The organism is Streptomyces changanensis (assembly GCF_024600715.1).
Taxonomy (GTDB): domain Bacteria; phylum Actinomycetota; class Actinomycetes; order Streptomycetales; family Streptomycetaceae; genus Streptomyces; species Streptomyces changanensis.
Genome location: NZ_CP102332.1, coordinates 5,138,955 through 5,196,625, shown reverse-complemented (window position 1 = coordinate 5,196,625; position 57,671 = coordinate 5,138,955). Strand labels below are relative to the sequence as shown.

The following is a 57,671-nucleotide window of genomic DNA, read 5'->3' as shown; positions in this document are numbered from 1 at the left end:
GGCCTGGTGCGCGGTCTGCCGGGTGACACCCATGCGCCGGGCCAGCTCGGACACCGTGGTGCCCTGGTCGTCCAGTACGGCGAAGAGCCAAGCCTGCGTCGGGGACACCGGCGTGGCTCCGGCTGCCTGCATGGCAGCCGACAGCCCTTCTTCGAACCAACGCCGGGCGTCACCGAGCAACTGGGGGAGGTTGCGGCGGGTGGACTGCATCTGTTCCTCACGACGGGGCCGGGCTCGCACCCGGCGCTTGCTTCCGACAGGCTCTCATGTCAGGCTGCCTGACGTTTCTGGCGAAGGTCGATCCACGGAGACACACATGACCATCGAGTACGCGACCCGCTACCGGCAGGCGTCGCGCATTCCCCCGGAGCCCGGCAAGCCGTACTTCATCGAGAAGGGCGAGGGCGACCGCGCCCATCTGTTCGGCGACCTGATCACCATCTACGCGGGCGGCGAGCAGACGGAGAACACCTTCAACTTCTTCACCGTCGAAGGCCCCAAAGGCGATCTCATCCCGGCCCATCTGCACACGGACACCCACGAGGTCTTCTACGTCACCCAGGGCGCCGTCCGACTGTTCGTCGAGGACACCGAAGGCGACCAGCAGGAGAAGCTGCTCACCCCGGGCGACTTCGGCTTCGTGCCCAAGAACTGCCGGCACGCCTACCGCATGGAGCGCCACCACAGTCAGGTCGTCGGCGTCGCCGCCGGCCCGGGAGGCACCTTCGAGCGGTTCTTCGAGACCTTCGGCGCGCCCGCCGAGCAACTCGGCCTGCCACACCGGCCCGTCGTCCCGGCCCCCCACAAGTTCGACGGCGTCCCGGAGCGGTACGACGTGCGTTTCCTGCCCGACCACCAGTGGCGGACCCGGTGACAACGACCGCGCCTCGCTGCCGAAACTGACCGCCGCACCCCACCCAGACGACGCCCCCCTGCCCTCCTGCCACCCGGCGCGCCGAGCGAACCCGCCGCACGCGAACTGCGCGGGACACCGACACCGAAGCCGAGAGCAGCCGTCCCCTGGAACCCGATCTCGGGGCGCCCGGGCCCCACAGACGGGGCCTCTCCTGCTGGTGCTGTCGGTGCACGGCGGCACCCGGCGACGAGGCAGAGGCGACGACATGGATGCGCACGGGCCACTGGCTCCTCCGGCCCTCGCACGCATCACGCGTGGTGCTCCCTGGGCGTGCCCGTATGGCCGGTTTCCGTAGGTGTTCTTGAACCGGTCCTCGTCACCCACGGATGATGTGCATGGTTCCTGGCGCCCCAGGTCATGCTGGCGCTGGTCGCCTGCCTGCTCGGTATCGTCACCGACTACGCCACCAGCACCGATGAGGCGCCATGGCTGCTGGAAGTCATCCGGCGGGGCTCCGTGCCGGCCATGGGCAGGTCCCGAGCCGCTGATCGCGGCAGGAGAGTGGACACGAGAAGGGCCCCCAGAGCACGAGTGACTCGTGCGGGTGGAGCAGCTCGCGCCGCCGCTGGGGAGCCACAGCGGGGCGCCCGTACCGGAGTCCTCACCCCCCCCGGATCCGAGGCTCCGATTCCTGACGCACGACAACGTGAGGGTGAGGGCCGGGCACCCGCGTGCCCGGCTCACACGCTCGGCCCTTCAGGCGGGCACCCGGGTCCTCGGACGTCGAACGGGCGTCACGACCCAGGCCCTGCCCGAACCGCTCGGCAGGCGTCCGGAGCTGGATGCGCCCGACGCCACGCCGACGCGCCCCGGCCCGCGCTTTCCGGCTGCCGGGGCCGGTCCCGGAGCGGGGCACCGTCCGGGCCTGAGGCGGGGACGGGGTCAGGGGCGGAGGGTGGTGAGGACGTGGGCGAGGCGGACTATGCCCTCGGTGAGGGTGGCCTCGTCGGCGCTCAGGCTGAGGCGGAAGCAGCGCGTCGCGTGGGGGGTGAGGCCGGGGGTCTCCAGCGGGTCCACGAAGAAATGGCGGCCCGGCACGACGAAGACACGGTGCTCCTTCAGTCTCGTGTAGAGGGCGACGTCGTCGAACCAGTCGTGGTCCACCCACAGCCAGCAGAACATGCCGCCCTCGCCGGAGTGGAGCCGCCAGTCCACGTCCGACGGCATCCGCTCCGCCAGGAGCTTCTCGGCGAACCGCCGCTTCTCCTGGTAGTGCGGGGTGATCGCCTCGCGGACCACGCCGTCGAGGCGGCCGTCGGCGAGGACGCGGGCGAGGGCCGCCTGGGCGAGCTTCGGGGCGTGCAGGACCGAGTTGGACATGAACGAGGCGAGCGGGGCGATGTGGCGGGGCGCTCCGACGGCGAAGCCGATCCGCTCGCCGGGCAGTCCGGCCTTGGACGCGGAGAAGCAGTGCACCACGTTGTCGTCGAGCACCGGCTCCCCGTGGGTCTCGCCGATGCGGGGGAACGGGGCGCCGTACGCCTGGTCGAGGAAGAGCGGCACGTCGCGTTCGGCGGCCAGGTCGGTGAGGGCGCGCAGCTCCACCGGGTCCAGTGCGCGGCCGGTGGGGTTGCCCGGGCTGGAGACGAGCATCATGCCGATGTCCGTCCGGCGGCTCAGCGCCTCCGTGTCGAGGGCGTACCGGAAGCGGTGGTCGCCCTCCCGCTCCACGCGGGGCGGCACGCCGGCGATGCCGCCCTCGTGGAGGCACAGCCCCTGGTAGCCGGTGTAGTCGGGGACCATGGGCAGCACGACCCGGCGGGTGCCCCCGGCGGACGGCCCGGCGAACAGCGCGGCGGCGGCAAAGCAGACCATCTGGCTACCCGGGCCGACCGCGATGTTCTCCGGGCCGAGGCGCCAGCCGTACGTCCGGTGGAAGTACGACGCGATGGCCTCGACCAGGACGTGGCTGCCCCGGCTGGGGCCGTAGCTGCCGCTCGTCCCGCCGAAGTCCTCCTCCAGCACCTCCGCGAGGGCGGTGCGCCACATGTCCCGCGCCTCGGGAACGAGGGCGGGGTTGCCCACGCTCAGATTGAGCCACTCCCCCGCCGACTCCCCGGCGGTGCACGCGGCGACGTCCTCCATGATGCTGCGCAGACCGGACAGCCCGGCCATCTTCGTGCCGATGGTGGACAACTGCATGATGTCTCCTCGTGCGGAGGGAGGGAGGGAGGGAGGGAATGGGTGGCGGGTGCGGGCGGGGTGGGGGTCAGCGGGTGAGGGCCGCCACGGCGTCGGCGTACTCGGTGACCTCCGACGCCTCGAACACCAGGTGCATCGGCACCTGGAGGCCGGTGCGCTCCTCCAGTTCCCGGACGGCGCGGACGGCGCGGAACGAGTCGCCGCCGAGGGCGAAGAAGTCGTCGTCGGGGCCGACCGCCCGGACGCCGAGGACCGCCGCCCAGACCTCCGCGACGACGGCCGCCAGGTCCGCTTGCCCGGCCGCGGCGCCCGTGCCGGGGGCGGCGGGCGCGGAGGCGGGAACGGCGGCCCCGGGGGCGGCGGTCACCGGGGCGGGTCCGGCCGCGGTGGGCAGGGCCTCGGCGGCGCTGGCGGTCAGTTCGGCGTGGTCGAGCTTGCCGTTCGGGGTCAGCGGGAACCGCTCCAGGGCGACCACGGCGGCCGGCACCATGTGCGCGGGGAGCCGGTCGGCGAGGGCGGTCCGTACGCGCTCCGCCCCGCGCCGCGTGTCACCGTCCGGCGCCGGCCCGTCCGGGGTGCCGTCCAGGACCAGGAAGCAGACCAGGCGCGTCTCGTGTCCCGTGCCGTCGGCGACCACGGCCGCCTGGCGAACCCCGGGCACGCCCAGCGCGGCGCCCTCGATCTCGCCCGGCTCGATGCGGAAGCCGCGGATCTTGACCTGCCGGTCGACCCGGCCCAGGTACTCCAGCCGCCCCGGCGCGACCTCCCGCACCAGGTCCCCGGAGCGGTACAGGGTGCCTGCGGACGCGTCGACCGGGTCCGGGACGAAGCGTTCGGCGGTGAGCTCGGGACGGTCGTGGTAGCCGAGGGACACGCCGACACCGCCGATGTACAGCTCGCCCGGCTCGCCCTGCGGCACGGGCCGGCCCCGCTCGTCGAGGATCCGCAGCGTCGTGTCCTCGATGGCCGAACCGATCAGGACGGTCTCCGGGTCCGGGTCGCGCGGGCACACCCAGGCGGTGCAGTACATGGTGCACTCGCTCGGCCCGTACAGGTTGCTGAGGGTGGCGCGGGAGCGGCTGTGGAACCGGCGTACGAGCTCCGGGCTCAGCGCCTCGCCGCCGGTGAGGACCTGCCGCAGCCCGTCGACGCGCTCGCCCGGGCCCAGCGCCAGCAGGAACAGCTCCAGCAGCGACACGACCCACCACACCGTCGTGACGCGCTGGTCGCGGATGAGCCGCGCCAGGTGCTCCGGGTCGCGGTGGCGGCCCGGAGCGGCGATCACGACGGCCGCGCCGTGCAGCAACGGCCAGTACACCTCCACCAGGAACATGTCGAAGGTGCAGGCCGTGTGGTGCAGCACCCGGTCGTCCGCGTCGATGGGGTGGCTGCCCTGGAGGGACCGCAGGCGGGCGGTCACCCCGCGGTGGCTGAGCAGGGAGCCCTTGGGGCGGCCCGTCGACCCGGAGGTGTAGATGACCACGGCGGGGCGGTCGGCGAGGGCGTCCGCGGGGGCGAACCCGTCCGGGTCGGGGGCCTCGGCGCACTCCTCGACGGTCAGGACGCGGGCGCCGAGCCCGTCGGGCAGCGCGGGGCGCAGCGCGTCGGATGTGAGGACGAGGCGGGGCGTGCTGTCCTCCAGCAGGAAGTGCACGCGATCGCGGGGGTTGGCCGTGTCGATGGCCACGTGGGCGCCGCCGGCGAGGACGACGGCCGCCACCGCGATCACGAAGTCGGCGGAGCGCTCCAGCAGGACCGCGACCCGGTCGCCGGGGCGGAGGCCGTGCTGCCGCAGGAGCGCCGCGGTGCGCACGGCGCGGTCCCTGACCTCTCCGGCGAGGACGACGTGCTCGCCGTCGACGATCGCGGGGAGGCCGGGGTGGGCGTCCCAGCGGGCGAGCAGGGCGGTGTCGAGGCGGTGGGCGGCGTCAGCGGGCGTTTCCATGGCGGGGGGGACCTTTCTGCGTCAGTTCTCGTCGGCCGCGGTGCGGGCGGTGCCGGAGGCGCCGTCGGCCGTGATGCGGGCGATGCCGGCCGCCAGTTCGCGCACCGTCGAGTAGTCGAAGAGCAGCTCGACGTCGAAGTCGGAGCCCAGCTCGGTCTGGAGGCGGCCTGCCAGGCGCATGGCGCGCAGCGAGTCGCCGCCCAGGTCGAAGAAGTCGTCGTCGGGCCCGACCTCCGGGAGGGCGAGGACCTCCCGGAACAGGCGGGCGACGAGCTCCTCCAAGCCGCCCGCGGCGGCCCCTTCGGCACCGGCGGCGGGGGCGGGCTGCTCGTCGGGGACGGTGAGCGCGAGGAGGTCCGTCTTGCCGGCCGGGGTCAGCGGCAGGTCGTCCAGCGTGACGAGTACCTCGGGGATCATGTACGAGGGAAGGCGGTGGCGGAGGCGTTCGCGGAGCCGGTCGGGGGTGGCCGGGGCGGTCCGGTCGGCCGGCACGGTCCACGCCACGAGCCGCTCGCCGCGCACGGCCACGGCGGCGGCGGCCACCTCGGGGGCCTCCAGGAGGACCTGCTCGATCTCGCCGGGTTCGATGCGGTAGCCGCGCAGCTTCAGCTGGCGGTCCATCCGGCCGAGCACCTCCACCCGGCCGTCGGGGAGGACGCGCGCGTGGTCGCCGGTGCGGAACATGCGGGTGCGGCCCCCGTCGTAGGGGTCGGGCACGAACCGCTCGGCGCTGAGCTCCGGCAGGTTCCAGTAGCCCTCGGCGACACCGTGGCCGCCGATGCACAGCTCGCCCACGCAGCCGAGCGGCACCAGCGCGCCGTGCGGGTCGAGGACGCGCAGGGTTGTGTGGGAGATCGGGCGGCCCACGGTGACGCGGGTGGTGCCGGCGTGGATCTCCTCGACGCTGGAGTACACGGTCGTCTCGGTCGGGCCGTACATGTTCCACACCGACCGGCCGCGCTTGGCCAGCGGTTCGGCGAGGTCCGGCGGGAACGCCTCGCCGCAGCTGTACAGGCGCAGCCCGTCGCCGCCCTGCCAGCCGGAGTCGAGGAGGGCCCGGTACCGGGACGGGGTGGCCTGGAGGGCCGTGATGCCGTGCCGGGCGGTGTACGCGTCGACTTCGCGGCCGCTCAGGCCGAGCGTGCCGCCGCCCACGTGGACGGTGGCGCCGGCGGCGAGCGGCACGAGCAGTTCGGCGAGGGACGTGTCGAAGGTGAGGGTGGTCAGGGCGAGGAACCGGTCGTCGGCGCTCAGGCCGGGGTGGCGCAGGGCGAGACTGTCGACCAGGTTGGCGAGCGCCCGGTGGCCGATGGCGACGCCCTTGGGGCGGCCGGTGGAGCCGGACGTGTAGATGAGGTAGGCGAGGCCGTCCGCGGTCGCGCCGGGGAGGGGCCCGGCCGGGGCGGCGGCGTGCTCGGGGCCGGCCGGGGCGGCCGGGGCGGTGGGCGGGAGCGGCTCGCGGGTGAGGTCGAGGACGGGGCCGTCCCAGCCGTCCGCGGGGAGGGCGGCCGGGGCGCCGGTGAGGAGCAGCGCCGGGGCGGCGTCCCGCAGGACGTACGCCGTGCGGTCGGCGGGGTGCGCCGGGTCCAGCGGTACGAACGCCGCGCCCGCGCGGGCCGTGGCGAGGAGGGCGGTGACCAGGTCGGCGCCGCGGCCCAGGCAGACGCCGACCCGGTCCCCGGTGCGGACGCCTTGCGCGGCCAGCCTGTGTGCCAGGGCGGTGGCCCGGTCGTCCAGTTCGCGGTAGGTGTACGCCGTGCCGTCCGCGACGACCGCCGGGTGGCCGGGGCGGGTGCGGACCGCCTCGGCGATCAGGTCGGGGAGGAGGGCGCGCGGCGGTGTCCGGTCCACGTCCGTGCCGTTCCACCGGTCCAGCAGCAGGGCGCGGGTGTCGTCGGGCACGGCGAGGACGTCCCGCAGGGGCGCGCCGGGGCGGTCGGCGAGGCGGGCCAGGACGGTGGTGACGTGCCGGACCAGCGCGTCCGCCTCGGCCGCGTCGAACGCGTCGGCGTCCACGACGAGCTGGACGCGCAGCTCGCCCGCGGCGCGGACGACGAGGGTGGCGCGGTAGTTGGTGCGGGTCTCGTAGTGGACGTCCGTGGTGCGCAGGGCGCCGCCCGCGAGGACGGCCTCGGAGGCGTCCGGGTAGTTCTCGAACACCACGACGGTGTCGAAGAGCTGCGCGCCCCGCTCGACGCCCGCCCATCGCTGCACGTCGGTCAGCGGGGTGTGCTGGTGCTCCAGGACGGGGTGGCGGGAGGCCGCGTACCCGGCGATCCACTCCCCGGCGGGCAGGTCGTGGTCGACGCGGGCCCGTACGGGAACGGTGTTGATGAACATGCCGATCATCGCCTCGGCGCGGGGCAGCGGCGGGCGGCCGGAGACGGTGACGCCGAAGACGACGTCGTCGCGTCCCGAGTAGCGGGCGACGGTGCCCGCCCAGGCGGCCTCGACCAGGCTGCCGAGGGTGGTGGAGCGGGCCGCCGCGAGGGCGCGCAGCCGGGCGGTGGCGTCGGCGGGCAGCGTGTCCCGTACGGTGCGGAACCGGCCCGACGGCTTGGCGCCGGGGCGGACGCCGGGCAGGGTGAACACGGCCGGTTCGTCGTAGCCGTCGAGGTACGCGGTCCAGAACGCGCGGTCGCGCTGCGGGTCCTGGCGGCGCAGCCAGGCGATGTGGTCGCGGAACGGGGGCGGCGGGGCGGTGCCGGCGCCGCCGGGGCGGGCCAGTTCGGCCGTGACGTCCGCCATGAGCAGAGCGGCCGACCAGCCGTCCAGGATCATGTGGTGGTACGTCCACACCATCAGGTGCTCGTCGGGGCTCAGCCGCAGGGCGAGCAGCCGCATCAGCGGCGGCCGGGTGAGGTCGAACGGCTCGGCGCGGCGGCGGGCGGTCTCCGCCGCCACCTCCTCGTCGCGGGCGGCGGCGTCCAAGCCGGTGAGGTCCCGCACGTCGACGCGGACCTGGGCGGCCGGGAGGACCACCTGGTGGGGGGCGCTGATGCGTTCGTGGACGAAGGCGGTGCGCAGCACGGGGTGGCGGGCGACGACGGCCTGCCAGGCGGCCGTCAGGGCGTCCACGTCGAGCGGGCCGGTGAGGCGGAACGTCGTCGTCTCGACGTAGAGGCCCTGCTCCGGAGAGGTGGTGGCGTGGTACAGCATCCCTTCCTGGACGGGGGAAAGGGGGTAGATGTCCTCGATGTCGTTCACTGGGTGTCCTCTCCGGACCGGAACAGGTGCATGACCTGGGCCAGGTCCGCGGTGCTGAGGTCCGCGTCGGGGAAGTGCCCCGGTGCGTCGGCGGACGGAGTGGCGCCGGGGGCGTGGCTCGGGGCGGGTGCGGCGGGTGTCGCGGATGCGTCTGGTGTGGCGGGTGGGGTGGCGGCGTTCGCCCCGGGGGCGGGGCCGGCCTCGGTCTCCGCCCGCGCCTCGGCGATCCTGCGGGCGAGGGCGCCGGGGGTGGGGTGGGCGAAGATGTCGCCGGGTGACACGGGCAGTCCGGCGCCGCGCATCTGGGCGGCGATCTGCACGATGACCAGCGAGTCGGCGCCCAGTTCGAACAGGTTGGCGTCGCTTGCCACGGCGGGCAGCCCGAGCATGGCGGCCCAGATGCGGGCGATGCGGGAGGGGACGTCCTGCGGCGCCTCGTCGTCCTGCCCCGCCCCGGTCCCGGTCCCGGCGTCCGCCGCCGAGGGTGCCCGCTCGGGGCGCGGCTCCACCCCGGCGCGGGGGGTGACCAGGACGTGGGCGAGGTGCGGGTTGGCGAGGACGCGTGCGAGGGCGCGCAGTCCCTCCGCCGTGGGGATGGCGTCGGTGTGCGGAGCGGGGTCCTGCGGGGCGGGGTCGTTCCGTACGGCCGTCCCGGCGGGCACCGGGCGCAGCACGAAGCCCTCCACGGTGACCACGGGGTCGCCCTCGCGGTCGGTCAGGGTGACGTCGGCGACGAGGGTGCCGTCCTCGGCGGCCGGGTCGCCGGAGCGCAGCGCCACCAGGGCGTGCCCCTCGGCGGGTATGTCCCGATACACCGTCAGCTTGCCGTAGGCGACGGGGAGGTGGCGCCCGGTGGCCTGGGCTACGGCGCCCGTGGCCGCGTCGAGCAGCGCCGGGTGCAGCGGGTGGGCCGCGGTGTCGGCGCGGTACTCCTCCGGGAGGCGCAGCGTCAGCAGCAGGTGCCGCTCGCCGTCCCGGCCGGGCCGGTCGGTGCGGGTGACGCAGGCCCAGCGGGGCCCCGTCTCGAGCAGTCCGCGCCCCGCGGCCTTCAGCGCTTCGTCGCCCTTTCCCCCGCGTCCGTCGGACGCGGTGCCGTCGGACACGGCGGCGGACGCGAGGGTGACGCGGGCGGGGCGGGGCCCGCCGTGGGGCCGGAGGCGGCCCTGTGCGTGGGGCCTGGCGGCGGCGGTCGAACGCACCTCCCAGTCGTGGCCGCCGTCCGCGTGGGGCCGCAGCCGTACGGCGACGACGGGGGCGTCCTCCTCCGGCATGCGGACGGGCGCGGTGAAGACGGCGTCCAGTTCGACGGCGCCCCCGGCCGCCCGGCGGGCGTCGCCGTCGCCGTCCGGGTGCGCGAGCGCGCGGTGGGCGGCCACGGCGAGGTCGAGCAGGGCGGTGCCGGGCAGCACCGGCTCACCGGCCATGCGGTGCTCGTGGGACAGCCACGACGTGTGCGGGCCGTCGCGGAGGATGAGTTCGGTCCAGCCGCCGGGCGTCGCGCGGCGGGCCGCGAACAGCGGGTGGTCCAGCGGCTGGTCGGCGTCCGTCGCGCGGGCCGGGGCGGTGGCGGCCACCGCCATGCCCGTCTCCGACCAGCGGTCCCAGCCGATGGACACGGCCGTGTCCGTCGTGTGGGCGAAGTTGTCGAGGAAGGCGTTGGCCGCCGCGTAGTCGGCCTGCCCGGCCGCACCGGCCACGGCGAGCACCGAGGAGCACAGCACCATGAGGGGCCGGTCCGCCTCGGTGAGCCGGTGCAGGAGCACGGTGCCGCGGACCTTCGGCTCCAGGACGCGGGCGATGTCGTCGGGCGCGCGCAGCGCCAGCACGCCGCCGCCGGGCAGCCCGGCGGCGTGGACGACGCCGGCGATCCGGCCGTACCGCTCCCGGACCTCCTCCAGCGCGGCCGTCAGGGCCCGCTCGTCGGACACGTCGCACTGGACGACGCACACCTCGGCGCCCTTCCCGGCGAGCCGGGCCAGGGCGTCCGCCAGTGCGGGCGGGCACTGCGGGGCCGGTTCGGCGCCCTCGGGCCGGATGACGTGCCGGGCCGGGCCGTCCGCCACGGGGCGGCGGGTGACCAGGACCAGGGTGCGGCCGGGTGCGGCGAGCCGCTCCGCGGCGGCGCCGCCGATGCCCCCCAGGCCGCCGGTGACCAGCCAGGTGCCGTCGGGCAGCGGGTCCGGATCCCGGCCCGGCGGGGTCAGTGCGGGCGTCGCCGGGACCGGTACGAGCCGGGAACGGCCCCGGACGGCGACGACCGGCTCCGCGGCGCCCGCCGCGTTCGCGCCGGGGGGTGTGCCGGTGGCGGCGTACGGGTCCGCGAGCGCGGCGAGTTCGGTGACGACCGCGCGGGCGGCGCGGGCGGGCCCGGAGCCCGTACGGGGGAAGCGCTCCAGGTCGAGGACGCGCACCGCGCAGTCCGGCAGCTCGTGGGGCAGCACGCGGGCCGGGCCGGTGGCGGCGGCGGCGTGCGGGGCGCCGGGGCGCCGCCCGGCCACGGCGAGGGCGTCCTCGGTGACCAGCAGCAGGCGCAGCGGCCGGTCGGGGAAGCGGTCGCCGAGGGCTCGGCAGAGCGCGGCCGGGACGGCGACGGCCCGCAGCGCGCACCGGGCGACGGTGTCGGCGGAGGCGTCGTCCAGGGCGGGGTCGTCGGCGGCCCAGCAGGACACGACGGCGTCCGGAGCCTCGCCGCGGGCGGCCAGTTCGGCGGCGAGCGCGGCGAACGCGCCGGGGTGGTCGGGGTCCAGCAGGTGGCCGTCCCGGTCGCCGTCGCCGTCCCGGTCGCCGCTGTCGGCCGCGAGGCCGTCCGGCAGGCCGGGGCCGCCGACGCGCACCCGGTGGACGCGCGCGCCCTGCCCGGCCAGGAGGTCCACGACCGCGTCGGAGAGGCCGCCCTCGTCGGCCAGGAGCAGGACGCTGCCCGGTGCGGCGGCAGCCGTCGCGGGCGGCAGGGAGGGCACCCAGTCGAGGACGCGCAGCCACCCGTCGAGCGGGGCGCCGTCACCGGCCGCGGCGCCGGCGTCCGCCGTGGCCGCGCCGCCGGAGGAACCGGCCGGGGGCGCGGCGGGAGAACCGGCCGGGGGCGCGGGAGTGGAGCCGGCGAGCGCCCCGGCGGGAGCGGCGGCAGCCGCCTGGGCGGCCGTTGCGGCGGGCCGGAACCAGTGGCTGGTCCGGGCGAACGGGTACGTCGGCAGCGCGACCTTGCGCCGCCCGGCCCGCTCCCCCAGCGCCGTCCAGTCGATGTCGGCGCCGCGCTCCCACAGCCGGGCCACCGCGGTGAGCCGCGCCGGGGGCTCGTCACCGCCGCGGGGCGCGCCGAGCACCGGCAGCGCGGTCCGGCCGGCGCCGAGCGTGCGGCGGGCGAACCCGGTGAGCGCCGTTCCCGGCCCGGCCTCCAGCAGGGTGACGCCGTCGGGCAGGGCGCGCAGCGCGTCGGCGAACCGGACGGGCTGCCGCAGCTGCCGCGCCCAGTACGCGGGCGACGCGGCCTCCTCGGCGGTGAGCGGCCGCCCGGTCAGGGAGGAGATCACCGGCACGGAGGGCGTGCGCGCCGGGGTGGCGGCGACGAGCGCGGCGAAGTCGTCGAGGAGCCCGTCCGCGTGACGGGTGTGGAAGGCGTGCCGCACGGCCAGCCGGCGGGCCGGTACGCCCCGGGCCTCCAGCAGTTCCGCGAGGCGGGCCACCGCGCCGGGCGGCCCGGCGGCGACGGTCCGGTCGGGCGCGTTGACGGCGGCGACCTCCGGCGCGCCGGGCGCGGCGCCGTCGCCGGGCCAGGGGCCGGAGTCCGCGACGAGGGCGCGCAGCTCCGCCTCCGGCAGTGGCACGGCGAGCATCGCGCCCTCCGGCATCCCGCCCATCAGCGCGCCACGCCGTACGACGAGGCGGGCGGCGTCCGGCAGGGTGAACACCCCGGCGGCGCAGGCGGCGGCCAGTTCGCCGACGCTGTGCCCGGCGACCGCGACGGGGCGGACGCCGAGCGCGGCCCACCACTCCGTCAGGGCGTACGCGACGGCGAACAGCGCGGGCTGGGCCACCTCCGTGCGGTCCAGGTCGTCCGGGTGGGCCGGGTCGAGGAGGAGGGCGCGCAAGGGCGCGTCGGTCCACGGGCGCAGGGCGTCGAGGCAGCGGTCGAGGGCGTCCCGGAAGGCGGGTTCGCGGGCGTACGGCTCGGCGGCCATGCCGGGCGTCCCGGCACCCTGGCCGGGGTAGAGGAACGCCGCCCCGGGAAAGACGCCCCCGGCGCGCACGGGCTCGGTGGACGCGCCGGACCGGGGCTCGGCGGCGCCGAGGGCGGCCGTGCGGCCGGGCGCGACGGTGACGGCGCGCCGCCACGGGTGCGGGTCGCGGCCCGTCTGGAGGGTGTGGGCCGCGTCGGCGAGCGCCGGGGCTCCGGGCGCGGTGAGCGCCTCCCCCAGCCGTCCGGCGAGGCGGTCCAGCGCCTCGGGGCCGCGGGCGGACAGCGGCAGCACCTGCCAGGCGTCGTCCGTCCCGGCGGCGGGGCGGCGGGCTGCGGGCGGCGGGTCCTGGAGGACCACGTGGGCGTTGGTGCCGCCGATACCGAAGGAGCTGACGCCCGCCGTGCGGGTGCCGTCGGCGCCGGGCCACGGCTCGGGCGCGGTGAGCACCCGGAAGCGCTCCGGGTCGAGGTCGGGCGAGGGGCGCGTGAAGTGCGCGGTGGGCAGCAGTGTGCGGTGCTGGAGGGCGAGGACCGTCTTGATGAAGCCGGCCATGCCCGCGCAGGTGTCGAGGTGCCCGACGTTGGACTTGACCGCGCCGAGGACCCGGCTCGCGTCCGGCGCCGCGGCGAACACCCGGTTCAGGGCGGTCAGTTCGATGCGGTCGCCGAGGGCGGTGCCGGTGCCGTGGGCCTCGACGCAGGAGACGTCCTCGGGGCCCACCCCCGCGACGGCCTGCGCGGCGCCGATGACCCGCACCTGCCCGTCCAGCCCGGGCGCGGTGAAGCCGACCTTCCGGTCGCCGTCGTTGTTGACGGCCGAACCGAGGAGCACGGCCCGTACCGTGTCGCCGTCCGCGACGGCGTCGGCGAGCCGCTTGAGGACGACGACGCCCACACCGCTGCCGAACACGGTGCCGGTGGCCGAGGCGTCGAACGGCCGGCAGTGGCCGTCCTCCGACAGGATGCCGCCCTCAGTGTGCAGATAGCCCAGGCCCTGCCCGACGCCCGCCGAGACGGCCCCGGCGAGGGCGACGTCGCATTCGCCGCTGAGCAGCGCCTCGCCCGCCAGGTGGACCGCCACCAGGGCGGACGAGCAGGCGGTCTGCACGCTCAGGCTGGGCCCGGTCAGGCCGAGCCGGTACGAGGTCTGCGTGGCCAGGTAGTCCTTGTCGCCCGCCGCCAGCCACTGCACGTCCGCGCGGTGGCCCAGCTCGGCGGCGTGCGGCAGCAGATGGTGGGTGAGGTACGAGTTGAACCCGGCCGACGCGTACACGCCCACGCCGCCCGCCGCGTCCCGCACGCGCTGGCCCGCGTCCTCCAGCGCCGCCACCGCGCACTGGAGGAACAGCCGCTGCTGGGGGTCCATGAGCGCGGCGTCGGCGGGGGTGATGCCGAAGTACTCGGCGTCGAACTCGTCGATGCCCTCCAGGACGCCCCCGGCGGGTACGAACCGGGGGTCGTCCAGCCGGTCGGTGGGCACGCCGAGGGCGGCCAGCTCGTCGCGGCCGCGGAACGTGACGGTGTCGCGGCCCGCGAGCAGGTTCTCCCAGAAGGCCCCGGCGTCGGGCGCGCCGGGGAACCGGCACGCGAGTCCGGTCACGGCGATCGCGTCCGGCAGGTCCGGTGGGCCGTCGAGGGCGCTTCCGGTGTCCTGACTGGTCATGAGGTCCTTCTCCTTAGGGCGGTACGAGACGCGAGCGCGGGGGGCGCGGCGCGGACGGGGCTCCGGGGGAGCCCCGTCCGCGCGGGCCACCTCAGTCGGCGGCCGGGCTGCCGGGGCCTTGGGCACGGCGGGCGGCGCGCCGCCGCTCGTGGTGCCGACGCCGTCCGGCGGGGGATTCGGCGCCCTCCTCGTCGGCCGGGGTGTCCGGCGCGGCGGGCGGGGCCGCGGCGGCGGCACCGGACCGGGCGGCGGGGGCCGGGGCGGCGGGGGCCGGGGCGGGCGCCGGGGACCGGTCGAGCAGTTCGGCCAGGAGCCGTACCGTCGGGCGGTCGAACATGTCGACGACCGACAGCTCCGTGCCGAACTCCTCGGTGATCCGGCGCTGGACGCGCACCAGGTGGATGGAGGTCGCGCCGGCGTCGAAGAAGTTCGTGTCGACGGCGATCTCCTGGCCGTCCAGCACCTCCCGCCACAGCGCGGAGATCCGTTCGACGGTGGATCCGGACAGCGGGCCCCGGCCGTCGGCCGCGACCGGCGGCGTCGGGGCGGCCGGAGTGGCGCCGCCCGCGACGGCGGGAGCGGCGGGGACGGCGGCGGCGACCGGCGTGGCCGGCGGTGCGGACGCGGTGCCCGCCACCGGCGGCGCGGCCGAGGACGCGGCAGACGGTTCCCGCGCCTCGCCCAGCCGGGCCAGCGCCCTGCGGTCGACCTTGCCGTTGGCCGACAGCGGCAGCGCGTCCACGGCCCGCACGTGCCGGGGCACCATGTACGCCGGGAGCCTGCGCGCGAGTTCGGCGCGGAGCTCCGCCGCCCACGCCTCCGGGTCGCCCAGGCCGGCGGCGGCCCCGTCGGGCGGGCCGCCCAGCAGCGTGTGCAGCACCGTCTGGTCGTCCTCCAGACGCAGGACGCGGTGCAGCGGCTCCGCGTACACGTCGCCGACCGGGCACAGCCCGATCCGGCAGTCGGCGGCGCGCTGTCGCAGCAGCTGCGCCATCGCGCCGGCCTCCAGCAGAGCGAAGGGGCGGGCGAGTTCGCCGTAGACGGGCGCCACGGCCGCGTTCCTGGCCACCAGGTACACGGCGAAGCGGGCCGCCCCGGCCAGCGGCCGGTTGAACTCCCCGAACAGCGCCGGGTCGAGGGCCCGTCCGGCGCCCTCCGGTCCGTCGAGCGCCACCAGGGCCGGGCCCGCCGGGTCCAGGTAGTACGTTCCGGCGCCGACGCCGTCGACACCGCCCGGTGCCACCGCGACGTACGTCTGCACCGGGTAGAGCCCGCCGGCCGAGCCGTACGCGTAGCGCGGCACGCCCTCGTCGTCCTGCCGGGCGAGCACGGTGAGCAGCGCGTACAGGCCGGAGGCCGGGACCGGCCCGCGGCCGAAGCGGGTCGCGGCGCCGCGCGCGGCGGACGCGGCCCGCAGTGCGCGGGTGTCGGCGGGCAGGGCGAACGGGACGATCTCGCGGCCCGCGAGGTCCCGGCGCCGCCCCGGCTGGCTCAGCCGGGTCTCCAGCCGGCGCACCCGCTCGGCGTCCAGCGCGGCACCGCCCGCGGCGGGCGCGGCGTCCGCCGCTCCCGCGTCCGCCTCCCCGGCGCGGACCTCCGCCGCCGGTGCGGCCTCGCGCACCACGTACGCGGCGAGCTGCGCCGACATGCCGGAGCCCTCGACGAGGGCGGCGGCCTCGCGGACGCCGTCCGTCCGGACGAGCGCGGCCTCGATCTCGCCCAGCTCGATCCGCATGCCCCGCACCTTGACCTGCGAGTCCTCCCGGCCGAGGAACTCCAGTTCACCGTCCGGGTGGAGGCGGGCCAGGTCGCCGGTGCGGTAGAGGCGCTCACCCGTCACCGGGTGCTCGGGGAAGGAGCGGGCGGTCAGCGCGGGCGCGTTGCGGTAGCCGGTGGCCAGGCCTACGCCGCCGATGAACAGGGCGCCCGGCACACCGGTGGGCCGCAGCCGGAACGCGTCGTCGAGGACGTACATCCGCTGGTTCCGCATGGGCCGCCCGTACGGGATGCTCGGCCGGTCCGGGTCGACGGTGCCGACCGGGTGGAGCACCGACCAGATCGACGCCTCGGTGGCGCCGCCCAGGCTGATCACCTCGGCCTTCGGGGCGACCCGCCGGATGTGGCCGGGCATGCCGACCGGGATCCAGTCGCCGCTCAGCATGACCAGGCGCAGGGACTCGACGTCCACCGCCGGGTTGCCGGAGGCGTGGACGAGCAGCATCTCCATGAGGGCCGGTACGGAGTTCCAGACGGTGACCGCGTGCTCGGCGACGAGCCGCGCCCAGCGGACCGGGTCGCGCTCCTCGCCGGGGCCGGGCAGCACGAGCGCCGCGCCGGCCGCGAGGGTGCCGAAGATGTCGTACACGGACAGGTCGAAGCCGAGCGACGACAGGCCGAACACGCGGTCCTCGGCGTGGACGCCGAACCGTTCGTTGATGTCGGTGACGGTGTTGAGGGCGCCCCGGTGGTCGGTCATCACGCCCTTCGGCTCGCCGGTGGAGCCGGAGGTGTAGATGACGTACGCCAGGTCGCCGGGGGCGGTCGCGGGCCGCGGGTCCCGGCCGGAGCCCAGGGCGGTGCCGCGGTCGACGGCGTCGCCGAACCGCAGGACCGTCACGCCGTCGGGCGCCGCGTCCCCGGCCGGGTGGCCGTCCGGGAGGGTGTCCGGGAGCAGCAGGGCGACGGCCCCGGCGTGGGCGAGGGAGCGGGCCACGCGGTCGGCGGGCAGCCCGCCGTCGAGCGGCAGGTAGGCACCGCCCGCGCGCAGGACGCCGATCGCGGAGGCGACCTGCTCCCAGCCCCGGTGGGCGAGGACGCCGACGAGGTCGCCGTCCCGCACCCCGGCGTCGCCCAGGGCGCGGGCGACGGCGAGGGAGGCCCGGTCCAGTTCGCCGTAGGTGACGGTGCCGGTGGTCGAGACGACGGCGGTGCGGTCCGGTTGGCGGGCGGCGCGCGCCAGGAACGGCTCGTGCAGCAGCCCGTCCGGCAGCGGCCCGTCGGTGGCGTTGAGCGCCGTGTACCGGGCGATCTGGCCGGCCGGGAGGAGCTCGCGGTGCGGGTCGTCCCAGGCGGCCGGTTCGTCGGCGAGCGCGGTGAGCAGCGCCGTGTACGCGCCGAACATGTCGTCCAGCGTGCCGGGCGCGAACAGCGCCTCCACGGCGTCCCAGGTGAGGCGGAGGCGGCCCTCGTGCTCGGCGATCTGGTGGTCGAGCCACACCTGCGGGGTCTGCGTGATGGTGTACGCGACCCGCGCGCCCGGCCCGGCGGCGAGTGCGCCGCCGCCGGTGTCGGCGCCGAGCTCGCTGGTGAAGACGACCGGCATGACGGCCTCGGCGACGCCCCGGCGGCGGGCCAGCTCGCCCGCCACCCACACACCGCTGACGAGCTGGTGGTCCAGGTCCTCCCAGAGGCGGTCCTGGATGCGGCGCGCCCGCGCCTCGAAAGCCCCGTCGGTGGCGCCGTCGACCTCCAGCATCGTCAGCGCGGTGAAGTCGCCGACGAGCGCGGGCAGGTCGGGGTGGTCGCCCACCCGGTTGAAGAGGGTGAGGTTCAGGGTGAAGCGGCCCGCGCCGGACCACGCGCCGAGGACGGTGGCGTACGCGGACAGGGCGAGCGCGGACGGGGTGATCCGCGCGGCGGCGGCCCGTTCCTTCAGCCGCGCCCACACGTCGGCCGGGAGGTATGCCTCACGGCGCCCGAACCGGGTCTCGGCCAGCTCGTCGGGGCGGCGCACCAGCGGCAGCGGCGGCGCGGGCGGCAGCGTGTCGAGCCGGTCCCGCCAGTAGGCGAGGTCGCGTTCCCGCCGCGGTCCTTCGCGGCGGGCCCGCTCGGCCAGGACGTAGTCGCGGAACGACAGCTCCAGCGGGCGCGGGTCGAGTTCGCCCCGGTACACGGCGAGGAGTTCGCGCAGCAGGATCTGGGTGCTGCCGCCGTCCGCGATGAGGGTGTCGATGCCGAAGTGGAGGCGGGCGCCGGTGCCGGTGGTGCGGCTGGCGCGCAGGTCGAACAGCGGCCACACCTCGGAGGGCAGCACCTGGTGGGACATGTCCCGGCGGACGGCCTCCAGCCGGCTCTCGCGCTCCGCCGCGGCGAGGCCGCGCAGGTCCTCGGCGGCGATGCGGTAGTCCGGCACGTCGGCGAGGACGCGCTGCTCGCCGTTCTCGTCGACGACGATGCGCAGGGCGTCGTGGCGTCGTACCAAGGCCTGCCAGGCGCGTTCGAGGCGGGCCAGGTCCACGTCGTCCACGTCGAGTTCGACGTAGAGGTGGCAGGACACGTCGCCGCCGACGGTGCCGCTGCGGCCGATCCAGTAGGCCCGCTGCACGTCGGTGAGCGGGAAGGGGTCGTGCCGGCGGGCCGGGTCGGGGCGGAGCGCGGCCGGGGCCGCCTCCTGCGCCGCGGCGTCCTGAGCGGTGCCGGTGAGGGCGTCCACGGCGGCGGCGAGGCCGGCGACGGTGGGCGCCTCGAACAGGGTGCGCAGCGGCAGCCGCACGCCGAGCGCGCGGCGGATCCCGGCGACGACCTGGGTGGCCAGCAGCGAGTGTCCGCCGAGCGCGAAGAAGTCGTCGTGGACGCCGACCCGTTCGGTGCGCAGGGCGTCGGCCCACACCCGGGCGACGGTCTCCTCGGTCGGGGTGCGGGGCGCGGTGAGCTCCCCGGCGCCGGTCCGCTCGGGCACCGGCGCGGGCAGCGCGCCCCGGTCCACCTTGCCGTTGCCGGTGAGCGGCAGGGCGTCGAGGATCACGAAGTGCGAGGGGACCAGGAACGACGGCAGGCGGCCGACCAGTTCGGCGCGCAGCTCCGCCGGGGCGGGCGGGGCGTCCGGCGCGGCCGGGACCAGGTAGGCGGCGAGGGCGGCGCGGGAGGTGCCCGGTTCGTACGCGGTGACCACGCACTGGCGCACGGACGGCAGGGCGGTCAGCGCCGCCTCGACCTCCCCGGCCTCGACGCGGAAGCCCCGGATCTTGAGCTGGTTGTCGTTGCGGGACAGGTACTGGAGGCGGCCGTCGGGGCGTACGCGGACGATGTCGCCGGTGCGGTAGAGGCGCGGTCGCCCGGCGGCGTCCTCGCCCGTTCCGGTCGTGGCGGGGTCGGCGGGGACGAAGCGCTCGCCGGTCAGTTCCGGGCGCCCGAGGTAGCCGGCGGTCACCCCGGCCCCGCCGATGTACAGCTCACCGGGGACGCCGGGCGGCACCCGGCGGCCGTGCGGGTCGAGGACGCGGACGGTGGTGCCGGCGATGGGCCGTCCGATGGTGACGGCGCCCGCGGCCGGGTCGACCGTGTCGGTCGTCGACCAGACGGTGGTCTCGGTCGGCCCGTACATGTTGCGGATCGTGCCGCGCACGTGCCGGGCGAGCGCGCCGACGAGGCCCGCGTCGAGGGGTTCGCCGCCGAGAAGCAGTTCGCGCAGGGTGCCGAGCGCCGCCGCGTCCTCCTCGTCGAGGAGGGCACGGGCGTGGGACGGCGTGCACTGGAGGTGGGTCACGCCGTGGGCGCGGATCAGGGCGGTCGGCGAGGCGCCGTCGCCGCTCCCGGCCCGCGCGGGGGCCGTGCCCGGCGCGGCGGCGGTGGCCGCGCGGTCGCCGAGGGCGGCCAGCGCGGGCAGCGCGCCGAGCGCGGCGTCCTCGTCCACACCGAAGTCGATCAGGCAGGCGATCTCGTCCACCCCGGCCTCGGTGAGCCGGCGGACGAGCGGCATCCGGTCCTCGACGGTGCCGATCAGCGAGCTGTCCGCGAGGTAGCGGGCGCAGGCGTGGTCGAGGAGGGCCTCCTGGTCGTCCTCGGTGAAGTCGTCGGCGGTGATGTCGACGCCCAGCGCGCGGGCCATGTTCTGGACGAGCCCGACTGAGGAGCGCAGGTACGAGCGGAACGGCTCCCAGGCGTGGGAGCGCACGTCGTCGACGTCGGCGCCCACGAAGGTGTGCAGCATCAGCGTGACGTGCGGCGCCCCGGCGTGCCCGGCGCGGTGCCACGCCTCGCGGTAGACGGCGATCTTCTCCGCGAGCTCCTCGACGCTCTGCCCCAGCAGGTGGGTGAGCAGCCGGGCGCCGGCCTCGCCGGCGGCGCGGCAGGTCTCCGGGTTACCGGACGAGGTGAGCCAGAACGGCAGTTCGGGCTGGACGGGGCGGGGCAGGACGGCGGTCTCGACGGTACGGCCGCCGGGTCCCTCGAAGGGGACGCGCTCGCCGCGCCACAGCCGCCGCACCTGGTCGATGCCAGTGAGCGTGCGGGCCTGCCGGTCGTCGTAGGCGTCCTTGGCGAGGACGAAGTCGTCCACGTGCCAGCCGGACGCGAAGGACACGCCGACGCGGCCGCCGGACAGGTTGTCGACGACGGACCACTCCTCCGCGACGCGGACCGGGTGGTGCAGCGGCATGACGACGCTGCCCGCGCGGACGCCGACGCGCCGGGTCGTGGCGGCGACGGCGGCGGCGAGCACGGACGGGGCGGGGAACGGCCCGCCGAACGCGTGGAAGTGGCGCTCCGGCATCCACACGGCGCTGAAGCCGTGCTCGTCGGCGAAGCGCGCGCCGTCCATGAGGAGCCGGTACTGGCCGGGTCCGGGCGGGGTGCCGCCGGTGTCGCTGGCGAAGTAGAACAGGCTGAACTCCGGTACCCGTTCGCGTACCGGCTCCTCAGCCGCGGGAGCCGGGGCGGGGGCGCGATCCTTGTCGGGGGTGAGGACCACGCGGTGGCCCCGGCTGACCGTCCACAGCAGTTCGAGCACGGAGATGTCGAACGACACGCTGGTGACGGCGAGCCAGGTGACCGGTTCTCCGCCGGTCTCCACCACCCGGTCCATCGCGGCGAGGAACGCCGTCAGGTTGCGGTGGCGGACCACCACGCCCTTGGGCCGGCCGGTGGAGCCGGAGGTGTGGATGACGTACGCGGCGGACTCCGGGTTCGGACGGCCGCCGTCCCCCTCCTCCCCGGCGGCCGTGACGACCGTGGCGGAATCGGTGGCGGTGTCGGTGTCCACCAGGGGCGTCCCGGGCGAGACGACGCCGTCCGCGAAGGTGGCGCGGGTCGCGGCGTGGACCAGGACGGCGGCGGGCGCCGCGTCCTCGCACACGTACCGCAGCCGCTCCGCCGGGTAGTCCGGGTCGAGCGGCACGTACGCGGCGCCCGCCGTGAGGACGCCGAGCAGCGCGGCCGGCAGGTCGGCACAGCGGCGCAGGGCCACGCCGACCCGGTCGCCGGGGCGGACGCCCACGTCCCGCAGCCGGGCGGCGACCCCCTCGGCGCGGGCGCGCAGGGCGCGGAAGGTGAGGGTCTCGCCCGCACAGGTCACGGCCTCGGCGTCGGGCCGGGCCCGTACGGCCCGGGCGAACGCGGCGAGCACGTCGGGGGCGTCGTCCGGCAGGGGCCCGCCGTCGCCGGCCGCGTCGAGGAGTGCCTGCTCGGCCGGGGTGAGGGCGAGCAGTTCGGACAGGCGCCGATCCGGGTCGGCGGCGGCGCGGCGCAGGACGCGCACGAGCGCCTCGGTCAGCGTCCGCGCGGTCGGCTCGTCGAAGAGGTCCCGGCTGTACTCGCAGACGCCCTCGGTGACGTCGCCGTTCCGGGCCAGTTCGAGGCTCAGGTCGATGCGGCACAGGCCGTTGTCGAGGTCGGCGGGTTCGACGTCGACGCCGGGCAGGGACAAGGCCCGCTCGGGGACGTTCCGGTAGCCGAACTGCACCTGGTAGAGCGGCGCGTGGCCGAGGTCCCGGTCGGGGCTGAGCTCGCGGACGAGCCGCTCGAAGGGCACCTGGGCGTGGGCGAACGCGCCGAGGGACGCCTCTCGCACCCGGCCGAGCAGCTCGCCGAACGACGGGTCGCCGGCCAGGTCGGCGCGCAGCACCAGGCTGTTGACGAACATCCCGGCGAGACCCGCCAGTTCAGGCCGGTCGCGTCCGGCCGTGGGGACGCCGACGACGATGTCTTCCTGGCCCGAGTGGCGCATGAGGACGGCCTGCCAGGCGGCGAGCGTCACCATGAACGGGGTGGCGCGGGCCTGCCGCGCCGCCGCCTCGACGGCCTCCGTGAGCGCGGCGTCCAGGGTGAAGCGGACCCGGCCGCCCCGGTGGGTGGGCACGGCGGGGCGGGGCCGGTCGGCGGCGAGGTGGAGCAGCGGCGGGGCGCCCGCGAGCCGCTCCCGCCAGTAGGCGAGGTGCCCGGCGAGGTTCTCGTCGGTCAGCTCGCGGCGCTGCCAGGCGGCGAAGTCGCCGTACTGGACGGGCGGCGCGGGGGCGTCGGCGCCGGTGCCGTCGAGGTGGGCACGGTAACCGGCGCACAGTTCGTCGACGAGGACCGCGCGGGACCAGGCGTCGCCGACCATGTGGTGGTTGACGACGACCAGCAGCGCGCGGTCGGGCGCCGAGCGGAGCAGCACGGCCCGGAACAGGGGGCCGCGCGCCAGGTCGAACGGGCGGGCGGCCTCCTCCTCGGCCCGCGCCTCCTCCGCGCCGGGCTCCACGTCCACGACCTCCAAGACGGAGCGGCCGGGCGGCAGGACCCGCTGGAGCGGGGTGCCGTCGACGGTGTCGACGACCGTGCGGAGCGCCTCGTGGCGGTCGGCGAGCCGGGTGAGGGCGCCGTCGAGCGCGACCAGGTCGAGCGGGCCGGTGAGCCGCAGACCGACGTACTCGTTGTGGACGCCGAGCCCGGGGGCGAGCTGCTCCAGGAACCACAGGCGCTCCTGGCCGAAGGAGAGCGGCGCGGGGCGCGGGGCCGGGGTGACGGCGCCCCGGCCGGGGGCGCCGTCCGGGGTTCCGGGAGCGGCGGCGGGCGTGTCGGTGCCGGTCGCGGCGGCGCGGCCGCGGGCGCGGGCCTCGAACGCGGCCCGCTGTGCGGGCGTGAGCCGGGCGAGTCGGTCCTCCCGGCCGGTGGGCTTGGTCACTGGTTCTCCAGTTCGGCGAGGATGCGGTCCTCGATCAGCTCGGCGAGGTCGGCCACGCGGCCGCCCTCGAAGAACGCGCGGGCGGGCACCTCGACGTCGAACTCGGCGCGGAGCCGGGCCACGATCTGTGCGGCGAGCAGGGAGTGCCCGCCGAGGTCGAGGAAGTCGTCGTGGACGCCGACCCGGTCGATGCCGAGCATCTCGCCGTAGATCTCGGCGAGGCGCTCCTCGGTCGGGGTGCTCGGCGCGGTGTACGGGGTGGCGAGGTCCGGGCGGGGCAGCGCGACGGCGGCGGGCCGCGCCGCGGGCGGCTCGTCCGCGGCCAGGCTGAGGGTGCCGTCGGTGACGACCGCCGACGGGCGGGCCACCACATGGCGTCCGGCGGGTCCGTCGAGCAGCGCGGCGAACGCGCGGGCGCCCTGGCGGGCGGTGAGGGCGCCGGCGAGCATGCGCTCCTGGAGGGCGCGCAGGTCGGCGGGGACCTCGGCGTCGGCGGCCATGCCGACCCCGGCCCACATGTCCCAGTCCACGGCGATCGCGTGGCGGGTGCCCGCGGCGGCCTCGGCCTCCGCGGCGGCGGCCAGGTAGGCGTTGGCGGCGGCGTAGTCGGCCTGCCCGTAGGTGGGGACGAGGGTGGCGAGGGAGGAGCAGACCACCAGGACGTCCGCCTCGTCGGGGCGGAGCGCGGCGAGCAGGTGGCGTGTGCCGTCGACCTTGGGGGCGAACACGGCGCGGGCCTCATCGTCGCCGCGCAGGGCGACGGAGCCGCCGCCGGGCAGGCCCGCGGCGTGGACGACGCCGTCGATGCGGCCGAACCGGGCGCGGACCCGGTCGAGGGCGGCGGCGAGCGACGCGGCGTCGGTCACGTCGGCGCGTACGGCGACGGCCTCGGCGCCCGCGTCGCGCAGCTCCCGCAGGAACGCGGCGTGTCCGCCGTCGTCCCGCGCCCCGCTCCCGCCGTCCGTCTCCGGGGCGGTGCGGGAGAGCAGCGCGAGGCGGGCGCCGCGGGTGCGGGCCAGGTCGGCGGCGAGGGTACGGCCGATGCCGCCGAGGCCGCCGATGACGACCCAGGTGGCGCCGTCGGCGAGCCGGACGGGCGCGGCCGGGACGGGGCGCTCGGCGGTGCTGACGGTACGGGTGAGGAGCGTGCCGTCGCGCAGGGCGAGGAGGCGCGCGGGTGCGGTGAGGACGGCCCCGAGCACGGCCTGCGCGGCGGTCTCGTCGAGGGCGGCGCCGGCCGCCAGGTCGATCTGGGCGCACCGGAGGTTGGCGTACTCCTCGGGCAGCACCTGGACGGGGCCGCTGAGCATCGCGGCGGCCGGGTCGGGGCGCTCGGACGGGGCGGTGCGGAACGCGCCGGCGGTGAGCACGCCGAGGCGGACGTCGTTGACGACGCTCTCCTCGGCCAGGGCGCGGGCCAGCCGGACCAGCCCGAAGTAGCAGGCGGTCTCGTCGGCACCGCCGTCCCGCGCGTCGTCGCCGCTGTCGAGGCCCCAGGCGTACAGGATCGCGGTCGGGGTGCGGACGAGGGCCCGCAGGTCGGCGAGGAGCTTGGCGTACTGGGCGGGGTCGGCCGGGTCGAGTTCGTACACGCCGCGCCGGACGCGCCGGTACTCGGGGCCGGGCCGTACGACGGTGACGATCTGGCCGCGCGCGGTCAGCAGGTCGGCGGCGGGCTGCGCGGCGCCCTGGCGGTCCATGAGGACGAGCCAGGTCTGGCGGCGGCCGCGCAGCGGGTCGGCGGCCTCGCCGTCCGCGCCCGGGGCCGTCCCGGTGTCCGTGCCCGTGCCGGTGCCCGTGCCGAGGGGGCGCCAGACGAGCGTGGCGTGCAGGGCGTCGGCGAGGTCCTGCTCCGTGGCGGCGCCCGCGGGGGCGGCGCCGCCGGGGGTGGCCGCCGTACCGGGGTCGATCCAGTGGTGGAGGCGCTCGAACGGGTAGCCGGGCAGGCCGGTGACACGGGCCCCGGGCCCGGCCGGCTCCCAGGTGACGGAGGCGCCGTGCGCCCACAGTCCGGCCAGCGACAGGACGGCGCTCGCGGGCTCGTCCTCCGGGCCGCGGCGGCCGCGTGAGGGGAGCGGCGCCGGGGCGGTGCGCGGGGCGTCGGCGCCGGGCCGCGCGGACCGCACCAGGTCGGTGAGGACACTGCCGGGGCCGTTCTCGACCAGCACCAGGCCCTCGTCGAGGGCGGTCAGGGTGCGCAGTCCCCGGTCGAAGCGGACCGGGGCGCGCATCTGACGGGCCCAGTAGCCGGGGTCGGCGGCCTGTTCCGCGGTGGTCCAGTCGCCGGTCACGCCGGACACGAACGGCACGCGGGGCGCGTGGCGGGCGGCCTGGGCGACCTCGTCGGCGAACCGCGCGGCGGCCTCGTCGCACAGGGCGCTGTGGAAGGCCCGGTCGACGGGGAGCCGCAGGGCCCGCAGGCCGCGCTCCTCGAAGGCGCGGGCGGCCCGCTCGACGGCGTCGGCCGGGCCGGACAGCACGGCGGCCTCGGGTCCGTTGACGGCGGCGAGGTCCAGTCCGCGGGCGGCGGCCTCCTCGGCCGCGGCGTCCTCCGTGAGCGGCACGGCGAGCATGGCGCCGGGCGCCGTCTCCGCCATGAGGCGGCCGCGTACGGCGGCGAGCCGCAGCGCGTCGGGCAGGTCGAAGACGCCGGACAGGGTGGCGGCGGTGAACTCGCCCAGGCTGTGCCCGAGGAGCGCGGCGGGCCGTACGCCCCAGTGCTCCCACAGCCGGGCCAGGGCGTGGCCCACTGCGACGACGGCGGGCTGGAGCAGGTCGGTGCGGCGCAGCTCCTCCTCCGTGCCGTCGCGCAGCAGTGCGATCAGGTCGCGGTCGAGCAGGGGCCGCAGCAGCGCGGCGCACTCCTCCAACGCGGCCCGGAAGACGGGGTGCGCGTCGCACAGGCCGAGCGCCATGCGGGGCAGCTGCGTGCCCTGGCCGGGCAGCAGGAACGCCACGGGGGCGTCGACCCGGTCGGTGCGGGCGGCGACGGCGTCGCCCCGGCCGCCTGCGCGCAGGGCGGCGACGGCTCCGGCGGTGTCCCGGGCCAGGACGACCCGGCGGTGGTCCAACAGGCGGCGGCCGGTGCGCAGGGTGCGGGCGACGTCCGCGAGCGGCACGCCGGGGTGGGCCTCCAGGTGCGCGGCGAGCCGCTGGGCGGCGGTGTCGAGCGCGGTGGCGGTGCGGGCCGACAGGGGCAGCGCGACCGGCACGGCGGGCGTGCCGTCGGCAGGGGCGTCCTCGGCGGGCCGGCGCGGGGCCTCCTCGAGGATGACGTGGGCGTTGGTGCCGCCGATGCCGAAGGCGCTGACGGCCGCCCTGCGCGGCGTGTCGCCGCGGGGCCAGTCGACGGGCGCGGCGGTCGCGTGGAACGGGGTGCCGGCCAGGGCGTCGGCGGCGGTCGCGCCGTCGCCGCGCAGGGTGGCGGGGATCGTGCCGTGGCGCAGCGCCTGCACGGCGGCGATCAGGCCGGTGACCCCGGCGGCCGTGTCGAGGTGGCCGACGGTCGACTTGACCGATCCCAGGGCGCACCAGGGGGCCGCGGCGCCGTCCGCGGAGGCCGCGGCGCCGCCCCCGGCCCCGGCTTCGGCCCCGGCCTCGGTGGCTTCGTCGGCCTCGGCGGCCCGGTAGGCGCGGGTGAGCGCCTCGACCTCGATGGGGTCGCCCAGCGCGGTGCCCGTGCCGTGGCCCTGGACGTAGCCGATGGTGCGCGGCGACACGCCCGCGACGGACAGCGCCTCGCGGATCACGGCCGTCTGACCGGCGACGCCCGGCGCGGTGTAACCGGCCTTGGCGGCACCGTCGTTGTTGACCGCCGAGCCGAGGAGCACGGCGTGCACCCGGTCGCCGTCCGCGAGGGCGTCGGCGAGCCGCTTGAGGACGACGACACCCGCGCCGTTGCCGAAGACGGTGCCGTCGGCCTGGGCGCTGTACGGGCGGCAGCGTCCCTCCGGCGATTCGATGCCGCCCTCGACGGACAGGTATCCGGCCCGGTGCGGCACGGTGACGGTGACACCGCCCGCGAGGGCCACGTCGCACTCCTGGCCGAGCAGGCTCTGCACGGCCATGTGCACGGCGACGAGGGAGGTGGAGCACGCGGTCTGCACGGTGACGGCGGGCCCGCGCAGGTTCAGCTTGTACGCGGCGCGGGTGGCGAGCTGGTCGGGCTGGTTGCTCTGGAACAGCAGCGGCACGCCGAGGGTGGCGCGCAGGTCGGCGCGGGGCAGCAGGTTGTGGACCAGGTACGTGCTCAGCAGCGACCCGGCGTAGACGGCGACGGGACCGGCGGAGCGGTCCGGGTCGCAGCCCGCGTCCTCCAGCGCGGCCCACGCGCACTCCAGGAAGATCCGCTGCTGCGGGTCGATGACCGACGCCTCCAGCGCGTTGTAGCCGAACAGCCGGGAGTCGAAGCCCGCGATGTCGTCGAGGACGCCCTTGGCGGGGACGTACCCCGGCGCGGCCGCCTCGGCGGCGGGCACGCCCGCGGCGGTCAGCTCCTCCGGCGTGAAGCGGGTGACGGCGTCCTCCCCCGCCACCAGCAGGCTCCACAGCTCGTCGGGGGAACCGGCTCCGGGGAAGCGCCCCGCCATGCCGATGACGGCGATACGGCCGTCGGTGTCGTCGTCCCGGTCGGGCCGGACTGGCTCTGCGTACACGTTGGTCTCCGTTTGGTGGCTCGGTGCGGGCACCGCGCGGCGGCGGGGCGGTCGGACGGCGCGCCGTCCCCCGGCCGGCAGGCGTTCCGGCCCGTCGGCGGACGGGCGTGAGTCCGCGGGGCGTTCGGCCCGCGGAGGGCGGGGCGTTCGGTTCCGCGGTCGGCGGGCGGGAGGGGCGTCCCGTGGGCGGACGGGGGGCGGCCCCGGGCACCGCCCCGGCGGACGGAGCCCGGTCCCGGGGGACGGGGCCGCGTCCGGAGGCGGACCGGGTCGCGGTCCGCGGCGGACGGCCGGGCCGTCCGTCCGGCGGCGGTGGGTCAGACCGCCATCAGGTAGCGCTGGAAGCGGGGCATGAGGTGTTCGAGGGCGCGGACCTCGGTCTCCGTCAGGTCGGGGTGCCAGACGTCCCACAGGAGGACCGCGCGCTGCTGCGTGCCCCGGTTCCACGCCTCGTGGATGAAGCTGTCGTCGAAGAGGATGACCTTGCCCTCCTCCCAGCCGCGCTCGTCGTCGCCGACCTTGATGGAGCAGCCGGGCGGGACGATCAGCGGGAGGTGCGCGGTGAGGAGCAGGTTCACGCCGCCCGTGTGCGGGGTGATGTGGACGCCCGGGTTGAGGACGGTGAACATGCCGTCGCGCGGCCCGTGCGGGGTCGCGGCCAGCGCCTCGACCGTCCTCGGGCAGCGCTCGCGGGCCTCGTCGCGCCAGGCCCCGTCGCGGTAGATCTGGTACGTGTCCCAGCCCTGCCAGCCGAGTTCCTTGGTGTAGAGGTCCTCGTACGGGGCGAAGCGGGCCTCCGCCTCGCGCAGCGCCAGGAACTCCGCGCGGATCTCCTCGAACGCGGCCTCCATCCCCGCCACCCACGGCCGGGCGGCCGTGTCGTGCCACGGCAGGGCGCTGATGCCGGGGAAGAACAGGCGGGTCGGCTCCTGGTCGTCGTGGAGGTACTCGGGGGCCTTCTCGCCGACGAGGATCGCCAGGCACTCCTCGACCCGCTCCAGCCCGTCGGAGCCCACGGCGTCGCGCAGCTCCGTCATCACGCTTCGTACGTCCATGTCAGTTACTCCTTGTCGTGGGGTCGGTCCGGCCGGCGGCGCGTCCCCGGGCGCGGGCCCGCGCGGCGGCGCGGCGCCGGTCGCCGCGCGCGGCCGCGTCGTCCGCCCGCGCACCGGCCGGGTCACCGTGCGGGCCGGCGTCCGAGGCGCCGCCCGGCGCGTCGAGACCGGCGACGAACTCGGCGACGGTGGGGCGGGCGAAGACGTCCACGAGCCGTACGGGGCGGCCCAGCCGGTCGGCGAGGTCGAGTTGCAGCCGGGCGGCGAGCAGCGAGTTGCCGCCCGCCTCGAAGAAGTTGGTGTGGCGGCCCACGGCCCGGTCGGCGCCCAGCACGCGGCGCCAGGCGTCGGCGACGAGCTGTTCGGCGCCTTCCGCCGGCGGCGCCGACGCGTCGGGGACGGCCGCCTCCGGTACGGGCAGCCGGGCCCGGTCCCGCTTGTTGGTGCGGGTGCGGGGCAGGGCGTCGAGCAGCACCACCCGTTCCGGGACGACCGGGGCGGGCAGCCGGTCGGCGAGCAGCGCCCGCAGGGCGGCGGGGGACACGTCGCCGGTGACGACCGCGTACCCGACGAGGCGGGGCGCGGACGGCGTGCCGTGGAGGGCGGCGGCGGCCTCCCGTACGTCCGGGTGGGACTCCAGGATCGCCTCGATCTCCTCCAGCTCCACGCGGTTGCCGTGGATCTTCACCAGGCCGCCGGTGCGGCCGGTGAAGGCGAGTTCGCCGTCGGGCAGCACCCGGCCGAGGTCACCGGTCCGGTACAGGGTGCCGCCGGGCCGCCACGGGTCGGGGACGTACGCGCGGCGGCTCTCCTCTGGCCTGCGGTGGTACGAGCCGGCGAGGAGGTCGCTGCGCAGGTGGATCTCGCCGACGACGCCGACCGGGCAGGGGCGGCCCCGGTGGTCCAGTACCAGCGCCTCCCGGCCGGGGATGGGCCGCCCGATCGGCACGGACGACGGGAAGCGCTCCCCCGGCGCCAGCTCCCGGTGGGTGGCCAGCACGCATTCGGTGGGCCCGTACAGGTTGTGCAGGCGGGGCCGTACGGGGCGGTCCGCCCACGCGGCGGCGAGCGACGGGGGCAGCACCTCCCCCGCGAGCAGCAGGTGCTCCAGGTCCGGGAGCCCGGCGCCGCCGCGGTCGAGGGCCTCGGTGAGCACGGTGAGGAAGCCGGGCACGGTCTGGATCTGCGTGACGCGTTCGGCGCGCAGCCAGGACGCCAGGGCCACCGGGTCGCGCCGGACGTGGTCGGCCGGGACGCACAGGGCGGCGCCGTGGCAGAGCGCGGCGAACACCTCGGTGTAGGCGGCGTCGTACGTGAACGGGGCCCACTGGGCGACACGGCTGCCGGGCCGCACCCCGAAGGTCCCGCCCTGCCAGTGGGCGAACTGGGCGAGCGTCGCGTGCGGCAGGACGATGCCCTTGGGGCTGCCGGTGGAGCCGGACGTGTACACCAGGCACAGCGGGTCGTCGCCGGTCGCCTCGTGCGCGGGCCGGGCGGCGGACTCCGGTGCGGGCGCGGCCGGTTGGGCGCCGGGCTCGGGGAGCGCCGGGTCGAGCGGCTCCACGGGGACCCCGCCGAACGTCCCGGCGGCCGCGTCCCACAGGTCCGGCAGCGCGGCGAGGCAGGACTCGGCGGCGAGCACGCACAGCGGTTCGGCGTCGTCCAGCACGGCCCGCAGGCGCGCCTGCGGCGAGTCGGCGTCGAGCACGGCGAACGCCGAACCGGCCTTCGCCACGCCGAGGACGGCCGCCGTCTGCGCGGGCCCGGTCGGCAGCAGCACGGACACGAACCGGCCCGGCCGCGCGCCCCGGCCGAGGAGCCGGCCGGCGATCCGGTCGCTCCAGGCGTCCAGCTCCCCGTACGTGACGGCCCGCCCGTCGTGGCGGACGGCGACCGCGTCGGGGTGCTCCGCGGCGCGGGCCCGGAACAGTTCGTGGACGGGGGTGGCGTGGGCCTTGCGCCAGGTGCCGGCGGGAGCGGCGGGGCGGGGTGACGGGGTCTCGGCGTGGTGCGGGTCGACGGGGGCCGCGGCCGCCTCGGCGTCCGGGTCGTCGAGCGCCGCGCGCAGCAGGGTCTCCAGGTGGCCGGTGAAGCGGGCCGCCCACGCGGGCGTGAACCGGCCGGTCGCGAACTCCAGTACGCCGTCGATCCGGTCGGGGTGCTCCTCCAGCGCCAGGGTGAGGTCGTACTTGGCGGTGCCCGTCGGGACCGGCAGCAGCTCGCCGGAGGCGTCGCCGAGCCGGACCCGGGCCGGTATCGCGTCCTGGAGGACGAGCGTGGCCTGCACGAGGGCGGGCCGTGCCGGGTCGCGGGGCAGGCCGAGGGCGTCCACCAGGCGGTCGAGCGGCACCAGGGAGCGGTCGAGGTCGTCCGCCAGGCGCTGCCCCGTGCGCCGGGCGAGCGCGGCGAACGACACGTCGCCGCGCAGGTCCACGCGGACCGGCAGGGTGGTGACGAGGGAGCCGATCAGCCCGTCGAGGCCGGGGGCGCCCCGGTTGGCGGCGGGCACGCCGACCAGCACGTCGTCGGTGCCGCCGTACCGGCCGAGCAGCGACGCGTACACGCTGAGCAGCAGCGTGAACGGGGTGACCCGCAGCCGGACCGCCGCCGCGCGGAGCCGGGCGGTCTCGCCGGGCGCCAGCCGGAACGGCACGGTGGCGCCCGCGCCGGTCGGCCGGGGGGCGGCGTCGGGGTCGGCGGGCAGGTCCAGCACGCCGGGGTGGCCGTCGAGGCGGTCGCGCCAGTACGCGAGGTGCGCGTCGCGGGTCGCCTCGGCGGCGGGGGCCGTCAGGGCGGCGGCGTGGCGGGCGAAGTCCAGCGCGGGCGGGGCGGGGAGCGGCCCGGCGCCGGTGTGGTGGGCGTGGAGCGCCGCCAGTTCGCGGACGGCGACTCCGATGGACCAGCCGTCGACCGCGAGGTGGTGGGCGGTCAGCAGCAGCACCGGCCCGGACGCCTCCTCCGCGCCGCCGTCCGCCGCGCCTCCCGCCGCGTCGTCCGCCGGGCCCTCCGCGTCCGCGATCAGCAGGGCGACGCGCAGGAGGGGGCCCTCGGCCAGGTCGAAGGGCCGGATGGCCTCGGCGCGCAGGACGCCGTCCCGCCACTCCTCGACCGCCTCCGCGCCCCGGGCGCGCACCTCCTCGGGAGCGTGCAGGACCGTGGGGCGTACCGACTCGGCGGGGAGCGGCAGCAGGACGGGGCCGTCGTCGGTGAGCGCGCAGCGCGCCGCGAGTATCCGGTGCCGTCCGGCCAGGTCGCGCAGGGCGCGGCCCAGCGCGCCGGTGTCGACGGGCCGGTCGAGGCGGACGGCGGCGGCCAGGTTGTAGGCGGCCGACTCCGGCGCCAGGCGCTGCGTCAGCCACAGCTGGCGCTGCTGGTCCGTGAGGGGTACGGGCCCGTCGGGGCGGGGCTCCGCGCCGCCGGGCGCGGCGGCCGGGCCGGCCGTTGCGGTACCGGGCCCGGCGGCCTCCCGCGCGGCGCGGGCGAGGCCCCGGGGGGTCGGGTCCGCGTAGAAGGCGGCGAGCGACGGCGCGCGGCCGAGGGCGTCGCGGGTCCGCCCGAGAAGGCGGGTGGCGACGATGGAGTTGCCGCCCGCGGCGAAGAAGTCGTCGGTGGTGCCGACCGTGTCCGGCGCGGCGCCCAGGAGGTCGGCCCAGAGGGCGACGACGGCCCGTTCGGCGTCGTCGGCGGGGGCCGTGGGCGCGGTGGCCGAGGTGAGGGCGCGCGCCCGGAGGGTCAGGGCGGGGCGGTCGACCTTGCCGCTGGTGTTGAGCGGCAGTTCGCCGACGGTCGTGATGACCGCCGGGACGACGGCGGCGGGCAGCAGGCCCCGCAGGTGGCGGCGCAGCACGGCGCCCGGCGTCTCGGCGCCACCGCCGTCCGCGACGCCCTCCGCGCCGTCCGGAGCGACGCCCTCCACACCGCCGGGAACGCCGCGCGGAGCCCCGTCCGGGACGACGAACGCGACGAGCCGGGGCGCGGCCGGGCGCTGCCGGTCGACCACGACGGCGGCGGCGCGCACCAGCGGGTGGGTCGTCAGGTGCGCCTCGATCTCGCCGAGTTCCACGCGGTGGCCGAGGATCTTGACCTGCTGGTCGGCGCGGCCGAGGACGACGATCCGCCCGTCGGGCAGGTAGCGCGCCAGGTCGCCGGTCCGGTAGACGGGCGCGGCGGGGTCGCCGGTGCCGAGCGGATCGGCGCCGACCGGGTCGGGGACGAAGACGGCCGCGGTCAGGTCGGGCCGGTTCCAGTAGCCGGCGGCGACACCGGACCCGCCGATGACGAGTTCCCCGGTCGCGCCGAGCGGGACGGGCCGGTCGTGCCGGTCGAGGATGTGGCAGTACGTGCGGGCCAGCGGGCGGCCGACGGTCACCGGTTCACCGGGCAGGACGCGCCCGGCCGTGGACCAGATGGTCGTCTCGGTGGGGCCGTACAGGTTCCACAGCTCGGCGCCGCGCTCCAGGAGGCGGGCGGCGAGCGCGGGGTCGAGGGGTTCGCCGCCGCTGAGGATCCGCAGGCCGGGCAGGCCCTGCCAGCCGCTGTCCACGAGGGCCCGCCACAGCGACGGCGTGGCCTGCGCGAGCGTGGCTCCGCAGCCGCGCAGCAGCGCGGCGAGGCGGGCGGGGTCGCGGACGGTGTCGTGCGGGGCGACGACGACGCGGCCGCCCGCGACGAGCGGCGCGAACAGCTCCAGCACGGAGATGTCGAACGTCAGGGCGGTGACGGCGACCAGCACGTCGCCGGTGCCCATGCCGGGTTCGCGGACGACGGCGTGCAGCAGGTTGGCGACCCGGTCGTGCGGCACGGCCACACCCTTGGGGCGGCCGGTGGAGCCGGAGGTGTACATGAGGTACGCGAGGGAGTCCGGCGGCGGGCCGTCGGGGAAGGGGACCGTCCCGGTGGGCCCGGTCTCCGCCAGCAGGTCGGCGCACGCGGCGAGGGCCGGGCCCCCGTCGGGGGCGGGCCGGTCCGGGTGGCCGGTGACGAGCAGCCGGGAGCCGCTGTCCGCGAGGACGTACGCGGCCCGCTCCTCGGGCATCGTGTCGTCGAGCGGCACGAGGACGGCCCCGGCCCGCCATATCCCGGCGACGAGCGGGACGAGGGCGCTGTCGCGGGGGGCGAGCAGGGCCACCCGGTCGCCGGGGCGCACGCCGTGCCGGCCGGCCAGTCGGGCTGCCACGCGGTCGGCCGCCCGGTCCACGCCGGCGCGGGTGAGGACGTCGTCGCCGTGTCCGACGGCGGGCGCGTCGCCCCGCAGGGCGGCGAGGGCGCGCAGCGCGTGCGGGACGGTGGGCCACGGGGCGGGGGTGCGGTCGGCCGTGTTGAAGCCGGTCACGACGCGCCCGTACGCCTCCGGGGCGGCGACCGGCAGGTCGGCGAGCGGGCGGCCGGGGTCGGCGACGGCCGCCTCCAGCAGGCACAGCAGCCCCTCGGCGATCGCGGCGACGGTGTGCGGGGCGAGCGCGGCGGTCCGGTACTCCAGTCCGGCGTCGAGGTCGCCGGACGGCCTCGGCCGCAGGAACAGCGACAGGTCGTACTTGGCGGTCCCGCTGTGCGAGGGCGCGGGCACGGTTGCGACGCCGGGCAGGGCGAGGGTGGTGGTGGGGCCGCTGTGGAACGCGTACATGAGCTGGAACAGCGGGGAGCGGCCGCCCGCCGCCGGGGCGAGGTCCTCGACGACCAGGTCGAAGGGGGTGTCCCGGTGGGCGAGGTCCGCCTTCAGGTCGCGCCTGGTGCGGGCCAGGGCCTCGTCGAAGGTGGGGACGCCGGAGAGGTCGACGCGGTGGGCGATGACGTTGAGGAGCGGGCCGACCATCGCGCCGAGCGCGGGCCGGTTGCGGGTGGCGACGGGCATGCCGACGACCAGGTCGTCCTGGCCGGTGAAGCGCTGGACGACCGCGCAGAACGCGGTGAGGAGCGTCGCGGGCAGCGTGGCGACGCGGCTGCGGGCGAGCGCGGCGAGGTGGGTGACGAGGCCGGCGGGGAGCGTGAAGTGGTGGACGGCGCCCGACGTCTCGTCGGGGCGGGCCGCGCCGGGCGGCGCCGGTTCGGCGGGGAGGCTCAGCACGGGCAGCTCGCCGCCGAGCCGCTCCCGCCAGTGGGCGAGGCCGCTCCCGGCGGACGGGTCGGTGCGCTGCCAGGCGGCGTAGTCGCCGAAGTCCCGTCGGCCGGAGGGGAGTTCGGGCAGGGCGGGGCCGCCGCCCGTCTCGGCGGCGTACTGGGCGGCCAGTTCCTCCAGGAACACGCCGAACGCCCAGGCGTCCACGACGATGTGGTGGGCGACGAACAGCAGCAGGTGGCGGTCGTCGCCGAGCCGGAACAGGCGGGTGCGCATGAGCGGCGGGCGCGCCGGGTCGAACGGCTCGGTGGCCGCGCGGGCGACGAGTTCGGCCAGGCGCTCCTCGCGCGCGTCCTCGGGCAGGCCGGTGAGGTCGGTGAGATCGACGGCCGGACGGGTGCGGTCGGCGATGTGCTGGTACGGCTCGCCGTCGTCGTCGGTGAGGACGGCGCACCGCATCGCCTCGTGGCGGGCGGCGAGGACGGCGAGGGCCCGCTCCAGGGCGTCGGCGTCGACGGGCCCGGTCAGGCGGAACGCCGCGGTCTCGTTGTGCAGGGCGCTGCCGGGCAGCAGCTGCTCGGCCCGCCAGATGGCGCGCTGGGCGTACGACAGGGGGGCACGGTCCCGGCGCGGGCGCGGCGGCAGGGGCGCGGTCATCGGCCGCTCCCGCCGGTGACGGCGGCGGCGAGCCCGGCGACGGTGGGGTCCTCGGCGAAGACCCGCAGCGGCACGTCGACGCCGAACCGCGAGCGGAGCCGGTCCAGGAGCCGGGCGATGGCGAGGGAGTCGCCGCCCAGGAGGGTGAAGCTGTCGCGGCGGCCGACGGCGGACAGGTGCAGCAGGTCGCACCAGAGCACGGCGATCTCCGCTTCGGCGCCGTCGCGGGGGGCGTCGTCGGCGGTGGCGGCCCGCACCGCGGACGGCACGGGCAGGGCGCGCCGGTCGGCCTTGCCGTTGAGGGTGCGGGGGATCGCGGCGAGCCGTACGTACAGGGAGGGGCGGCTGCCGGGGTGGAGCCCCGCGGCGGTGTGGGCCCGCAGCTCCTCGTCGGTGACGGTGTCGTCGGCGACGACGTAGGCGCACAGCACGGGGTCGGCGTCGCCGTCCTCGGCGACCGCGGCGGCGCAGGCGTCGCGGACGCCGGGGTGGCGGCGCAGGACGTCCTCGACCTCGCCGAGTTCCACGCGTACGCCGTTGACCTTGACCTGCTGGTCGCGGCGGCCGAGCACCTCCAGGACGCCGTCGTCGCGGAGCCGCCCGAGGTCGCCGGTGCGATAGGCGTGGGTGCCGGCGAAGCCACCGGGGCGGCCGTCGAGGTAGCCGCGGAGGGGGAACGGCGTGTGGATCTCGATCTCGCCGATGGTGCCGGTGACCGGCGCGCCCGCGGCGAGGACGCGGACCTCGACGCCGGGCATGGGCAGGCCGGCGGGGACGGTCCCGGCGCCCGCGTCCTCGGCCCCGAGGCGCCGGTACACCTTCGTCATGGTGGTCTCGGACGGGCCGTACAGGTTGACCAGGGTCTTGTCGTCGCCGAACAGGCCGCGCCACCAGGCGACGTCGGAGGGGCGTACGGGTTCCCCGGCGAGGAGCACGGTCCGCAGCGCGGGCAGGGACCCGGCGGTGAGGCCGGCGGCGCGCAGGGTGCGGAAGACGGTGGGCACGCAGTGCAGCACCTCGATCCGCCCGGCGTCGAGCCACGCGGCGAGTCCGGCGCCGACCGGGACGGCGCCGGAGGGGGCGGCGTGGACGCTGCCCCCGGCGCGGAGCGGCAGGAGCGTGTCGCGGAGGAACGCGTCGAAGCCGGGCGAGGTGAGCAGGGACACGCGGGTGCCCGGTCCGACGCCGAACTCGGCGGTCTCCCAGTCGAGGAAGTGCTCGACGGCCTCCAGGCTGCCCTTGATGCCCTTGGGCCGGCCGGTGGTGCCCGAGGTGAAGTAGACGTATCCGGCGTCGGGGGTGCCGGGGTCGCGCCAGTCGTCGGCGTGCCAGGTGCCGTGCTCGGTGTCCTCGGCGTCGATGTACCGGATGGTGTCGTCGTACGGGCCGCCCGCGGCGAGGGCGGCGCGTCCGGCGCGGTCGGTGACGACGGCCGTGGGGCGGAGGTCCTCGGCGATGGCGGTCCAGCGGGCGGCGGGCTGGCGGGTGTCGACGGGGGCGAAGGCGCGGCCGGTGGCGGCGCAGGCCAGGATGGCGGCGATCACCGGGGCGGGTTCGGCGCAGGCGACGAGCACCGGCCCCTCGCCGTCGGCGAGGCGTTCGCGCACTCCGGCGGCGTGGGCGGCGAGCCGCTGCCGGGTCCAGTCACCGGAGGGCGTGGCGAGGGCGACCGCCTCCGGCTCCTTCTCCACGTGGTCGGCCCAGTGGCGCAGGATCGTGGTGTGGCTCACAGCTCTCCGTTCTTGATCCGCCCGGCCACGACGGCCAGGGGGTCGATGGCCGGGAACTCCGCGGACAGGCCCGCGGCGGTGAGGGCCTGGGTGACGAGGTGGAGTTCGGTGCAGGCGGCGACGAAGTGCCTTACGCCGTAGCGGGGCAGGGCCGCGCGCAGGAAGGCGACGGTGTGCAGCGGGTCGCCGCCGGCCTTGAGGCGGTACACCTCGCGGTGCAGGGCCTGCTGGTCGTCGGGGCTGAGGGGGACGAGGTGGCGGACGGCGTCGTGCGGGCCGGTGGTGAGGAGCCCGGCGCGGGCGGTGCCCTCGGTGCACAGCAGGAGGTGGGGGCGGGCGGTGCGGGCGAGTTCCGCGTGGACGACGTCGACGAGGGAGACACAGCGGCCGAGGAGGTCCGGGGGGAGGTCGCCGAGGACGCGGTGGGCGGTGACGCAGGCGACGACGACCCGTTCGGCGCCCGCGGCGACGAGGCCGCGCACGGCCCGCTCGACGGCTTCGCGGAGCGCTTCGAGGCGGCCGGTGCCGATGGCCTCGGTGCGGTCCACGACGGCGGGGTCGGACCACAGCAGGACGCGCGGCGACTCCTGTTCGGGGCGGCCGTCGGCGGGGAGGTAGACGCTGCGGAGCAGTTCGGTGGAGGCGAGGGGGCCCATGCCGCCGACGACGCCGACCAGGGGCAGGCCGGGCCGGGCGGTGCCGGCCGCGGCCGTCGCCGGGCCGGTGCGGGGCGCGGGGGCGGGGGCGGGGGCGGGGGCGGCGAGGGGCGTCATCCGAGGCACGGCAGCCCGAACTCCTCGACGAAGAGCGCGAAGGTGGCGATGACCATCAGGTAGTCGGTGTCGAGGTGCGCGTGCACCTGGTCGCCCCGGTCGCGGTGGTGGCGCACGAGCGCGGAGACGGTGTCCGGGTCGAAGTAGCCCTGCCGCCGCACGAGGGACGGGGAGAGCAGCTCCTCGAACCAGTCGGCGCCCGTGTTCAGGAGGTGCCCGCTGGTCTGGCCGCGGAAGCCGAACTTGGGCCGGGCGAGGACCTCGCCGGGGACGAGCGGCCCGGCGACCCGGCGCAGGACGGCCTTCTCGGCGCCGCCGGCCACCATCAGCGCGGGGTGGAGGGCGACGGCCTGGTCCACGACGGGCCGGGCGAGGAACGGGAAGCGGGGCTCCACGGCGTTGGCGAGGGCCATGCGGTCCCCGTGGTCGCCGAGGAGGTGGTCGGCGAGGCGCAGGTGGAAGTCGAGGTAGGAGCGCTGGTGCAGGGGGTGGCGGCCCTTGAGCCGGTCGGCGTCGACGAGCCGCTGGGAGGTGACGGCGAACGCGTCGAAGGACGGGGCGAGGTCGGCGGAGTACAGGTCGCGGCGGATCTCCTGGGTGGTGATCTGGTCCTGTTCGTAGCCGATGTCGACCCCCCACATGCGCTCCCGGATCTCCCGCTCCAGGTGGGCGTCGAGGCCGGTGAGGCGGCTGCCGCCGAGCCCGGCGGCGTCGTACCGGTATCCGGGGTAGCCGCCGAACAGCTCGTCGGCGCCCTCGCCGGTGAGGACGGCGACGGTGCCGTCGGCGCGGACCGCCTCGGACAGCTTGAGCGAGCAGACGTTGTACGACTCGCGGACGGGCGTCTCGGCGTGGCGGACCATGGCCCGCAGCCGGTCGGCGACGTCGGCGGCGTGGACGGGCACCTCGTGGTGGCGGGTGCCGAGCTTCGCGGCGACGAGCCGCTGGTGGGGGCTCTCGTCGAAGTCGTGGCCGGGGAAGACGACGGAGTAGCTGGGCCAGGTGCGGCCGGGGCGGGCCCTGGCGGCGAGCGCGGCGAGGAGGCTGGAGTCGAGTCCGCCGCTCAGGTACAGGCCGACGGGCACGTCCGCTTCGAGCCGGTCGCGGACCGCGCCGTCGAGGAGGGCGGCCACGCGGTCGGCGGCGGCGCCGAGTTCGGCGTCGATGTCGCCGCCGAGCGGGGGGAGGTCTCCGGCGTCGGGGTAGTCGAGGTCCCAGTACCGCTCCACGGTGACGCCGGAGGCGTCGGCGACGAGCCGCTCGCCGGGGCGCAGGGAGTGGATGCCCTCGAACATGGTGCGCGGGCTGACGAGTCCGGGGAGGGTGAGGACCTGGTCGAGGCCGCGCAGGTCGACACGGGGCCGCACCGCCGGGTGGCGCAGGATCGCCTTGATCTCGGAGCCGAAGACGAGCAGTCCGTCCACGACGGTGTAGAACAGCGGCACGATCCCCGCGTGGTCGCGGGCGAGGAGCAGCCGCCGGGCGGTCGCGTCGTACAGGGCGAAGGCGAACTGACCGTCGAGGCGCGCGGTGAGGCCGGTGCCGTGGCGGCGGTAGAGGTGGACCAGCACCTCCGTGTCGCAGGCCGTGCGGAACCGGTGCCCGGCGCGGGCCAGTTCCTCGCGCAGGGCACGGTGGTTGTAGATCTCGCCGTTGCAGACGGAGACGAGGTCGCGGTCCTCCGAGAAGTGCGGCTGATTGCCCCGTTCCAGATCGTTCAGGGCGAGCCGGCGAAATCCCAGCGCGATTCCTTCGCCGACGTGGCGCCCGGCGTCGTCCGGGCCTCGGTGGGCAAGTTCGGAAATCATTTCCGAAAGGACATGAGTTTGCATCGGACGCGCCCCGTCGAGGGAGAACACGCCCGTAATTCCACACACGTTGGAAAATCCCCGTTTCACACCCGCACGGCACTTCCGGATGCGAGTGTCACGCTAGCCCACCGACATACCGAGGTCAACAAAAAGTTATTCATCGTCCGTCATGACCAGGGACTTTGACGGGTCGTCGGACTGGCCCGGCGGACGAATTCCTGAATAGGGTCTCGGTACGGGCCGCGAGACCGGCCCGGAAACTCCCCCAGGACAGAAGGGCAGAACGCAGTGACGCGCAACCGATGGACCCCTTGGGACTCCGACCCCGCCGCCGACGGCGGCACGGAGGCGGTGCGGGTCTACTGCCTCCCGCACGCCGGCGGCTCGGCGGGCTCGTACCTGGCCTGGGCGCGCTCCCGGCAGGTGCCGGGCCTCGACTTCGTGCCGGTGGAGCTGCCGGGTCGCGGCACCCGCATGGCGGAGCAGCTGCCCGCCTCCATGGAGGAGGTGGTGGACGGCGTCCTGTCGGTGCTGGAGGCGCGGCCGGAGCGGGAGCCGTTCCTGCTGTTCGGGCACAGCATGGGCGCCCAGATCGCGTACGAGACGACCCGCCGTCTGGTGGCCGGGGGCCGTCCGCTGCCGCGCACCCTGGTGGTGTCCGGGTGCCGTCCCCCCGGCTCGCCCGTGGCGATGCCCCTGCACGACCGGGACGACGACGAACTGCTGAAGGGCATCGTCGAACTCGGCGGCACGCCCGCCGAGATCCTGGAGCACCGGGAACTGCTGGCGATGCTGCTGCCCGTGATGCGCGCGGACCTCGGGCTGCTCGCCCGGTACATGGAGGCGGTCCGGCCGACGGTGCTGCCGTGCCCGGTGGTGGCGCTCGGCGGTGACGGCGACCGGCTCTCCGGCCCGGAGTGGATCGACGGCTGGCGCTCGGTGACCGCGGGCGGGTTCCGTCGGCGGATACTCCCCGGCGACCACTTCTTCCTCCACGACGAGGTGGACGCGGTCATGGAGGAGATCACCGGCGCCGCGGAGGAGCACGCCGGCGCGGCCGGCTGAGCCGGTCCCCCGCCGCCCGGCGCCCGCCGCGCCTCCCGCCTGGGGGCGCGGGGCCTCCGGGCGGCGCGCGCGGCCGCGGCGCGGGGCGCGGCGGCGGGTCACCGGGCGTCCAGGCGGGACAGTTCGGCCGCGAGGACCCGGCCGATGGCGTCGATGTGGCCGGGCTCCACGAGCTGGAGGTGCTGGGCGTCCACGGGGTGGTCGGTGACCGGCCCGATGAGGTACGGCGCCCACAGCTCGGGGGTGGTCGCCCGGCCCACGGCGGCCTCCCGCCGCACCTCCGCGGTGGCCGTGAAGGTGAGCAGCCCGCCGTCGTACGTGCGGGGCGTCCAGCGCACCATCAGCTCGCCGTGGTAGCGGCAGGTGTCGATCATCGCGGCGAGCGCGGCCGGATCCGCCGGGGCGGAGGCGCCCATCGCCGGGGCGAGCAGCCGCAGCAGCTCCTCCGGTTTCGGGACGCGGGTGCCGTCGGCGACGGCGGCGATGTCCTCCTCCGGCGCGCCCACCGCGTCGAGCAGGGCGCTCAGCACGTCCGTCTCGGCGACCGGTGCCGCGTGGGCGCGCCGGTCGTGCTCGGTCGGCGGCACGCTGTCCATCAGGGCGACCAGGTCGACCCGCTCACCCTGTTCGCGGAGCTGGACGGCCATCTCGTGGACGACGACGCCGCCGAAGGACCAGCCGAGGAGCCGGTACGGGCCGTGCGGCTGGATCTCCCGGATCCGCGCCGTGTACTCGGCGGCGAGGCGGTCGAGCGTCACGGGGCGGGACCGTCCGCAGGCCGGTCCGGCGCCTTGGAGGGCGTACACCGGCTGGTCCGGGCCGAGGGCGCGCAGCAGCCCCACGTATCCGAAGCCGTCGCCGACGACCGGGTGGACGCAGAACAGCGGGGCGCGGGTGCCGTGGGCGCGCAGCGGCAGCACCGGCTCCCACGGCACCGGGGCGTCGTCCGGTGCGACGCCGGTGCCGGGGCCCTCGGCGAACCGGCCGTGCAGGGCCGGGTCCCCCGCGATCCGGGCGGCCAGCGCCGCGGCGGTCGGGTGGTCGAAGAGGGTGCGGACGGCGAGGTCCACCCCGGTCTCCGCGCGGATCCGCTCCACGAGCCGGACCATCATCAGCGAGTGGCCGCCCAGCAGGAAGAAGTCGTCGTCGGGACCGGCGCCAGGCACGTCCAGGATCTCGGCGAACAGCTCCGTCAGGGTGCGTTCCAGCGGCGTGGCGGGCTGCCGGGCGCCGCCCCCGGCCGAGGCGGGGGCGTCGGCGGGCTCGGGCAGGGCCGCCCGGTCCAGCTTGCCGTTGGGCGTGACGGGCAGCGCGTCGAGCGTGACGTACCCGGTGGGCACCATGTGCTCGGGGAGCCGACCCCGCAGGTGCTCGCGCAGCTCCTCGGTGGCGGGCGCGGCGCCCGCGGGCACCACGTAGGCGACGATGCGGGGCGCGCCGTGCCGGTCCTCGCGGACCAGGACGACCCCGGCGGCGACGGCCGGGTGCTCACCCAGCGCGGCCTCGATCTCGCCCAGTTCGATGCGGAAGCCGCGGACCTTGACCTGGCCGTCGACGCGGCCGAGGTACTCGACCGCCCCGTCGGGCCGCCAGCGGGCGAGGTCGCCCGTGCGGTACATGCGGGAGCCGGGCGGGCCGTACGGGTTGGCGACGAACCGCTCGGCGGTGAGGGCGGGGCGGCCCAGGTAGCCGTGGGCGAGCTGGACGCCGTCGAGGTAGAGCTCGCCGGCGACGCCGGGCGGGACGAGCTGGAGTTCCGCGTCGAGGATGTGGACGCGGGTGTTCCACACGGGTCGGCCGATGGGCACGGGGCGGCCGTCGTCGTCCTCGGGGCGGCAGGTCCACGCGGTCACCTCGATGGCGGCCTCGGTGGGCCCGTACTGGTCGACCAGCCGGACGCCGGGCAGCACCTGGTGGAAGCGGCGGGCGGTGGCCGTCGTCAGGGCCTCGCCGCCGACGATGACCAGCCGCAGCGAGTCGCAGCGGCCCGCGTCGGGGTGCTGGAGGAAGGCGTCGAGCATGGAGGGGACGAACTGGGCGACGGTCACCCGCTCGGAGCGGATGAGGTCGCACAGGTACGCCGGGTCACGGTGCCCCTCGGGGCGGGCGACGACCAGGGTGGCGCCGGTCGTCAGAGGCCAGAAGATCTCCCAGACGGACACGTCGAAGCTGGACGGCGTCTTGTGGAGCACCCGGTCCCGGTCGGTGAGCAGGTACTGCTCCTGGCCCCAGCGGAGCCGGTTGGTGACGGCGCCGTGCGGGACGACGACGCCCTTGGGGCGGCCCGTCGACCCGGAGGTGTAGATCACGTACGCGGGGTCGTCCGGGGTCGGCGCGGTGGGCGTCCCCCGTTCGCCGCCGCCGGCGGCGGGGCGCGGCGCGAGGAGGGCGACACCGTCCGGGACGCGCAGTCGCTCCGCCTCGCCCGGCGCGGCGATCACGGCCGTGGGCCGGGCGTCCTCCAGCATGAACGCCAGCCGGTCGGCCGGGTAGTCGGGGTCGAGCGGCACATAGGCGGCGCCCGTCCGGTGCACGGCGCACACGGCGGCCACCAGGTCCACGGAGCGGGGCACGGCCACGGCGACGACCGCGCCGGGCCCGGCGCCGAGCGCGGCGAGCCGTCCGGCCAGGTCCTCGACGAGTGTGTCGAGTTCGGCGTACGTGGTCTCGCCGCCCTCGAAGACGACGGCCGTGGCGTCGGGGGTACGGGCGAACTGCTCCGTGACGGATGCGGCGAGCGTGGTGGGCTCCAGTTCACGGCGGGTGTCGTTCCACTTGTCGAGGACGAGGCGCCGCTCGTCGTCCGAGAGGAGCCCGATCCGGCCGATGCGCAGGTCCGGTTCGGCGGCGGCGGCGGTGAGCAGCCGGGTGAGCCGTTCGGCGATGGCCGCGGCCGTGGCGTCGTCGAACAGGTCGGTGCGGTACTCCACGGTGCCCCGCAGCGGGCCCTCCGTGCCGTCGTCGGCGCGTTCGGCGGCGAGGGTGACCGTCAGGTCGAACTTGGCGGGCGCGAGCTGCACGGTGAGCCGCCCGGCGGTGACGCCGGGGATGTCGAGCCGCACGTCGGCGCCCTGGTCCACGACGAGGGCCACCTGGAACAGCGGGTGCCGGCCGGGCTGCCGCTCGGGCCCGACGAGGTCCACGAGCTGCTCGAACGGCAGGTCCTGGTGGGCGTAGGCGGCCACGTCGAGGTCGCGGACCCGGTCCAGCAGCTCCCGGAACGTCGGGTCGCCGGCCGTGTCGGTGCGCAGCACCAGCGTGTTGACGAAGAAGCCGACCAGGTCGTCCAGGGCGGCGTCGGTGCGGCCGGCCACCGGGGCGCCGAGGGGGATGTCCGTCCCGGCGCCGAGGCGGGTCAGCAGCGCGGCGAGGCCCGCCTGCACTGCCATGAAGAGGCTCGCGCCGCTCTCCCGCGCGAGCGCGGCGAGCGCCCGGTGGGTGGCCGCGCCGATCTCGACGGGCACGGTGCGCCCCTCGTGGCCGGTCTCGGGGGTGCGGCGGCGGTCGGCGGGCAGCGGTATCTCGTCGGGCAGTCCGTCGAGTACGGCCCGCCAGTGGTCCCACTGAGCGGCGGCGAGCGTGCCCGGGGTGCGGGCGTCGCCGAGCAGGTCGTGCTGCCAGAGGGTGTAGTCGGCGTACTGGACGGGCAGGGGCGCCCAGTCGGGGGCGCGGCCCTCGGCGCGGGCCCGGTAGGCCGCGCCCAGGTCGGCGGCGAGCGGCTGGAGGGACCAGCCGTCGCAGGCGATGTGGTGGACGGTCAGCAGCAGGACGTGCCGGCCGGGGCCGAGCAGGTAGAGGCGGGCGCGCAGCGGCGGCCGGGACGCGAGGTCGAACGGGGCGGAGGCGGCGGCGCGCAGCTCCGCCTCCAGGGCGGCGCCCTCGGCGCGGGCGGGGTCCAGCGGGGCGATGTCCAGCAGGGACGGCAGCTCCGCCGGGGCGAGGACGCGCTGGTGGGGCACGCCGTCCCGGTCGGGGAAGACGGTGCGCAGCGCCTCGTGGCGGACGACGACGTCGTGCAGGGCGGCGCTCAGGGCGCCGATGTCGAGCGGGCCGTCGAGGCGCAGCGGCAGCGGGATGTGGTAGGCGGGGCTGTCGGTCTCCAGGCGCTGGAGGAACCACAGCCGGCGCTGGGCGTGCGACAGGGGCGTCTCGGCGGGCCGCCGCGTCGGGGTGAGCACGGGGCGGCGTCCGCCGGGCGCGTCGGGGCCGTCGGCACCGTCGAGGAGGCGGGCGAGTCCGGCGGGGGTGCGGGCTTCGAAGACGGCGCGGATGGGCAGTTCGGCGCCGGTGGCCGCGCGGACCCGGCTGACCAGCCGCATGGCGAGCAGGGAGTGGCCGCCCAGCCGGAAGAAGTCGTCGTCCGGGCCGGCCTCGGGCAGCCGCAGCACCTCGGCGAACAGGCGGCACAGGGCTGCCTCGCGCTCGTCGGCGGGCGGGCGGCCGGGGCCGCCGGTGAGGCGCAGGTCCGGTTCGGGCAGGGCGCGCCGGTCGAGCTTGCCGCTGGCGGTGAGCGGCAGCCGGTCCACGTGGGCGTAGGCGGTGGGCAGCATGTAGGCGGGGAGGCGGGCGGCCAGGTGCTCGTGGAGCTCGGCGGCGCCGGGTGCCCGCCGGCCGGGCGCCGGGACGACGTGGGCGGCGAGGTACGGGTCGCCGTCCTCCTCGCCGCGGACGGTGACGGCGGCCTGGGCGACGGCGGGGTGGCCGGTGAGCTGTGCCTCGATCTCGCCGGGCTCGATGCGGAAGCCGCGGATCTTGACCTGCTCGTCGGCACGGCCGAGGTATTCGACGTGCCCGTCGCGGCGGAGCCGGGCGAGGTCGCCGGTGCGGTACATGCGGCTGCCGGGAGGGCCGTACGGGTCCGCGACGAATCGTTCCGCCGTGAGGGCGGGGGCACCGAGGTAGCCGCGGGCGAGCTGGGGTCCGGCCAGGTACAGCTCGCCGGGCACGCCGAGCGGGGCGGGCCGCAGCCGCTCGTCGAGGACGTACGCGCGGACGTTGCCGAGGGGTCGGCCGATGACCGGGGTGGGGCTGTCGCCCAGTTCGCAGCAGAGCGCGTCGACGGTGAACTCGGTGGGCCCGTAGTAGTTGTGGACGTCGGTGCCGGGGACGGCGGAGAGCCGCTCCCACAGCTCGGGGCCGACGGCCTCGCCGCCGAGCATCAGGACGCGCGGCCGGTGGTGGTCGCCGTCGTCCAGCAGCCCGGCCGTCAGCAGGGCCTGCGCGTAGGTCGGCGTGAGGTCGAGGAAGTCGAGCCGTTCGCGCCGCACGTGGGCGACGAGCGCCTCGGGGTCGAGGCGGACCTCGTCGGCGAGGAGGTGCAGGCAGTGCCCTTCGAGGAGCCAGAAGAACGGCTCCCAGGCGGTGTCGAAGGTGATGGAGGCGACCAGCCCGACGTGCATCCGCGTGCCGTCGGCGGGCGCGTACCGGCCGACCATGCGGACGCGGTGGTGCTCCGCGAGGTGGGTGAGCGCCCGGTGCTCGACGGCGACGCCCTTGGGCGTGCCGGTGGAGCCGGAGGTGTGGATGACGTACGCGGTGTCGGACGGGCCGGTGGGGGCGGCGCGGTCGGCGTCGGAGAGGTCGGTGTCCGGGTGGGCGGCGAGCGCCGCGCGGACGTCCGGGTCGTCCAGCGCGAGCGCGGGGACCCCGGCGGGCAGCCGCCCGGAGGTGGCGGTGGTGGTGACGGCGCAGACCGGGCGGGCGGTCGCGGCGACGGCGGCGATCCGCTCGGCGGGCGTGTCGGGGGTGAGCGGGGCGAAGGCCGCGCCGGACTTGAGGACGGCGAGCAGGGAGACGGCCAGCTCGGCGGTGCGGTCGAGGACGACGAGCACGGGCCGGTCGGGCGCGGCACCGCGGCGGACCAACTCGCGGGCGAGCCGGTTGGCGCGGGCGTTGAGCTCGCCGAAGGTGAGCCGGTCGGCTCCGGCGACGAGGGCGGGCGTGCCGGGTTCGGCGGCGGCGCGCTCCTCGAACGCCTGGTGGTAGGCGAGGGCGGGTACGTCGAGCGCGGGTCCGTCCCACAGCGCGGCGAGGGTGTCGCGCTCGTCGGCGGCGAGCAGGTCGACGGCGCCGATGTGCCGGTCGGGGTCGTCGGCGACCCGTTCGAGGAGCAGGGCGAGCCGCCGGGTGAGGGCTTCGGCCCCGGCCCGCTCGAACAGGTCGCTGCTGTACTCGACGAAGCAGGTCAGCCCGGCCGGTTCGCCGTCGGCGTCGCGGCGCTCCATGACGTTGAACGACAGGTCGAACTTGGCGCCGCCCGGGTCGGCCTCGACGACCTCGCAGGTGACGCCGGGCAGGGCGAGGGCGGCCTCGGGCAGGTTCTGGAAGGCCAGCATGACCTGGAACAGCGGGTGCCAGGCGAGGGAGCGCGGCGGGTTGAGGGCGGTGATGAGCCGCTCGATGGGCATGTCCTGGTGGGCGAAGCCCTGGAGGTCGGTGCGGCGCACCCGCTTGAGCAGTTCGCGGAAGGTGGGGTCGCCGGAAGTGTCGATGCGCAGGACGAGCGGGTTGACGAAGTAGCCGACGACGTCGTCGTAGCGGGAGTCGCCGCGTCCGGCGGTGGGGCTGGCGATGGGCAGGTCGTCGCCCGCGCCGGACCGGCTGAGGACGGTGGCGAGCGCGGCCTGGACGACCATGAACAGGCTGACCCGGCACGTCCGGGCGAGGGCCAGCAGGTCCCGGTGGAGGGCGGCGGGGATCTCCCAGGGGAAGTAGTCGCCCTCGTGGGACATGACGGCGGGGCGCGGCCGGTCGGTGGGCAGCGGCAGGCAGTCGGGTATCCCGGCGAGCGCCTCCTTCCAGTACGCGAGCTGGCGGCTGATGCCGCTGTCGGGGTCGTCCAGGCTGCCGAGGCCGGCGTGCTGTGCGGTCGCGTACGCGGCGAAGTCCGCGGGGAGCGGCGCCCATACGGGCGCGCGCCCCTCGGAGCGGGCCGTGTAGGCGGCGCTCAGGTCGCGGGCGAGCGGCGCCATCGACCAGCCGTCGCCCGCGATGTGGTGCTGGACCATCAGGACCAGGTGGTCCTGCGGTCCGAGGACGAAGACCCGCATGCGCAGCGGCGGTTCGGCGGCCAGGTCGAAGCACTCGCGGCAGGCGGCGGCGATCAGCTCCGGGAGGTCCGCCTCGTCGGCGGGCCGGACCGTCAGCGGCACGGGGACGTCCCGGGGGTCCAGGACGCGCTGGTACGGGGTGCCGTCGCGTTCCGGGAAGACGGTCCGCAGGGCGGCGTGCCGGTCGATGACGTCCCCGAGCGCGTCGCGCAGGGCGTCGACGTCGAGCGGGCCCCTGAGGCGGAGCGCCACCGGCATGTTGTAGGAGGCGTCGCCCTCCTGGAGCCGGTCGTTGAACCACAGCGCGAGCTGTGCGTAGGACAGCGGGATCTCGCCCGGCACGGTGCCTTCGCCCTGCACTTGCTGTTCCTCCCCGTGGACGCGGACGGCCCCCTGGGAGGCTGCCGCGTCAGGCCGTTGCGATGGGTCTGCGTCGTGGTGCTGCGTGGTGCCGGTGATGCTCGGTGGTGCGGGTGGCGCGGGTGGTGCCGTGATGCGGGTGGTGCCGTGATGCGGGTGGTGCCCTGGCGCCCCCTGGCGCCCCCCGTGGTATTCGGTGGTGCCGTGCGGCGCCAGGGCGGGCCGGGGAGCGGTCAGCCGGCGGTCCAGTGGTACGTCACGTCGGGCTCGTTCTCCTCGTTGCGGCTGCCGTCGTTCAGCTCGCCCACGGTGAAGCCGTGCCGCTCGTAGAAGGCGCGGGCCTCGGTGTTCCGCCGGAAGACGTGGAGGGACAGCTTCTCCGGCGACGCCTCCCGTACGGTCTCCAGCAGGGCCGTGCCGATGCCCCGGCGCCGTACGTCGGGGCGCAGGTACAGGTGGTCGAGGACGGTGCCGTCGAGGGAGGCGAATCCGACGATCTCCGCCGGGTCGCCCAGTTCGGCCACCCAGACGGTGGTGTCGGGCAGGACGACGGCCTCGATCCACGCGCGGGTCTGCTCATCGCTGTGGAGGCGCGGCAGGTACGGCATGGTGGCGGTCCGGGAGGCGAGGAAGACCGCGGTGACGGCCTCGCCGTCGGCGGCGGTCGCCCGGCGGATGCGCGGGGTCTCCGGCTTCTCGGCCCGGTCGGCGCCGTGCGGGGCGGAGGAGGTCATGGGGACTCGTTTCTGTCGTGGGCGGGAAAGGGTGTCGTCGGTGGTGCGGGACCGGGAGCGGCCGGTGCTCAGACGGTGTGGACGCGGCTCGCGAAGGAGAGCCCCGCCGCGTCGGGGACCCAGGTGAGGTCCTCGGGGCGCGGCCGTGTCAGCGCCCGCTCGGGGAGCCCCGCGTCCTGCGTCATGGCGAGCACCCGCAGCGGCTTGCCGCCCCGGACGGTGAGGGTCACCTCGTGGCCGCGCGGCGAGGGCGCGGCGAGCAGCAGTCCCCACTTCCACGGCGAGCCGGCGTGCGGACGGTTCTCCCCGCCCGGGAGGTCCTGCGTCCCGGCGGGCGCGCCGTGCAGGCGGGCGCCGACGACCTCGGTGGCGGAGGTGTCGACGTAAAGGGCGAGCAGGACGGGCGTGCCGTTCGCGGCCCTCACGGAGAGGCGTACGGTCCGGGTGGCGCCGCTGCGCGTGTCGGAGACGGTCGTGACCTGCGGCCGGGAGACGGGGGCGACCGGCGCCTCGCCCGCCAGGAGGCCGCCGGGCGGGGCGGCGAGGGCGGGTGACCACGCCTCCAGCGTGTCGGTGCGGGAGGCGCCGGTGTGGGCGGTGACCCACGGGTGCGCGTCGGCGTCCTCGGACACCCAGTAGGCGCGGTCCCGGTCGGCGTCGAGGGCGTACATGAGGCTGACGGGCCGGGGGTGCTCGGCGTCGGCGCGGCCGGTGAGGGCGTTGGCGCCGACGAGCGCCGTCCCGGTGACCGCGACGGCCACGCCGGCCGCGACGACCCGCCGGCGCGGGGCGGTCCGCAGCGGCAGGGCCGCCGGGAGGGCCGGTACGGCGAGGACGAGGGCCGCCAGGACGAGCGGCGCCGCGGCGGAGGCCAGCCCGAGGGCCGGGAAGAGCAGCGCGACCAGCGGGGCGGTGACCGCGACGCCGGGCAGCCCGCCCAGCGCGAGGGCGGCCGCCCGCCACGGCGAGTCCTGCGGGGCGCGGACGGCGAGGAGCAGACCGGCTGCCCCGCCGAGCGCCGTCCACGTGAACACGTACGCGGCGCCGGGCAGCAGCACGGCGACGGGCACGGCCAGCAGCGCGGGCCACACGAGGACGCCGACGGCCGCCTCCGTCACGGAGCCCCGGGCCCGCCGCGCCGTCCACACGGCCCACAGCGCGGTCACCGTGGCGGTGAGCAGCAGCAGTCCGGTGACGGCCGGGCCGGTCCGGTACGGGTCGCCGAGGTGGAACAGGGCGTAGTCGGGGCGGAGCAGCAGCAGGCCCTGCCAGGCGGCCCAGCCGAGCGCGGCGGCCGCGGCGAGGGTGAGCGGGAAGGTCAGCGCGGACCGTACGGCGGCACGGGCGCGCAGGGCGCGGCGGCGGTGGGCGTACCAGGAGGCCGCGGCGAGCGCGGTGGGTGCCAGCAGGGCCAGCGGCAGCACCATCCCGGCGGGGTAGCGGACGAGCAGCGGACCCACGTTGAACCAGGTCGCCTCGGGCGCCTCGGTGACGTCCCGGAGGTCCGCAGCGGCCAGCGCGCGGACGGCGGACAGGGCGGTGTCGCCGAGGTCCTGGAGGCTGCCCGGGTCGAGGTGGGCGGCGTCGTCGCCGGGCCCGTGGTAGCGGGCGCTGCCGCCGATGACGGCGAAGTTCAGCCCGGTCATCCCGGCGGCGCGCAGCGGGGTCAGGTCCGTGTCGTGCGGCAGCAGCCGGTAGATCTCGTCGGACAGGGAGGTGGCCACGGGCGGGATGTCGGCGAGGGCGTCGGCCAGGGCCGCGCTGTGGGCGCCCGTCTCGAACATGACGGCGCGTCCACTGGTTCCCCGCGCCTCCAGGTTGACGACGACGTGCGGCTGTCGGGCGGCGGCTCCGAGGCTCCGCAGGTGGGCGCGGGCGCCGAGCTGGCCGGTCTCCTCCATGTCGGTGAGGAGCAGCACCACGTCGTTGCGGGGGCGGGGCCCCTCGGTCAGGACGCGGGCGATCTCCAGCAGGGACGCCACCCCGAGGCCGTCGTCGGAGGCGCCGGGACCGGTGGGGACGGAGTCGGTGTGGGCGACCAACAGCAGCCTGCCCGTGGAGGAGGTCCCCTCGATGGTGGCGGTGATGTTGTGGACGCGTCCGGCGAGGTGCGAGGAGTCCCGGCCGGGCAGCACCTCCGTCGCCTCGCTCTGCACGGGTTTCAGCCCCGAACGCGTCAACTGCCCCCGCACATAAGCCCGTACGGCCTCCGCTTCCGGTGTTCCGGAAGGATGTGGGGCCCGCGCGAGATGCGGAACATGGACCCGGGCACGTTCGGCGGAGAAGACGGAGGGCGCCGCGTCGGCGCGTACGGGCTCCGGGACGGCGCGCACGAGAATCGCGCTGCCGGCTGCGGCCAGTACGAGCAGCAGGACGACGACAAGCGCGGATACGCGCGACCTCATGAAGCCCCCGGAATCGACGAAGCGCCCTCGTGGGGGCTTGATCGTTGCGGAACCTATCAGTGATCAGCGGGAGTTGAAAGGGGTTCACAAAGGGCCTCGCCTGCGGTTGTATGGCTGGTACACCCGGGATGACGCCATTGCGCGCCCCAGGTCCGCACCACGTTTTCAAAGGGGGAATTCACGGGTGAGCGTCCCCGTAGTCCATTTCCAGGACGTCGTGAAGACCTACGGCACGGCGAGCGCCCTCGACGGGCTCGATCTGGAGGTTCCCCCGGGCCGGTTCTTCGGACTGCTGGGGCCGAACGGCGCCGGCAAGTCCACGACCATGCGCCTGATCACCGGGCAGAGCCGGGCCACCGGCGGCACGGTCGAGGTGCTGGGGCACGGCATGCCCGCCGCGTCGCGGCGGGTCCGCTCGCTGCTCGGCGTCGTTCCGCAGGAGGACAACCTCGACATCGAGCTGACCGTCCGGCAGAACCTGGAGGTGTTCGCCCGTTTCAGCGCCCTGCCGCCCGCCGGGTGCGGCGCGGCGGTGGACCGGGCGCTGGCGGCGGTGCGCCTCACCGACCGGGCGGACAGCCGGGTCGAGGCGCTGTCCGGTGGCATGCGGCGCAGGCTGCTCCTCGCGCGGGGCATCCTCACGTCCCCGCGGCTGCTGCTTCTCGACGAGCCGACCGTGGGCCTGGACCCGCAGATCCGCCAGGACCTGTGGGACGTCATCGAGGCGCTGCGCGAGACCGGCACGACGGTGCTGATGTCCACGCACTACATCGAGGAGGCGGAGCGCCTCGCCGACGAGGTCGCCGTCGTCTTCGCGGGCCGGCTGATCGCCCGGGGCACCCCGACCGAGCTGCTGCGCGCCCACGCCGGGGCGCAGGCCGCCGAGTACCGGGGGGACGCGTCCCGCCGTACGGAGGTGGAGGCGCTCGTGGCGAGGGCGGGGCTCACCAGCAGGCGCACCGGCCTGTCGGTGTCGGTGCTCCGCGCCGAGACGATGCCCGAGTCGCTGCGCGCCGAGCTGGGCGCTCCGGACGTGCTGCGGCCCACGACCCTGGAGGACGTCTTCGTGACGCTGACGGGCGAGCTGTTCGTCTGACCCGGAGGCCCGCCGCGCCGCGCCTCCCGCGGTGCTCCACCGGTACTCCGCCGGCGCGCGGCGCCGTTCCGGCCCCCGGCGCCGGCGGGCGCCCCGTCCTCCCCCACGCGGCGGCAGCCGTTCGCCGATCCCGGCCGACCAGAAGGGACCCACTCCATGTCGAGGGCCGCACCGGCTCTACCCGCGCAGCCGCCGGCCGGCGCGCCCGTGTCCGAGGGCGGCTCCCCGGCCACCCCGGCGCTGATGCCGTCACTGCGCGCCGTGTGGCTGCGGGAACTCCTGCTGTTCAAACGCTACTGGCCGGCGATCACCTTCGGCTCGCTGGTCGAGCCCCTGGTCTACATGGCCGGTTTCGGGCTGGGCTTCAGCCGCCTGGTCGACTCCGCCGAGGGCCGCCCGTACCCGCAGTTCCTGGGCATCGGCATGGTGGTGACCTCGGTCCTCTTCGCCTCCGCCTTCGCGGGCATGTTCGAGAGCTACAACCGGCGCTGCTACCAGCACCTGTACGACGCGGTGCTGAGCCGCCCGGTCGACGTGTGGGAGCTGGTCACGGCCGAGGCGTCCTGGATCGCCGTCAAGTCGTCCGCGTACAGCTCGGTACCGCTGCTCGTCACGGTCGCGATCGGTCTGCCGTTCACTCCGTCGCTGCTGCTCGTGCCGCTGATCACGCTGGTGGCGGGGCTGGCGTTCGCCCTGTGCGGGATGTGGGTCTCGACGCTGGTCCCGGCCATCGACTGGCTGCGGCTCGTCGTGTCGGGCGTGCTCACCCCCCTGGTGATGGCCGCCGGGGTGTTCTTCCCGCTGACGGGGCTGCCCGGCTGGGTGCAGACCGTCGCGGCGGTCAACCCCATCCACCACTGCATGCAGCTGGTCCGGCACGCCGCGTTCGGCACGCTCGGTGCCGGGGACCTGCTGCACCTGGCGGTACTCGCCGCCTTCACCGTCGCCGCGTGGTTCCTCGCCGTACGCGGGATGAGCCGCCGTCTCTTCGACTGACCGAGCCACCGACAGGAGCGCACGATGACCAACCCCTTCGACAGCGAGGACCGCATGTACGCCGTCCTCCGCAACGACCGCGCCGAGCACTCCCTGTGGCCGGTCGGCATCGAGGTCCCGGACGGCTGGACGGTCGTCCACGAGGAGGACTCCCGCGCGTCCTGCCTCACCTGGATCGAGGCACACGCGTCCTGACGCGCGTCGGCCCGACAGTGGGGCGTCCCCTCCCTCGTGGAGAGCCTCCGGAGGGCCGCCATGACAGGAGTGCCTGCACCCCGCTGCGCTTCCCCGGCCAGTACTACGATCCCGAGACCGGCCTCCACTGCGACTGCTTCCGCCACTACGACCCCGAGACCGTCCGTTACGTGTGACCCCGCTGGGTCTCATGCCCAAGTACAGGCCCAGCGGCCCAAGCGACTGCGGTCGGCGGCAAGACCGCAGATCCCGGTCGGCCGATCACCCACGAGGACATCGTGGGAGGCAGGATTCCGGGCAGAGACGGGTTGATGTCCCCGGCAGTGCGGATCAAGTGTGGCGGTTCGACCATGAAAGTGAGACTCGACGACGGTTGGGCCGCGACGGTGACGGACGATCCACTGGTCTTCACCCCCCGTCTGCTCACGGAGTGGCTCGACCTGATCACCGCTCCGGTGATCGACGACCTGATGGACGGTGAGCCGGCCGCCGCGACCCGGCTCCGATCAGTCGACCAGGCCCTGCGCACGCAGCGCCAGGACCAGCACCGGGCTGACGCCCTGCACGCGCTCATCGCCAACCTGGTCGACGACTACGCGAGCCGATGAAGGCCGCGGCTCATGGACCGCCAGCAGGCACCAGATCGGCTGGACGCCCCCCGGGGCGCTGCCAGATGTGAGGCTGCGGGGGGAGGCACATGACGGCTCACCGGGGAACGCTGCCATCTGTGCGGTCAGCGGATTCCAGGTGGAGCGCCGGTCGCCGCCATCCCCGCCCCTTCTCCCACGCTGCCGGCGGAGTGGACGAGGCGTGACATCGCCATGTGCACAAGCTCCGCTGCACGGCGTGAATGGAGCGAATCGAGGCGGCAGAGTGTTGCCTGGACGTCCCCCTCACCGCCCGCAGCAGCGCACTCTCGATCAGACCCATGCGGCCAAACCTGCCCACGGCGTGGTCAACAGAGCGCCCGAACAACGGCATAACGCCTCTGACGCCTCATTGGAACGAGCGTCATCTCAGCGTCAGGACATCACCCGCAACGCCCACACCGCGCATAAGGCGCACCCACAGAACACCAGCTCAGCGGCCCTACTTCACCGGCTCCAGGATCGCCACGCACTCCACGTGGTGCGTCATCGGGAAGAGGTCGAAGGCGCGCAGGGTGCGGACGCGGTAGCCGGTCTCGGCGAAGTACGCGATGTCGCGGGCCAGGGCGGCCGGGTCGCAGGCGACGTAGGCGATGCGGCGGGCGCCCAGGGACGCGAGGTGGTGGACCGTCTGCTTGCCGGCGCCGGCGCGGGGCGGGTCGAGGACGATGATGTCGACCTCGGTGATGCCCGTGCGCGGCAGGATCTGTTCGACCTTGCCCTGTTCGACGCGGACGCGGTCGAAGTGCTGGAGGTTGTGGCGGGCGTCCTCGACCGCGCGCTTGCCGGACTCGATGCCGAGGACCGCGCCCTGGTCGCCGACGCGGTCGGCGAGGGCGCCCGCGAAGAGGCCGGCGCCGCAGTAGAGGTCGAGGGCGGTGTCGCCCTTGCGCGGGAGGAGGCCCTGCATGACGGCGCGGACGAGGGTGTCGGCGGCCTTCGTGTGGACCTGCCAGAAGCCGCCGTTGCCGACGCGGTAGGTGCGGTCGTCGGCGCGCTCGCGGACAAAAGCACGGCCGTGGACGCGGTGGACGCCGCCGTCCTTCTCCTCGACGCGCAGCACCGAGACCGGCTTGTCCAGTTCGACGAGGGGGAGGCGGGCGCCGGGGCGCGGGGTGAGGACGACCTGGCGGTCCTGGGAGCCGGTGGCGGCGATGGCCTCGACGGACGCCATGCCGGACCAGTCGCGGTTCTCGACGCCGAGTTCGCTGACGCCGGGCGCGGCGATGAGGCAGCGGTCGATCGGCTGGACCTCGTGCGAGCGGTGCTTGCGCAGGCCCGCGCGGCCGTCGGCGTCGATGGCGTACTGGACGCGGGTCCGCCAGGCGGGCACCTCACCGGCGGGGAGCTTGTCGCCCTCGACGGGCACGACCGTGCCGTCCCACCCTGCCTCCTCGGGGGTGAGGCCCGCGAGGTGGCGGAGCTGTTCGGCGACGACCTCGCCCTTGAGGCGGCGCTGGGCGCCCGGCTTGGCGTGCTGCCAGTCGCAGCCGCCGCAGCGGCCGGGGCCGGCGTACGGGCAGGGAGCCTCGATGCGGTCCTTGGACGGGTCGAGGACGGTGACGGCGTCCGCGCGCAGGAAGCGGGAGGTCTCGTCGCCCTCGGTCACCCGGGCGACGACCCGCTCGCCGGGCAGCGCGTGCCGGACGAACAGGACCCTGCCCTCCGCGGTGCGGGCGACGCAGTGGCCGCCATGCGCGACGGGGCCGACCTCGACCTCGTACTCCTCGCCGACCAGCGAGGACTCGGGTGCGTTCTTCGGCATGGCGGGGTGACTCCAAAAGAAGGGGGCGGAGAGATCCGTTGGCGGGCTCGCGTCGGGCGTGGCGCCAGCCCACCAGTCTACGTCCCCCCGGGGTCACTCCTTGCCGTTCGGCTCCCCGCGGCCGGAGGGGCGCTTGGGGCCGGTCTCCACCAGGCCCCGGCGGACCGAGCCGGGCGCGTTCCAGTCCTGGTGCTTCTTCGCCCGCTCCTTGGCCACCTCGGACGAGCGCAGCTGGTAGGGCACGGAGGTGACCATGACGCCGGGAGTGAACAGGAGGCGGCCCTTGAGGCGCAGGGCGCTCTGGTTGTGCAGCAGGTGCTCGTACCAGCGACCGACCACGTACTCCGGGATGATCACGCTGACGACGTCACGGGGGCTCTCGCGGCGCAGGCTCTTGACGTAGTCGACGACGGGCCGGGTGATCTCGCGGTACGGGGAGTCGAGGACCTTCAGCGGGACGTTGATGCCGCGGCGCTCCCACTCCTCGGTGAGGGCCTTGGTCTCGGCGGGGTCGACGTTGATGCTGAGCGCCTCCAGCTTGTCGGAGCGCATCAGCTTGGCGTAGGCGACCGCGCGGAGTGTGGGGCGGTGGATCTTCGACACCAGGACGATGGAGTGCACGCGCGCGGGGCGGATGCTGTCGTCGCTGGGGCCCTCGGGGGCGGCGAGCTCCCGGGCGACGCGGTCGTAGTGCTTGCGGATGGCGGTCATCGTCACGAAGAAGATCGCCATGCCGAGCAGCGCGACCCAGGCGCCGTGGGTGAACTTGGTGACGAGGACGACGATGAGGACGAGGCCGGTGAAGAAGGCGCCGAAGGCGTTGATCGCGCGGGAGCGGATCATGTGGCGGCGCCTGGCCGGGTCGTGCTGGGTGCGCAGCAGGCGGTTCCAGTGGCGGACCATGCCGGTCTGGCTGAGCGTGAAGGAGACGAAGACGCCGACGATGTAGAGCTGGATGAGCTTCGTGGAGTCGGCGTCGTAGATCCAGACGAGCAGGATGGCCGCGCCGGCGAGGAGCACGATGCCGTTGGAGAAGGCGAGCCGGTCGCCGCGGGTGTGGAGCTGGCGGGGCAGGTACCGGTCCTGGGCGAGGATCGAGCCGAGCAGCGGGAAGCCGTTGTACGCGGTGTTGGCGGCCAGGAAGAGCACGAGCGCGGTGGCCGCGGCGAGCACGACGAAGAAGAACGTCCCGTCGCCGAAGACGGCGGCCGCGACCTGGGAGATGACCGGGTCCTGGACGTAGTCGGGGCCGACGGGGACGCCGTCGTGGAGCAGGTCGTGGGCGGGCTTCTCGGCCATCTTCACATGGGTGGCCATGGCCAGGCCGATGATGCCGCAGAACATGGTGACGGCGAGGGCGCCCATGAGCAGCAGGGTCGTCGCGGCGTTCCTCGACTTGGGCTTGCGGAAGGCGGGGACGCCGTTGCTGATCGCCTCGACGCCGGTGAGGGCGGCGCAGCCGGAGGAGAAGGCCCGCAGCAGCAGGAAGACGAGCGCGAAGCCGGCGATGCCCTCGTGTTCGGGCCGGATCGTGAAGTCCGCGGTGGGGGCCTGCATGGTCCGGTCGAGGACGACGCCCTTGAACGCACCCCAGGCGATCATGGCGAAGACGCCGGTGACGAAGACGTACGTCGGGATGGCGAAGAGCTTGCCGGACTCCTTCACGCCGCGCAGGTTCATCAGCGTCAGCAGCAC

The 57,671-nt window shown here is 76.3% G+C and carries 23 protein-coding genes (2 of these 23 cut by a window edge); 6 read left to right on the top strand and 17 right to left on the bottom strand.

The features are described from left to right. Positions 1-210: the beginning of a MarR family winged helix-turn-helix transcriptional regulator gene (locus NRO40_RS22870; protein ID WP_058943070.1), read on the bottom strand. 234 nt of this gene lie to the left of the window's left edge; the window shows 210 of its 444 coding nt (coding positions 1-210); it begins with the start codon at positions 208-210; its stop codon lies off the left edge, out of view. Between the two features lie 106 nt (positions 211-316). Here NRO40_RS22870 and NRO40_RS22865 point away from each other — a divergent pair, with 106 nt between their 5' ends. Then, on the top strand, positions 317-874 hold the full coding sequence (locus NRO40_RS22865) for a quercetin 2,3-dioxygenase (RefSeq protein ID WP_058943071.1): 558 nt from the start codon (positions 317-319) through the stop codon (positions 872-874). Between the two features lie 924 nt (positions 875-1,798). On the opposite strand, the gene NRO40_RS22860 is transcribed toward NRO40_RS22865, so the two are convergent. From NRO40_RS22860 to asnB, 11 genes are all read right to left on the bottom strand, one after another. Next, entirely contained in the window at positions 1,799-3,058 is a 1,260-nt protein-coding gene (locus NRO40_RS22860) for a valine--pyruvate transaminase (RefSeq protein WP_058943072.1), read from the bottom strand. Between the two features lie 67 nt (positions 3,059-3,125). Next, entirely contained in the window at positions 3,126-5,003 is a 1,878-nt protein-coding gene (locus NRO40_RS22855) for a non-ribosomal peptide synthetase (protein ID WP_058943073.1), read from the bottom strand. Between the two features lie 21 nt (positions 5,004-5,024). Beyond that, positions 5,025-8,210, bottom strand: coding sequence for a non-ribosomal peptide synthetase (locus tag NRO40_RS22850; protein ID WP_058943074.1), 3,186 nt, complete (start codon positions 8,208-8,210; stop codon positions 5,025-5,027). Then, positions 8,207-14,050 (bottom strand): type I polyketide synthase, encoded by a 5,844-nt coding sequence (locus NRO40_RS22845; RefSeq protein WP_257375488.1) that lies wholly within the window; start codon positions 14,048-14,050, stop codon positions 8,207-8,209. The genes NRO40_RS22850 and NRO40_RS22845 overlap by 4 nt, the downstream gene beginning before the upstream one ends. A gap of 91 nt (positions 14,051-14,141) precedes the next feature. Continuing rightward, a complete protein-coding gene (locus NRO40_RS22840) occupies positions 14,142-22,928 on the bottom strand; it encodes a non-ribosomal peptide synthetase (protein WP_257375487.1) in 8,787 nt (2,928 codons plus the stop codon). Further along, entirely contained in the window at positions 22,925-27,583 is a 4,659-nt protein-coding gene (locus NRO40_RS22835; RefSeq protein WP_257375486.1) for a type I polyketide synthase, read from the bottom strand. Before NRO40_RS22835 ends, NRO40_RS22840 begins: the two co-directional genes overlap by 4 nt. Before the next feature lie 317 nt (positions 27,584-27,900). Beyond that, a complete protein-coding gene (locus tag NRO40_RS22830) occupies positions 27,901-28,638 on the bottom strand; it encodes an aspartyl/asparaginyl beta-hydroxylase domain-containing protein (protein ID WP_058943077.1) in 738 nt (245 codons plus the stop codon). A 1-nt stretch (position 28,639) separates the two neighbouring features. After that, the gene (locus NRO40_RS22825) at positions 28,640-35,350 is read right to left on the bottom strand and encodes a non-ribosomal peptide synthetase (protein WP_257375485.1); all 6,711 of its coding nucleotides are present in this window, start codon (positions 35,348-35,350) and stop codon (positions 28,640-28,642) included. Further along, a complete protein-coding gene (locus NRO40_RS22820) occupies positions 35,347-37,080 on the bottom strand; it encodes a non-ribosomal peptide synthetase (RefSeq protein WP_058944725.1) in 1,734 nt (577 codons plus the stop codon). Before NRO40_RS22820 ends, NRO40_RS22825 begins: the two co-directional genes overlap by 4 nt. After that, positions 37,077-37,853 carry an aspartate/glutamate racemase family protein gene (locus NRO40_RS22815; protein WP_257375580.1) on the bottom strand — a complete coding sequence of 259 codons (777 nt, stop codon included), beginning with the start codon at positions 37,851-37,853 and terminating at the stop codon, positions 37,077-37,079. The genes NRO40_RS22820 and NRO40_RS22815 overlap by 4 nt, the downstream gene beginning before the upstream one ends. After that, the gene (asnB, locus tag NRO40_RS22810; protein WP_058944723.1) at positions 37,850-39,730 is read right to left on the bottom strand and encodes an asparagine synthase (glutamine-hydrolyzing); all 1,881 of its coding nucleotides are present in this window, start codon (positions 39,728-39,730) and stop codon (positions 37,850-37,852) included. Before asnB ends, NRO40_RS22815 begins: the two co-directional genes overlap by 4 nt. Before the next feature lie 222 nt (positions 39,731-39,952). Here asnB and NRO40_RS22805 point away from each other — a divergent pair, with 222 nt between their 5' ends. Then, positions 39,953-40,729 carry a thioesterase II family protein gene (locus NRO40_RS22805; protein WP_058944722.1) on the top strand — a complete coding sequence of 259 codons (777 nt, stop codon included), beginning with the start codon at positions 39,953-39,955 and terminating at the stop codon, positions 40,727-40,729. 98 nt (positions 40,730-40,827) lie between these two features. On the opposite strand, the gene NRO40_RS22800 is transcribed toward NRO40_RS22805, so the two are convergent. The 3 genes from NRO40_RS22800 to NRO40_RS22790 all read right to left on the bottom strand — a co-directional run bounded on the left by NRO40_RS22800 (position 40,828) and on the right by NRO40_RS22790 (position 51,277). Continuing rightward, positions 40,828-48,138, bottom strand: coding sequence for an amino acid adenylation domain-containing protein (locus tag NRO40_RS22800; RefSeq protein WP_058944721.1), 7,311 nt, complete (start codon positions 48,136-48,138; stop codon positions 40,828-40,830). A gap of 233 nt (positions 48,139-48,371) precedes the next feature. Next, positions 48,372-48,872, bottom strand: coding sequence for a GNAT family N-acetyltransferase (locus NRO40_RS22795; protein ID WP_058944720.1), 501 nt, complete (start codon positions 48,870-48,872; stop codon positions 48,372-48,374). A gap of 68 nt (positions 48,873-48,940) precedes the next feature. Next, positions 48,941-51,277, bottom strand: coding sequence for a M20/M25/M40 family metallo-hydrolase (locus tag NRO40_RS22790; RefSeq protein ID WP_157901933.1), 2,337 nt, complete (start codon positions 51,275-51,277; stop codon positions 48,941-48,943). A gap of 184 nt (positions 51,278-51,461) precedes the next feature. Here NRO40_RS22790 and NRO40_RS22785 point away from each other — a divergent pair, with 184 nt between their 5' ends. The 4 genes from NRO40_RS22785 (at position 51,462) to NRO40_RS22770 (ending at position 54,172) form a co-directional block, all read left to right on the top strand. Next, entirely contained in the window at positions 51,462-52,373 is a 912-nt protein-coding gene (locus tag NRO40_RS22785) for an ABC transporter ATP-binding protein (protein ID WP_058943808.1), read from the top strand. A 156-nt stretch (positions 52,374-52,529) separates the two neighbouring features. Beyond that, the gene (locus tag NRO40_RS22780) at positions 52,530-53,369 is read left to right on the top strand and encodes an ABC transporter permease (protein WP_058943809.1); all 840 of its coding nucleotides are present in this window, start codon (positions 52,530-52,532) and stop codon (positions 53,367-53,369) included. A gap of 24 nt (positions 53,370-53,393) precedes the next feature. After that, positions 53,394-53,564 carry an MbtH family protein gene (locus NRO40_RS22775; RefSeq protein WP_079047312.1) on the top strand — a complete coding sequence of 57 codons (171 nt, stop codon included), beginning with the start codon at positions 53,394-53,396 and terminating at the stop codon, positions 53,562-53,564. A gap of 356 nt (positions 53,565-53,920) precedes the next feature. Then, the gene (locus NRO40_RS22770) at positions 53,921-54,172 is read left to right on the top strand and encodes a hypothetical protein (protein WP_058943810.1); all 252 of its coding nucleotides are present in this window, start codon (positions 53,921-53,923) and stop codon (positions 54,170-54,172) included. A 481-nt stretch (positions 54,173-54,653) separates the two neighbouring features. On the opposite strand, the gene NRO40_RS22765 is transcribed toward NRO40_RS22770, so the two are convergent. Both NRO40_RS22765 and NRO40_RS22760 read right to left on the bottom strand, forming a co-directional pair. Beyond that, a complete protein-coding gene (locus NRO40_RS22765) occupies positions 54,654-55,976 on the bottom strand; it encodes a class I SAM-dependent RNA methyltransferase (protein WP_058943811.1) in 1,323 nt (440 codons plus the stop codon). A gap of 93 nt (positions 55,977-56,069) precedes the next feature. After that, positions 56,070-57,671: the 3' portion of an APC family permease gene (locus NRO40_RS22760; RefSeq protein WP_058943812.1), read on the bottom strand. Its footprint extends 465 nt past the window's final position; only the last 1,602 of its 2,067 coding nucleotides appear in the window; its start codon lies beyond the right edge, outside the window; the stop codon is at positions 56,070-56,072.

Coding starts and splice junctions, on each gene's coding strand:
- NRO40_RS22865 (WP_058943071.1), top strand. CDS start 317: ATGACCATCGAGTACGCGACCCGCTACCGGCAGGCGTCGCGCATTCCC.
- NRO40_RS22845 (WP_257375488.1), bottom strand. CDS start 14,050: ATGACCAGTCAGGACACCGGAAGCGCCCTCGACGGCCCACCGGACCTG.
- NRO40_RS22780 (WP_058943809.1), top strand. CDS start 52,530: ATGTCGAGGGCCGCACCGGCTCTACCCGCGCAGCCGCCGGCCGGCGCG.
- NRO40_RS22855 (WP_058943073.1), bottom strand. CDS start 5,003: ATGGAAACGCCCGCTGACGCCGCCCACCGCCTCGACACCGCCCTGCTC.
- NRO40_RS22790 (WP_157901933.1), bottom strand. CDS start 51,277: ATGAGGTCGCGCGTATCCGCGCTTGTCGTCGTCCTGCTGCTCGTACTG.
- NRO40_RS22795 (WP_058944720.1), bottom strand. CDS start 48,872: ATGACCTCCTCCGCCCCGCACGGCGCCGACCGGGCCGAGAAGCCGGAG.
- NRO40_RS22815 (WP_257375580.1), bottom strand. CDS start 37,853: ATGACGCCCCTCGCCGCCCCCGCCCCCGCCCCCGCCCCCGCGCCCCGC.
- NRO40_RS22825 (WP_257375485.1), bottom strand. CDS start 35,350: ATGACCGCGCCCCTGCCGCCGCGCCCGCGCCGGGACCGTGCCCCCCTG.
- NRO40_RS22775 (WP_079047312.1), top strand. CDS start 53,394: ATGACCAACCCCTTCGACAGCGAGGACCGCATGTACGCCGTCCTCCGC.
- NRO40_RS22830 (WP_058943077.1), bottom strand. CDS start 28,638: ATGGACGTACGAAGCGTGATGACGGAGCTGCGCGACGCCGTGGGCTCC.
- NRO40_RS22765 (WP_058943811.1), bottom strand. CDS start 55,976: ATGCCGAAGAACGCACCCGAGTCCTCGCTGGTCGGCGAGGAGTACGAG.
- NRO40_RS22860 (WP_058943072.1), bottom strand. CDS start 3,058: ATGCAGTTGTCCACCATCGGCACGAAGATGGCCGGGCTGTCCGGTCTG.